Source organism: Halomonas sp. C22 (genome assembly GCF_007655045.1).
Lineage (GTDB): Bacteria > Pseudomonadota > Gammaproteobacteria > Pseudomonadales > Halomonadaceae > Vreelandella > Vreelandella hamiltonii.
This window is the reverse complement of record NZ_VBVC01000004.1, coordinates 115,344-172,479: the sequence shown is the minus strand read 5'-3', so window position 1 is coordinate 172,479 and position 57,136 is coordinate 115,344. Positions and strand designations below refer to the sequence as shown.

Genomic DNA, 57,136 nt, shown 5'->3' with positions numbered 1-57,136 from the left:
GCCGCTCGGGGGTCATGACGAACAAGAAGCTGCAGGCGCTTTTATCCTCGATACGCCGTCGTGCCTGGTGAAACAGGCGGCGGCGCTCGATCAGCGTGCTGGCCACGTCGCGGGTGCGTTCATCCAGGTCTTCCAGCGGGTCCTGGGTGGGGTCGTCAAAGGGCGTCGCCACGTCCCTGCCTCGCTTGGGGGTCAGATGCTCCAGCACCTTGCCCAAATCAGCGGATTTGCGGTTATGGGCCAGCAGCCCGTCGGTCCACGCGGCCATGGCCTCGGGCAGGGTCAGCAGCCTTAGGGTATGCCCCGTGGGCGCGGTATCGAAAATGATCACGTCATAGGGGGCCTCATCGTCCACCATCAGACGAGCCAGCCGCTCCAGCAAGGCGGCCTCCTGGGTGCCGGGAGACTGACGTGTCAGGCGCATCTGCCGCTCCAGCTCCTGCATCATTTCTGGCGCTGCATAACGCCGCATCTGGGCCACGACGCGGGCAAGGTGCGCTTCCACTTCACGGTCGGGGTCGATCTCCATGGCATCCAGGTTGGGCAACAGGCGGCGAGGCGTATCGCCCAACTGCCTGTCGAACACATCGCCCAGGCTATGAGCGGGGTCGGTGGAGACCACCAGCACCCGTTTGCCTCGGCTGGCGGCCAGCACGGCCAATGAGGCCGCCACGGTGGTCTTGCCAACGCCCCCTTTGCCACCTACCCATAGCAGGCGTCGTTTCAATACAGCGTGCATGGTCTGTCCTGATGTGCGGGCTACCGCTGGGCAAATGCCTCAACAGCAGCGGAAGTGATCCAGTGGGGAGTGCTCCATGCCCATGCGCCGATGCCAGTCATGGAAGCGTTCGAGCAGCAATGGCTGCAGCTCAAGCGTGTAATAAGCAGCAGGATTCTGCAGGCCCATCATTTCGGCAAACACCAGCAGCATGAACAGGTCGTCTTCATCGCGTCGCGCTCTGGCGATGGCGCCCCGGTAGCGGGCGCTGTACACCTCTTCGGTAAAGAAGCGGGCCTGGTCGAGCCAGGCCCTGAGCGTTTCTCGATGCGACGACCCGGAATGCAGATCATCGCTCATGGGATTTCTCCAGGGTTTTGCAGCGGCTAAGGCTGCTGCTCGGCGACTTCGGAACGCGAGCGCTTCAGCGCGGCCGCACACTCCATGGCCACCATGATGGCCGCAATCAGAACGACGATGTCCAGTACCAGCAGGAACATGTTGCCCTGATTCCAGAAGGTGCGCAGCTGCAGCAGCAGCGCCACGATCGTCATCACCAGCAGGAAACACAGCGGTGCCAGGGTGTACCACATGGGCCGTTTCAGGCGCACCAGCATCACGGTGATCACCAGCAATGTCAGGCCTGCCAGCAACTGGTTGGTGGTCCCAAACAGCGGCCAGATGATCAGCCCACCCGAGCCGTCGGCCCCACCGGCGCCAAACGCCAGCAACAGGCAGCTACCCACGGCCAGACCGGTGGCAATGGCAGGTTTCTTCATCCACGGCTGCTGATAGATATCACCCCACTCCTGGAAAATATAGCGCTGCAACCGCAGCCCGGTATCCATGGTAGTCCCGGCAAACAGCGCCGCCATGACCGTCAGCAGCGTCGCCGCCGTCACTTCAGGCAGCCCCAGGCCGTTATGGATGATGTAGGCTCCGCCCTCCACGAAGGCGTTGACGCCCCCCTGGCCAAAGGCACTGTACATGGCCTGCCAGTCACCCAGCGTGGCAAAGCCTGCCGTGGCTGCCAGAATCGCCGCCAGGGCCAACATGCCTTCGCCTACCGCGCCGAAATAGCCCACGAACCGCGCGTCGGTCTCCTTGTTGAGCTGTTTGGAAGTGGTCCCCGAAGACACCAACCCATGGAAGCCAGAGATTGCCCCACAGGCAATGGTCACGAACAACAAAGGAATGAGCGATGGCGTGCCCGCAGGCACATCGCTGTTGAACGCCGGTGCTACCAGAGTCGGGTTCAGCAACACCAGGGCGCCGTACAGCACCAGCAGACCGATGAACAGCTGCAGACCATTGATATAGTCACGGGGTTGCAGCAGCATCCAGACGGGCAGCAAGGAGGCGATGGCGGCGTAGGCAAACAGGATCAGGATCCACACCGCGTTACCGGACATACCCGCCACTTCCGAGGGCATCTGGATCGGCACCGAAGGGCCAATGAAGATCAGGGCATAGAGCGCAATGACCCCCAGTACCGATACAACGGGCAAGCTCATGATCCGACGGTAGATCAACTGGCCGATGATCAGTGCCACGAGGATGGCTCCCCACACCGGCACGACCGCGCTGGAGAAATTCATCATGAGACCGGCAATGACCACCGCGAACACCGCGTTGACCATTAGCAGCACCAGAAAGATGACGATCATGAAGATACTGCGGGCACGCTTGCCAACGACATCTCCAGTGAGCGCCCCCACCGATTTTGCCTTGTTGCGCACACTGGCCCAGATGGCGCCGAAATCATGAATCCCGGCAAAGAATATCGTGCCGAACACTACCCACATGAAGGCCGGTGCCCAGCCCCAGATCACCGCGATGGCCGGCCCGACGATGGGTGCGGCACCCGCCACCGAGGTAAAGTGGTGCCCCCACAGCACGAACCGATTGGTAGGCACATAATCGACGCCATCTTCGAACTCATGGGCAGGGGTTTTAAAGTCAGGATCTAGTTGGTAGATCTTTTGAGCAACGAACTTGGAGTAAATAAAGTACCCCAATGCCATTGCACCAAGACCCACCACCAGCAAGAAAATAGCACTCATAAGCGCAGCTCCTTTAATGGTGATGCTTTATTGTTGGGCTTACTCGCTTGCTCACTTCGAGCGTTTTCATAGTGGTATGAGACGTCTGGCAAGTCCATGAAAAAGCCCTTTTATGGCTTTAAACCACTGCGAAAGTTGTAGACGTCATGGCCATACTCATCGAAGGTCGTCTTGGCGGGCTCGGCTTGGCTACCTAAACTTCTTCAAGAACCAATAATAACGTTGCGTGATCAGGAGCCCTCCATGGCCAAAGTCTTAGTGGTCGACGATGAACCCAATATTGTCCTGTCTCTGGAGTTCTTGATGTCCCATGCCGGACTCGAAGTCGTGACTGCCGAGGATGGAGAAAGCGCACTTTTACGTCTGGAAGATGCCTCCCCCGACCTGCTGTTATTGGATATCAGCCTGCCCGGCATCAGCGGCTTCGAAGTGCTCGAGCAGCTGCGCCAGCGTGAACAGCAAGCAACGACCCAGCGGCTGCCAGTCATCATGCTGACCGCCCACGGCCGCGAAGTAGAGCGTGAGAAAGGCCTGGCGCTGGGAGCAGACGACTACGTGACCAAACCCTTTTCCACTCAGCAACTGGTGGAAAAGGTCAAATCCCTGTTGGGTGAGCGAACGCCATGACCGGCAAAGGGTTACCCAAACGCCAGCGCCTCATGGGCGTATGGCTGCTGTTGAGTGGCATCAGCCTGCTTGGCGGGGCTATTTTTGCCGCCTGGCTCGATGCTCAGCTGGGCCTGTCGGGAATTGCCCGCGCCGCGCTGTGGTTGGGCAGCTTCTCTGGCGGCATGACGATTTTTCTGGTCGGGCTGCTGCTCGAACGCATGCTGTTCACCCCGCTGCGCCACCTTCAGGCCCAGTTGGCACGCTGGGTAGCCAATCCGGATGCCCAGGACGAAAACACACCCGAAGGCTGGCTGAAGGGGCTCGGCCCCGATTTGCGGCGCCTCAGCCAGAGCTGGCGCGCCGACCGAGGGCGGTTGGCCACCGCTCATGCAGAGGGTGCGCGTAGCGCCACCCGCATACGTCAGGAGCTGGAAACACTGCTGCAGGTGCTGGAAACGCCGCTGCTGCTCTGCGACCGTCATCGCCGAGTCATGCTGTTCAACCAGGCCGCCGAGGATTTTTTTGCCGGGCACACGGGGCTGGGGCTTGGCAAACGCCTCGACACGCTGCTGCCCACCGTTGGCCTTGAACATGCCCTGGCCCAGTTGCCGGACGATGGCTCTCCCAGGGAACTGCTGGCCCCCTGCGAACAGCGCTGGCTGAAAGTGGTGATCCGACGCGTGCCCGGCAGCGAAAAAGAAACCCTTGTGACGTGCAGCGATGCCACCACGGCTTGGAACAACGAGATGGGCGTGCGCGCCGACCTGGGTAGTCTGCTGCCATCGCTACGCCAGCACTCTGCCAGCCTGGGCAGTGCGGCGGACGTCATGCGGCAACTGGCCACCCTGCCCCAGGATCCTGCACTCCGAGAACGCCTGGAGCAGGTCATTCAGGAAGAGAGCCATGGCCTGAACCAGCAGGTCGCCAGAATGGCCACGCTTCTCGAGGACATGCAGTACCACGGCGAGCGCTTGCGGCCCATGTGGTCCAATGACTTCTGGCAATCCCTGGATGAGCGACTGGACCCTGCCCATCGGCTAATTACTCCCATTGGCATGCCTGCCTGGTTCAAGGGCGATGCCCCGGCCTTGATCGAGCTGTTCGACTCCCTGGTGCGCTATTTACACAGCCACTTGCCCAGCGGCGGCTTCGAGGGCGAGCTGAGCCATCATCAGAAACGCGTTTACGTCGACCTGATCTGGCAAGGTGCTCCCGTGCCCGAGAGCGAGCTGGTACGCTGGCGTGAAGAGCGGCTGACGGCGCTGCCGCTGGGGCCATCGGTGGCCGACATCTTGCGCCAGCACGCCGCCGATATCTGGAGCGTTGCCGACAGCGACAAGCGCCACGCGCGTTTGCGCATGCCGCTACCTACCCTGGAGCGTACCGACGCTCCCCGTGAACCCGCCCCGCCACGGCCCGAATTCCACGACTTCGGCATTGCCCAGTTGCCCGCCCCGGATGATGCGCTGGCCAGTCGTCGGCTGCGCAACCTGGATATCGTTTCCTTCGACACGGAAACCACCGGCCTGGAGCTGCGTCGAGGCGACACGGTGATCAGCCTGGGGGCGTGCCGTATCGTCAATGGGCGGCTGTTGGCCAGTGACGCTTTCAACCATTACGTCGACCCCCAACGCCCCATACCGGCGGCCAGTACGGTCATCCACGGCATTACCGATGCCGATGTGGCAGGTGCTGCCACACTGGACAGCGTGCTGACCTTGTTCAGCGCCTATGTGGACAATGCCGTCTTGCTGGCCCACAACGCCGCCTTCGACATGCTGGCCATCAGCGGCCATGGCGTTCGCTTTGACATGCCGGTGCTCGATACGCTGTTGATATCCAGAGCACTGGACGAAGCGCTGGATGGTCACGACCTGGATACCCTTGCCAAGCGCTACGATCTGCACTTCCCCCCCGGCACGCGGCATACGGCGCTGGGCGATGCCCGCGTCACGGCGGAGCTGTGGTTGGCGCTGCTGCCCCGACTGGAGGCAAGAGGCATCGATACCCTCGAGGAACTGCTAGCCCTGCAGGCCAATGCCTTCGACCGTGAGGATGCCAGCGCCTCATGAAAACCTCCCGCCCGCTCTCCCGACGTCAGGAAAGATTGATCGCCTTGATCATACTGGCCTTGCTACTGTTTTGTCCGCCCGCCCTGCTGATCATGGACCGTTTGCCCTCCTCATTGGGTTGGCTGCCGCTCTACCTGTTCGTGGTCTGGGGCGCGCTGATCGGCATGACCGCCTGGCTGGTGGAAACGCCCGGACGACGATGAGCATGCGTACCGACCTGGTGGTGATTGGGGCTGCCTTCAGCTACTTGGCGCTGCTGTTCATGGTGGCCGCCTGGGGAGACCGCCGCGCCGAACAGGGGCGCTCGCTGATTGGCTCGCCCACGGTGTATGCGCTCTCCATTGCGGTCTACTGTACCGCCTGGACCTTTTACGGCAGCGTGGGCCGGGCCGCGCAGTTTGGCCCTAGCTTCTTGCTCATCTATCTGGGGCCCACGCTGGCCATGCTGCTGGCGCCTTTCACGCTGCGCAAGATGGTGCGCATTGCGGCTCAGCAGCGGATCACCTCGATTGCCGACTTCATCAGTGCCCGTTACGGAAAGAGCTCTTTGCTGGGTGCCCTGGTGGCCCTTATGGCCTTGATCACCATCACGCCTTATATCGCGCTGCAGCTCAAGGCGATCACGGTCAGCCATGCGGTGCTGATGAATTACCCGTTGAGTGCCGACGCGACCCTGGCCACCGAGCGATTCTGGAGTGATCGTTCGTTCTGGATCGCCATGGTACTGGCCGTGTTCATCATTCTGTTCGGCACTCGCCATCTGGATGCCAGCGAGCGCCACGAGGGCATGGTCGCGGCCATTGCAGTCGAGTCGCTGGTCAAGCTGGTGGCGTTTCTGGCGGTGGGTATCTTCGTCACCTTCGTGCTGTTCGAGGGGCCTGCCGCCCTGTTCGCGCAGGCCGCGGCCATGCCGGAGCTGGCCAACGCCATGCGCCTGGAGAGCGTACCCGGCGGGGCCACCGGCTGGGTGGGCATGCTGCTGCTCGCGTTTCTGGCTTTTTTGACCCTGCCACGTCAGTTCCAGGTACTGGTCGTCGAGAACGTCGATGAGCAGCACCTGATTCGCGCCAGCTGGCTTTTTCCGCTCTACATGCTGCTGATCAACCTGTTCGTGATTCCCATTGCCCTGGCGGGGCTGCTGCTGGATGCCGGAGACCCGGACAGCTTCGTGCTGACGCTGCCTCTATCCGCAGGTCTCGAGGGCCTGCCCTTGCTGGTGTTCATCGGTGGGCTGTCCGCGGCCACGGGGATGGTGATCGTGGAAACCATCGCGCTCTCTACCATGGTGAGCAACCAGCTGGTCATGCCGCTGTTGCTCAAGGTCAAAGGGCTCTATATCGGCAGCCACGGCAAGCTGGCCGATTGGCTGCTGGGGATACGCCGAATCGCCATCGTCGTGATTCTGCTGATGGGGTATCTCTACCACGCGCTGATTGGCGACACTTACAGCCTGGTCACCATCGGGCTGGTCTCGTTTGCGGGCGTCGCTCAATTTGCCCCCGCGCTGCTGATCGGCCTTTACTGGCGCGGCGCCACCCGCCAAGGAGCGGCCGCTGCACTGATAGCAGGCTTTATCGTCTGGTTCTACACCCTGCTGCTGCCGGGCTTTGCCCAATCGGGATGGCTGGATGGCACGCTGATCACCCAAGGGCCCTGGGGGCTATCGTGGCTATCGCCCTATGCCCTGCTGGGCCTGACTGGCTGGGATATTTATACCCACTCACTGTTCTGGAGCATGCTGTGCAATGTGGGACTACTGGTAGGTGTATCGCTGTTTACCCGGCCCACACCGCTGGAGCAAACCCAGGCAGCGCTCTTCACCGGCGCCATGCACCCGGGCCTGCACACGACCTCTCTGTGGCGAGGCGAAACCACCGAAGGGGCGCTACATGCCCTGCTCATCCGCTACCTGGGCAGTACGGCCACCGAACGCGTGTTTACCCAACATGGGCCGCTGAACAAAACACAGCCTGCTTCCAGCGGGCTGATCACGCGGGCCGAGCAAGCGCTGGCAGGCTCGCTGGGCAGTGCCTCCGCCAGCGTGTTGATCAATTCGGTGCTGCGCGGTGAAGCGCTGGACGTCGCCTCGGTGCTGAGCATTCTGGATACCACGTCACAGACGCTGGAGTACAACCGTCGCCTCGAGCAGAAATCCCAGGAGTTGGCCCGCGTGGGCCAGGAATTGCGCAGTGCCAATGAGCGGCTGCGCGAGCTGGACCGGATGAAAGATGAGTTCGTGGCCATGGTCAGCCATGAACTGCGAACACCGCTGACGTCGATTCGCTCGTTTGCCGAAATATTGCGCGACACGCCGGATATCAGCGATGACAAGCGCCATCAATTCTTGGCCATCATGGTGCAGGAAAGCGAACGACTTTCCCGGCTGATCGAGGAAATACTCGACTTGGCACGCTTGGAAAGCGGTCGTCTGACCATGTCGCCGAAACCCGTCGACCTGGTGGCATTGGCCAGACAAAGCAGCGACGCACTGGCCCGCTTGCATCAAGAAGCAGCCTTGACCTTCCGGCTGGAGGTGCAATCCGAGACTGCCATGGTGGAAGCCGACCCCGACCGGCTGGAACAAGTGATCATCAACCTGCTGGAAAATGCGCGCAAGTTTGCGCATCATACCCATCCCGAGATAGTGCTACGTGTCGAGGCCCACGGAGATCAGTTTCGCTTGAGTGTGGAAGATAACGGGCCTGGTATTCCCGAGGAAGAAAGGGAGCACGTCTTCGAAAAATTCTACCAGCTGCAGCGTAGCGGACAGCCTCATGCCCAACGCCCAAAAGGCAGCGGGCTTGGGCTACCGATCAGTCGCGCCATCGTTCAACACCTGGGAGGGAAGCTGTGGGCAGACGCTTCCGACCTGGGGGGCACGCGAATGTGGATCGAACTGCCCGCCCTACCGTTTAAATGACTCCTCCTTTTTGTCAACGCACTGTGCTGCGATGTAACTGGTATGTTCCTGTGTTTGTACGTTATTCTTTGGATCCTTGTACACCGTCATATCGCCATGCTGGAGCTGTATCATGTTGAGCGGGTCAGAACTTAACGATGTCGAGAGCGACCAATACACGATCGCCATTCAGCCCATCGTCAACGTGCAGTTGCAGCATGTCGCGGATGAATTGCTGTATCGGGGAAACGCCAGCGCAGGTAACGCCGTGATTCTGGACGCCGTACAGGCGACGGCTCGCGCCTGCGCGGTGGCCATCTACGAAATCGGTCTCGATAAGCTCTGCGGCCAACGCCAGCTGTTCATCAACGCTTCCCATGACTGGCTGCTGAACCCCGATCTGGCTGGCCTGCCTGCGGATCAAATCGTCATCGAAATTCTGGAAGACACGCAGCCCAGCGAACCCTTGACCGACGCTCTCAGGCGGCTGAAAAAGCAGGGCTATCGACTGGCGCTGGATGATGTGGAGCCCAACTCAGCCAATCAGGGGCTGATGCCCTTTGCCGATATCGTCAAATTCGATATCTCGGTGGGATTGCCCATCGACATGATTACGTCTCTCCATCGTCAAGGCTACACCTTGCTGGCGGAGCGGGTCGAAACCCATGATGAATTCGAGCAGTGCAAAGCGCTGGGCTTCAGCCTGTTCCAGGGCTACTTTTACCAACGCCCACAAATTCAGACCACCAGAACCCAGCGCCACAGCACGTCGCGCGCCAATCAGATGCAGCTACTGGCGCAGCTTTACAGCGACCGAGTTCGCCTGCCTGCGCTGAGCACGCTGATTGCCCGCGACCCCTACCTGCTCAATGCGGTATTCAAGCGCGCCAATTCCGCAGGAAAGGCCGCACAGCGTCCCGCCTACAAGCTACTGGATTGTGTTCACATCATCGGGTTGAAGGAGCTGCGCACCCTGGTATCGATCGTCATGCTGGCGGGCAACAATCCGGCCAGCAAGGTCAACCTGATCAATGGGCTGACGCGTGCCTTTGCCTGTGAGGCCTTGGCGGAGCAGCGTGGGCTGGACGCAGAAGAAGCCTTTATCGTCGGGCTGTTTTCGCGCATGCCGGTCATTCTGGGGATTGAACTGGAGGTCATGCTGCAGGAGCTGCCCCTGAGCCAGAGCATACACAAGGCGCTGGCAAGCTATGCCGGCGCACTGGGGCAACTGCTGGTGGATATAGCGGCCTGTGAGCAGGGCGCCGTCCTGACGAGCGTGCCCGCAGAGTTCATGCTGAAAGCGGCCGCTGAAGCGCGTGCCTTGATGGATTCACAGCTTAGCTAGGGGTACCGCTTTCACGACGGGGGTCCGGTTCGAACATCGCGTCCCCCACCTCATCGATGAAGCGCTGCGCCTTGCTGACCATCAGCGCGTCGCAGGCATCACGCCCCGGCAGCATGTCGGAACGCTCGAAACGATGCTCTTGAACGCTATCACCCGCAACGGCTTTACGAATCACACCGCTGACACGGTACTGGCCACTCTGGTCATCCGGCTGGGAAATGATCAGGTACTCTTTGTAGGCGACAGGCTCTGCCGCCTTGGTGCCCGACACGCTTTTACGCTCATCGCTTGACCCAAACAGGCCCGCAAGTAGTTTTTTAAACATGACCACTCCAGGAAAGAGTGACCAACCCACCGGGTTGGTCACAAGGGAAGAGACTAGCTTTGCTGGCGACCTTTGCCGGCCGCAATGCGCAGGCGCAGTGCGTTCAGCTTAATGAAGCCTTCGGCATCTTTCTGATTGTAGGCACCGGCATCGTCTTCGAACGTGGCAATGGACTCGTCGAACAGCGACTGCTCGGATTTGCGACCCACCACCGTAGCATTGCCCTTGTAGAGCTTCATGCGCACGACGCCTGAAACGTTTTTCTGCGTTTCGTCAATGGCCGCCTGCAGCATGCGACGCTCGGGGCTCCACCAGTAGCCGTTGTAGATCACTTCGGCGTACTTGGGCATCAGCTGATCTTTCAGGTGTGCTTCTTCACGGTCCAGCGTCAGCGACTCGATGGCACGGTGGGCACGCAGCATGATCGTGCCTCCGGGAGTTTCGTAGCAGCCACGCGACTTCATGCCCACATAGCGGTTTTCGACGATATCCAGACGGCCGATACCGTTGTCGCCGCCCAGCTTGTTCAGCTTTTCAAGGATTTCATGGGGCTTCAACGTCTCGCCGTCGATGGCCACGATATCGCCTTGCTCGAAGGTCAGCTCGACGTAGGTGGGCTGCTCAGGGGCGGCTTCCGGTGAAACGCTCCAGCGCCACATGTCTTCTTCGGCTTCGGCCCACGGATCTTCCAGAATGCCGCCTTCGTAGGAAATGTGCAGCAGGTTGGCATCCATGGAGTACGGAGATTTCTTCTTCTTGTTGGAGAAATCCACCGGGATATTGTGCTCTTCGCAGTAGGCCATCAGCTTCTCGCGGGAAGTGAGGTCCCACTCGCGCCAGGGCGCGATGACCTTGACGCCCGGCTTGAGCGCATAGCCGCCCAGCTCGAAACGCACCTGATCGTTGCCCTTGCCGGTCGCACCGTGGGAAATGGCGTCGGCGCCGGTTTCGTTGGCGATTTCGATCAACCGCTTGGCAATCAGCGGGCGAGCAATGGAGGTACCCAGCAGGTACTCGCCTTCGTAGATGGTGTTGGCACGGAACATGGGGAAGACGTAATCGCGCACGAACTCTTCACGCAGGTCTTCGATGTAGATTTCCTTGACACCCAGCGCCTGGGCCTTGGCACGCGCGGGCTCGACTTCCTCACCTTGACCGATGTCGGCAGTGAAGGTCACTACCTCGCAGTTGTAGGTCTCTTGCAACCACTTGACGATAACGGATGTGTCCAGGCCGCCTGAATATGCCAGCACAACCTTTTTGACATCGGACATTCTTTGCTCCTCTTGAATAAGAACACAGTTCACCAGAATCGACAGCACGCTCGGGCGCTATCCATTACACCTGGCGTCCAGTATAGCGCTCTCGATGCCCAGCGAATACCGTCAACGACGCCTCGGGCCCAAAGCTGCTAGAATCAGCACATTCGTGGCGACTCCTCATGACCGCCACTGTGTTCGATTACTCGCTTTACTAAGGAGAGCTGCATGAGCGAGGCAATTGCCCGCGATCTGATGGCCCAGCGTTTTCGCAGTTACCTGCCGGTGGTCATTGACCTGGAAACGGGCGGGTTCAATGCCCAGACGGATGCCGTACTGGAAATTGCCGCTGTGACGCTCACCATGGACCCGGAAGGCAATCTACTGCCCGACGCCACCTATGCGTACCACATTCACCCCTTCGAAGGGGCCAATGTGGAGCAATCGGCTCTCGATTTCACAGGTATCAACCTGGATGACCCGCTGCGCCGCCAGGTCGCCTTGAGCGAGTCCGAGGCGCTGGGAGAAATCTTTCGCCCCATCCGCAAGTCCATCAAGGCGCATGGCTGCTCTCGCGCCATCCTGGTCGGCCACAACGCGGCTTTCGATCAAGGGTTTCTGAACGCAGCCGCCAATCGGTGCGGTGTCAAGCGCAATCCGTTTCACCCGTTCTCGAGCTTCGATACGGCGACCCTGGCAGGTTTCGTTTACGGCCAGACCGTGCTGGCACGCGCCTGCCGGGCGGCGGGTATCGAATTCGACAACAAATCGGCTCACTCCGCCCGTTATGATACCGAGCGCACCGCCGAACTGTTCTGCGCCATGGTCAATCGCTACAAGGATCTGGGCGGCTGGCGGCTGGCTTTGAAAGAGCAAGCCATGGACGCAGGCGAGGAGTAGCTCCAGCAGCCTTGCCCTGCGTGTAATGCAGTGGCAACGGCTTTAGGCTAAACTCCGCAGCATTTATTGATAAACCCGAAAGCTCATTTAGCTAGTCACACGATACTCGTTCAGGAGATGAAACGTTCCATGGCCCTGCACAATGCCTTTTACGCCCAGTCCGGTGGCGTTACCGCCGTCATCAATGCCAGCGCCTGCGGCGTGATCGAAGCGTGTCGGCAAGCCCCCGACCAGATCGGCAAGGTGTATGCCGGCCATAACGGCATCATCGGCGCCCTGACCGAAGACCTGATCGACGTCAGCCAGGAGAGCGACGACGCCATTGCTGCCCTGCGTCATACGCCGGGCGGTGCTTTTGGCTCATGTCGCTACAAGCTCAAGGATATCGATACTCATCGCACCCAGTACGAGCGCTTGATCGAGGTCTTCAAGGCCCACGACATCCGCTACTTCTTCTACAACGGCGGAGGTGATAGCGCCGACACGTGTCTCAAGGTGTCTCAGCTATCCGAAAAAATGGGCTACCCGCTGACCGCGATTCACGTACCGAAAACCGTCGACAACGATTTGCCCATCACCGACAACAGCCCAGGCTTTGGTAGCGTGGCCAAGTACATTGCCACTTCTACCCGCGAAGCGTCTCTGGACATCGCCTCGATGTGCGCCACTTCTACCAAGGTGTTCGTGCTCGAAGTCATGGGGCGTCATGCAGGCTGGATTGCGGCGGCGGGCGGCCTGGCAGGGGAAGGCGAAGGTGAACCGCCTCACCTGATCATCTTCCCCGAGGTGGCATTCAACCGCAAAGCGGTCATGGCCAGGGTCGATGAGAGCGTCAAGAAGTACGGCTACTGCGTCATCGTGGTCTCCGAAGGAGCGCGCTACGAAGACGGCACTTTCCTGGCCGATGCAGGCAATACCGACGCCTTTGGCCATCGCCAACTAGGCGGCGTAGCGCCCACCTTGGCGGGCATGATCAAGCAGGACCTGGGTTACAAGTACCACTGGGCCGTGGCCGACTACCTGCAGCGCGCGGCGCGTCACCTGGCCTCCAAAACCGATGTGGAACAGGCTTATGCCGTGGGCCGCGAGGCCGTGACGCTGGCACTGGCAGGCAAGAACTCCATGATGCCCGCGATTCGTCGTATCTCTCAGACCCCATACCAATGGGACGTGATCTCTGCTCCCCTGGCGCAAATTGCCAACCAGGAAAAGTTCATGCCACGTGACTTCATCAGCGAAAGTGGCTTCGACATCACTCAGCAGTGCCGCGACTACCTGTCCCCGCTGATTCAAGGCGAAGACTTCCCGCCCTTCGAAAATGGCCTGCCCAAAGTCGCCAAGCTGAAGCTGGCGAAAGTGGCGCAGAAACTGCCCAAGTTCACGCTGTAATACGGCCTGAACGGCCCGCAGTCGCGCTAGAAGGGATGGCCCAGGCCATCCCTTCTGCGTTTTGATCTAGCGCAACAGCCAGGAGAGCACCAACAGCAGCAGAAGTATGCCCGCTACCCCCTGCCAAAACCGCCGAGCTTCTGGGCGCGACTCTTCGCGTACCGGCAAACGCCCCAAGGGCACACGCAGTGCGTAGAGAAACTCCGACATGCGACGAAAACGCAGCGCTCGCTGGGGGTCCAGGGCTCGACGTAGCGCCTCATCCAGCTCCGGGGTAATCTCAGGATTGGTGGTACGCGCGCTGCGATAGGCCAGCTCTTCAAGATCGGTATGGCTGCGCAGGCGGTTAGGCGTCAACAGGTATGGCAGCTCGCCGGTCAGTAACCAGTAAACGGTAGAAGCCAGCGAATACTGGTCGCTGCGGCGGCCAATGGTGTCGCCCAGCGCATACTCAGGCGCCGTATGCTCGCAAAGCCCCACCTGCCGCAGCAGGTCGCCGGATTGGCGATGGCCATCCACCTCGCGCATGTGGCAGGCGCTGAAGTCGGTCAGCACGACTTTACCGTGCTGGTCGATCAGTACGTTATCCGGGTTGATTTGCTGATGAATGATATCTCGGTGGTGCAGCGCCTGTACCGCCTTGCCCAGCTGGTTGGCAATGTCCAGACGCTGGTTCAAGCTGGCTTGAGGGTGGCGCTGCGCCCACTCACGCAGCGTCTCGCCTTCCACGTTCTGCATGAGATAGTAGAGATAGCGGCGAGGACGCGACAGCTCCATGACCTTGACCACGAAGGGGGAGTTGACCCGCTCCACTACCCACTGCTGCAGCAGGAAGTGTTCCAGATAGGCATTGCGCAGCGAAAGCTCCGGGCTTGGCGCCTTCATGACCATGATACGGTCGCTGTGCACATCGCGTACGCGGTAGACCCTGGACTGCGCGTTTCGCGACAGCACCGCCTGTATTTCGAGACCATCCAGCCGCTCGCCTACCGCCAGTTCCGGGGGAATGGGCAAGTCCCCATACAGCATGCTGGGCGTATCACTGGGTTCTTCCGGCAGCTCATCGACACGCAGAATCTGAAAACAGAACTGCTCTCCCCCATAACCTCGCTCCTGGGCGCGCTGCTTGGCTTCGCTGGCCAGGCGCTCACAGGCCGCATCGAGATCGCTGGCATCTTCACGAATCAAGCGCACATAGTCAGACGGCATGAGCGTGCCGCGCACGGCTTGGGTGGTAAAGACGAAAAAATCACCCTGCTTGAGCGGCAGGTGGGTGTAATCGATATCCAGGCTGCCATCCATGCCCAAGGCCCGAGAGGGATAGCGATAGCCTCCCACGTCGGTCACATGGTCACGGGTCAACTGTTCGAACTCGGCCCCTCGCAGGCGGAAGACCAGCGTATCGCCCATATGAAACAGATGCCCCTCGCGGCCCAGAAACACCAGCGCAGACATCGATGATACAAAACCGCCTTCCTTGACGTGCTGGCTCTGGCTGTAACACCAGCTGTTGAGCGCTCTCAAGACCCGCGTGGCAGAGGTCTTGGTATCCCAGTGCTCGGGGGTCGAGTAATAATCGGCCAGGAATCCACGAACGCTCAGATCGCCTGCCTGCTTGGCCATGGTATTGCGCGACAGCGAGTCACTGATGACGGCACAGCCGCCCTTCGCCTTCAATACGGGCGCATCCGGCAGGCGTACCGACATGGAGCTGCGATGCTGACGGCGCTGCGGGGCAACGAAAGCCTGACCATAACTGATTAGCAACTGGGCGTGCGCCAACTCATCCTCCTGGACATAAAGGTCCTTGCCACGATCACTCGGCGACATGATACACGCTGAGACGCCGAAACGATGCCCACCAAACGTCGCGTCGGCCATCAAAGAGCACCCCGCCCGCTGCCTTGGTCAACGTCAAACACCTATGTCGCATTGGTAATCTGGCAGTCATGTTCGTATAATTCTGCCCTATTAATGCAATGCATCAATTGTGTGACATCTGCCTCAATCGCAATAGATAAGCCAAGCCAAGGAACTCAAGATGAACTTCGATAACATCCCCGCTGGAAAGGATCTGCCCAACGATATCTATGTGGCGATCGAAATTCCTGCCAACCACGCGCCTATCAAGTATGAAATCGACAAGGACATGGGCGCACTGTTGGTTGACCGTTTCATGGCCACTCCGATGTTCTACCCGGCCAACTACGGTTTCATTCCGCACACCTTGGCAGATGATGGCGACCCCCTCGATGCACTCGTGGTGACTCCCTACCCGGTCGCCCCCGGCAGCGTCATCCGCGCCCGTCCGGTAGGCATCCTGAACATGACCGACGAGGCAGGTGAAGACGCCAAGCTAGTATGTGTTCCTCACGCCAAGCTCTCCTCGCTCTATGACGACGTTCAGGAAGTCACCGACCTGCCGGAACTGCTGCGCCAGCAGATTGCCCACTTCTTCGAGAACTACAAGGACCTGGAGAAAGGCAAGTGGGTCAAGGTCGAGTCGTGGGAAGGGGTTGAAGCCGCTCGCAAGGCCATCGAAAAATCCGTGGCGGCTTACAAGAAGTCCTGAGTCGACGTTCAAGTGGCAAACGTTCTGCCATGATTCGTCCAAGGCCGCCTTCGGGCGGCCTTTTGCATACTGGGTTAAGCGAACATGAAGCAGCGCGTCACGTCACCGCAGCCGCTACGCCCAGGCGAACGAGTACGCTATCCTGCGTGCTATTGTTGACTAGACACCGCTGCGTAAGGAAACCTCGTGTTACTGCTCAAACGCTTCTCTCTTTTTTGCCTGCTTGCCTGCTTGCCGTTGCTGGCGCAAGGCCAATGGTTTTCGTCCAGCAATCAAAGCGATTTTCTGCCTGTCATGGAGGCGTTTCAACCTACCGCCTGGCATGACGAAGAGACGCTCTATATCGGTATCGACATTGCCGACGAATATTATCTTTATCGACACCAGCTCGCGGTCACCAGCCTGCAGGAAGATCTCAGCCTAGAAGCCCCCATCATCGCCGAAGGAACGTTCACCAACGATGAGTTCATGGGTGACGTGTATATCTTTCGCGACAGCCTGGTGTTCGAAGTACCCTTTTCTGCCCCCCACGCGGGTCCGGCCAACATCGAGCTGACCTTCCAGGGATGCGCCGATGCCGGACTTTGCTACCCGCCCGAACGGGTCACTCTGGAGGCTCCGCAAGCGTCGCCACCTGCCCAGTTCGCACAATGGAGTGAACGCCAAGGGGCGGCTGACCCCGTCAATACCGCGCGTTCAGACGATGCGCAATCTTCCATCGCTCAACCCTCTGGCTTTACTGCCCCGCAAAGCGAGGACAGCCGTTTTCGCAACCTGATGAGCGAGGCCAGCCTGCCCTTGATGCTCGGGCTGTTCTTTGTGGCAGGAATCGGCTTGACCTTTACGCCCTGCGTCCTGCCCATGATTCCTATTCTTTCCTCCATCGTGGTAGGGCAAAACCCGACCAGGCCCCGGGCTTTCGTGCTGTCAGCCAGCTACGTGCTGGGCATGGCCAGCACCTATGCGTTGGTAGGCGTATTGATGGGCCTGTTCGGCGCAGGCTTGAACCTGCAGGCACACCTTCAGTCGGCGCCGGTGCTCATCACGTTTGCACTGCTGTTCACTCTGTTTGCCTTGGCCATGTTCGGCGCTTTCGATCTGCGCGTTTCTCCTCGAGTCGCCAATACCGTCGACGCCTGGCAGGCGCGTGCCCAACGCAGCGGCCCGGCAGGCCTGGCCCTGGCGGGAGCCCTTTCGGTGCTGGTGGTTTCACCGTGCGTCACCGCGCCACTGGCGGGCGCCCTGGTGTTCATATCGTCCACCGGTGATGCCATGGTGGGGGGCGCAGCTCTCTTTGCACTAGGCCTGGGCATGGGCGTGCCGCTCCTGCTGGTAGGCACCTTTGGCACGACGCTGCTACCGCGTTCGGGCGCCTGGATGAACGGCGTCAAGGTCGCGTTTGGCCTGCTGATGCTGGGGGTCGCCATCTGGATGATCGAACGTCTCGTTGCCCCCTCTCTTGCCCTGCTGCTCTGGGCAGCCCTGGCCATCGGTACTGCCCTGACGCTGGGCGCCTTGACACTCCAGCACACCTCGGGCTGGGCCAAGGCGCGCCAGACCCTGGGCCTGATGCTGCTGGCCTGGGGGATAGCCCTGGTGCTGGGAGCGGCTCAGGGCGGCACCAATCCGCTACGCCCATTGATGCTAGGCAGCAGCTCGGCCACGTCAGCCGAAACGCCACTGGCCTTTGAAACGGTCAGTACGCTGAGCGAACTACAATCCCAACTGGCACAAGCAGCTCAATCCGACCAGCCGGTATTCGTGCACTTCACTGCCGATTGGTGCATATCCTGCAAATTGATGGAACGAGACGTCTATCCCAACCCGCAGGTGGCCGCGCAATTGAACGATTTTCAACGCGTCGCGGTCGATGTTACCAACACCAACGCAGACAGTAGGGCGTTACTGAATCACTTCGACCTGTTTGGACCGCCCAGCCTGCTGTTCTTTCACCAAGGCGAAGAAGTGCGCGACGCACGTATACAAGGCGAAGTCACGGCACAAGCATTGGCACAGCACCTCGATTCACTCAAGCGGTGGCAGCAAGGTTAGCCTTGCACTAGTCTGAATGACATGGCCAGCGCAGTACGGTGCGCTGGCCATTTTTTTAAGGCTATGTCGCCAACGTCGTCAAACGGTCGTTTAAGTCGCAAAATTCGTCACGGCTGAGGCGATCACTGGACAGTGCGCTACTTTTTCGGCAAACTCCGCAGCCATATTTGCTAAAAAGCTCATCTTTTAGCGTTTACACAAGGGTAACGTTCGCCATCGTGCAGCGTTCTCCTCGTTTTAAAATCAGGTTTACTGCGCCGCACGCAAGCAGGCAGGTTCGACCTGCTGCGTTGTGTTTTATTGATTAACGTTTGGGGCTATATAGATGGATATTCGTAAGGTCAAAAAGCTGATCGAGCTGCTGGAAGAGTCCAACATCAGCGAAATCGAAATTCAGGAAGGCGAAGAATCGGTTCGTATCAGCCGCCATCCGAATGGAGTCAGCTGGCAGCCACAGCCAATGCCGCAATACGCCCAGCCCGCATACGCGCCACAGGCTGCCGCGCCAAGCGCCCCCAGCGCCGAAGCGGAACCCCAAGGTGCCAGCTATCGCGGTGAAGCCGTCAACTCCCCCATGGTCGGCACTTTCTACCGCAGTCCGGCCCCAGGCGCCAAGGCCTTCGTTGAAGTTGGCGACACCGTGAAGCAAGGCGACACCGTGTGCATCGTCGAAGCCATGAAAATGATGAACCAGATCGAAGCCGACCGTGATGGCGTGGTCGAAGCCATTCTGGTGGAAGATGGCGAGCCGGTGGAATTCGATCAGCCCATGATCGTCCTCGCTTAATCTTTCATTACGATACGGGTGGACTCTCCCATGCTGGACAAGGTACTTATCGCGAACCGCGGCGAGATAGCCCTACGCATCTTGCGAGCGTGTAAAGAGCTAGGCATCAAGACCGTAGCGGTTCACTCCAAAGCCGACCGCGAGCTGATGCACGTTCGCCTGGCAGACGAAGCCGTCTGCATCGGCCCTGCTGCTTCCGCGCAATCCTACTTGAACATCCCAGCCTTGATCAGCGCCGCCGAGGTGACGGATTCGAGCGCGATTCACCCGGGCTATGGCTTCCTTTCCGAGAACGCCAACTTCGCCGAGCAGGTAGAACGCTCAGGCTTCACCTTTATCGGCCCCCGTGCAGAGACCATTCGCCTGATGGGCGACAAGGTCAGCGCCATCGAGGCCATGAAGGCAGCAGGCGTCCCGACCGTTCCTGGTTCGGATGGCCCTCTGGGCGATGACGATGCCACCAACATGGCCACTGCGCGCCGCATTGGCTACCCGGTGATCATCAAGGCCGCAGCGGGCGGCGGCGGGCGTGGCATGCGCGTGGTGCATACCGAAGGGCACCTGCTGTCTGCCATTACCGTGACCCGCACCGAAGCGCATGCTGCTTTTGGTGACGGCACGGTCTATATGGAGAAGTTTCTCGAGAAGCCTCGCCATGTCGAAGTGCAAGTGCTTGCCGATGGCCAAGGTAACGCGATTCACCTGTTCGACAGGGACTGCTCCCTGCAGCGCCGCCACCAAAAGGTGCTCGAAGAGGCCCCAGCGCCAGGCCTCGACCCCGAGGCACGCGCCAAGGTTCTGGAAGCCTGCCGTCAGGCCTGTATCGAGATCAATTATCGTGGCGCCGGCACCTTCGAGTTCCTCTACGAAGAGGGTGAGTTCTTCTTTATCGAGATGAACACTCGGGTTCAGGTGGAGCATCCCGTGACCGAGATGGTCACCGGCGTGGATATCGTCAAGGAGCAGCTGCGCATCGCCGCCGGCATGCCCCTGTCGATTCGCCAGGAAGACGTTCAGCTCAATGGGCATGCCTTCGAATGCCGTATCAATGCCGAAGACGCACGTACGTTCATGCCGTCTCCCGGCAAAGTGACGCTGTTCCACGCTCCCGGCGGCCTGGGCGTTCGCATGGACTCGCATCTTTACACGGGCTACACCGTTCCACCGCATTACGATTCGCTGATCGGCAAGCTGATCACATGGGGTGCCGATCGCGACATCGCGCTGACCCGCATGCGCAATGCGCTGGACGAACTGCTGGTGGAAGGTATCAAGACCAATATCGACCTGCAGAAAGACCTGGTTCGAGACAGCTACTTCCGCCAGGGTGGCGTCAACATCCATTACCTGGAAAAGAAGCTGAGCAGCTAGGTAGTGACCTGATGCTTGCAAACCTGACGTCTCCTCATCGGAGTAACGCAAGGTTGTCTACGCGGGGTGGCGATTGCCACCCCGTGAGCGTTTCATGACCATTCACTGACCCCGTGGAGACTTCTCATGCCCTGGCTGCAATTAAAAGCGCACGTTGCTCCTGAGCAGGCCGAGCTTCTTGAAGAGCTGCTGCTGGACGAGGGTGCTACGGCCATCGGCCTCCAGGATGCCCACGACGACCCTGTCTTCGAACCGGAACGAGGCACCACGCCACTCTGGCAAGATACCGTATTGACGGGACTGTATGATGACCTCGATGGCATCAGCGAGATGCTGGAGCGTATCGAGGCCGCCTGGGCAGAACACATGCCCGGCGAACCCTGCCCCACCATCGAGTACGAGCTGCTGGCCGACCGGGACTGGGAGCGGGAATGGATGGATGACTTCACTCCCCTGCGCATGGGCCAGCGGCTGTGGATCGTGCCCAGCTGGCTGGAGCCCCCCGAAGCAGAGGCGGTCAACCTGATCCTGGACCCTGGCCTGGCCTTTGGTACCGGCACGCACCCCACCACCGCACTCTGTCTGGAATGGCTCGACCACCTGGCCGTGCAAGGCGTTCTGACCAACCAGCGCGTGCTGGACGTGGGCTGCGGCTCAGGCATTCTGGCCATTGCTGCCCTGAAACTGGGGGCGTCCAGCGCCGACGGAACCGACATCGATCCGCAGGCGCTGCAAGCCAGTCGCGACAATGCGGAGCGCAACGGTATTGCCGAACAGGCCTTGTCACTTTACTACCCTGAGCAACTGGCCGATGACCAGACCTACCCTATCGTGACGGCCAACATTCTGGCCGGCCCGCTGGTCGAACTATCGGGCATGATTGCCAGCCACGTGGCACCCGGAGGCCACATTGCGCTCTCGGGCATTCTTGCCAAACAGGCCAACGACGTACTGGAAGCATATGAAGCCCAAGGACTTATCATGGAAGAGCCAACCCTGCGTGAAGGCTGGGTACGCTTGACCGGCTGGAGACCCGCATAATTTGCTGCGCTTTCCTTCATTACTGCGGCGAGTAGGCGTATCATACGCTCCCTTGAAACGCGCTATTCGTCGTTTTCATGCCTATCAAAGTGCACCGCCATGACCATGATGACTATCCAGCCCCCTGCGATTGGGCCTTATCAACTGCCCAACCCCGTGATACTTGCGCCCATGGCAGGTGTCACCGATCGCCCTTTCCGGCAGCTGTGCCGGCGCCTGGGGGCGGGCTGGGTGGTGGGTGAAATGGTCACGTCTGATCCTTCGCTCTGGCACACGCGCAAATCGCAGCTGCGTATGGATCATCAAGGCGAACCGGCGCCCCGGGTAGTACAAATTGCCGGTGGCGATGCGCAGATGCTGGCCGAAGCAGCTCGCCTGAATGCCGAACTGGGCGCGCAGATCATCGACATCAACATGGGCTGCCCCGCCAAGAAAGTGTGCAACAAGGCCGCTGGCTCAGCGCTGCTGCGCGATGAAGCCCTAGTGGCCGAGATTCTCGATGCGGTGGTCAGTGCCGTCGATATTCCCGTGACGCTCAAGATCCGCACGGGCTGGTGCGCCGACTCCAACAATGGCCTGCGGATTGCCCAACTGGCCGAGTCGGCAGGCATACAGGCACTGGCCGTCCATGGACGCCACCGCCAGCAGCGCTACACGGGCGAAGCCGAATACGACACCATCGCCGAGATCAAGTCACGACTCACCATTCCCGTCATTGCCAATGGCGACATCACTTCGCCAGAGAAGGCGGCCCGCGTGCTGCGCCATACCGGTGCCGATGCGGTCATGATTGGTCGTGGTGCCCAGGGCAACCCGTGGATCTTCCAGCAGATCACTCACTACCTGACCCATGGCGAGCACTTGCCCGCCCCTGAGCTGGCAGAGCGCCGCCAAGTGTTGACCGAGCACCTGCACGCCCTGCACGCGTTCTACGGCGACACCATGGGCGTGCGCATTGCACGCAAACATGTGGGCTGGTACCTCGATGAAGACACACGCTTCACCCATACCGAGCAGCGCAGCTTGAAGCAGCAGTTCAATGCGCTCGCATCACCCGATGCGCAGTTTCAATGGATTGATGACGCCATGACCCATAGCGCCTCCCAGCATTTGCTAGCCAAAGGAACCCATGCCGCATGACTGAACGCGACCTGCTCTCAAGCGAAAGTTCATCACCATTGGCGGGCACCCTGGCGGACCCGGCGACCACGGCCCAGCCTCAACCGCTGCGGGAAGCTGTCGAAACGGCCATGCGTCGCTACTTCGAGCACCTTGATGGAGGCCAGGCATCGGACCTGTATGCCATGGTGATGGCCGAAGTGGAGGCACCGCTACTGGCCTGCGTACTGGAGCACACCGACGGCAACCAGACCCGTGCCGCCGACGTGCTGGGCCTGAACCGCGGCACGCTGCGCAAAAAGCTCAAGCTGTATGGACTGATCGATCGTGACGCCCCTTAAGGGGCGTTGCCGTTTTTAAACCTGGCTGTTCCAACCCTAGACCTGATACATGAGCACTCCCATGGCTGATAGCACCGCTACCCCCGTCCGCCGCGCCCTGCTGAGCGTCTCCGATAAAACCGGTATTGTCGAGTTCGCACAGGGCCTCGTGAAACATGGCGTCGAACTGCTCTCGACCGGCGGCACCTACCGACTGTTGCAAGAGAACGACGTCCCCGTGATCGAAGTCTCCGAACATACCGGTTTTCCAGAAATCATGGACGGCCGGGTCAAGACCCTGCACCCCAAAATCCATGGTGGCATTCTGGCCCGTCGCGGTCAGGACGACGCCGTGATGGCCGATAACGATATCAGCCCCATCGACATGGTCGTGGTGAACCTCTACCCGTTCGCGGCCACCATCGCCAAACCGGATTGCACGCTGGAAGACGCCATCGAGAACATCGATATTGGTGGCCCTACCATGGTGCGCGCCTGCGCCAAGAACCATGCCTACACCACTATCGTCGTCAACGCGGACGACTACTCCCGCGTGTTGAACGAGCTGGCCGAGCATGGCGGCCAGGTGACTCAGCCGACGCGTTTCGACCTGGCCGTCAAGGCATTCGAACACACGGCGGGTTATGACGGCGCCATTGCCGACTACCTGGGCCGCAAAGTGGCCAGCGAAGAAACCACCTTCTCGCGCACGTTCAACCTGCAACTGCACAAGAAGCAGGACATGCGCTACGGTGAAAACCCGCACCAGCAGGCAGCTTTCTACGTCGACCCCGAGGCCAGCGAGCCCAGCGTGTCTACCGCTCGCATGCTTCAAGGCAAGCCGCTCTCTTTCAACAACGTGGCCGATACCGATGCTGCCTTCGAGTGCGTCAAGGCTTTCGATGACACCGCCTGCGTCATCGTCAAGCACGCCAACCCCTGCGGAGTAGCGGTGGGCGCCAACGCTCTGGAAGCGTACGACAAAGCGTTTGCCACCGATCCTACCAGCGCCTTTGGCGGTATTATCGCCTTCAACGTCGCCCTGGATGCCGCCACCGCCCGCGCCATCGTTGATCGTCAGTTCGTGGAAGTCATCATTGCCCCCGGGGTAAGCGATGAAGCGGCCGCTATCGTGGCTGAAAAACAGAACGTGCGCCTGCTGGATGTCAGCGCACATTGGCCAGGCCAACCGCAGGCTGCCTACGACTTCAAGCGCGTCAATGGCGGGCTGTTGGTCCAGGAGCGCGACGAGGGTATGGTCACTGAAGCGGAGCTGACGGTGGTCAGCGAGCGTGCGCCCACCGAGCAAGAGTTGCGTGATCTGGCGTTTGCCTGGCGCGTGGCCAAGTTCGTCAAGTCCAACGCGATCGTGTATGCCAAGGCTGGTCAGACGATTGGCGTGGGGGCGGGTCAGATGAGCCGCGTCTACTCCGCAAAAATTGCGGGTATCAAGGCTGCCGATGAAGGGCTCACGGTTCCTGGCTCCGTCATGGCGTCGGATGCCTTTTTCCCGTTCCGCGATGGCATCGATGCCGCCGCTGCGGCTGGCATCACTGCGGTGATTCAGCCTGGTGGGTCAATGCGTGACCAGGAAGTCATCGATGCGGCCAACGAAGCGGGCATTGCCATGGTCTTCACCGGCATGCGCCACTTCCGCCACTAAGCCTTTAAAAACCCCCTGCGAAGCACTTCGCAGGGGGTTTTTTGAGGGTCACCCCAGATCGATGCACAGGTACTTGGTTTCCAGGTACTCCTCCAGCCCCTGCTGCCCCCCTTCACGCCCCAGGCCGGATGCCTTGACGCCACCAAAGGGCGCTGCAGCGTTTGAAATCAGCCCAGTATTGATCCCCACCATGCCATACTCGAGCGCTTCGGCCACGCGCCACACCCTGGCCAGATCACGCGAATAAAAATACGCGGCCAGACCATACTGCGTATCGTTGGCCATTTCGACCGCCGTCTCCTCTTCATCGAAGGGGAACACCGCTGCCAAGGGGCCGAACGTCTCTTCCTGGGCCACTTTCATGCTGTCGTTGGCAAAGCTGACCAACGTGGGCGTGAAGAAATTCCCCCCCAATGGATGTGGATGGCCCCCCAACAACAGCTCGGCGCCCTTGTCGATGGCGTCCTGAACGTGTTCGCTGACTTTTTTGACGCCATTTTCATCGATCAGCGGGCCAATATTGACCCCTTCTCGCGTCCCGTCACCGACTTTCAGCTCGCTGTTCATGGCCACGGCCAGCTTCTCGCAAAACGCATTGATGACGCTGGACTGCACCAGAAAGCGGTTGGTACAGACACACGTCTGCCCCGCATTACGGAACTTGGCGGCCATGGCGCCTTCGACGGCAGCGTCCAGGTCGGCGTCTTCAAACACGATAAAGGGCGCGTTGCCACCTAATTCCAGGGAAATCTTCTGAACGTGCTCAGCGGCTTGAGCCATCAACTGGCTGCCCACCTCGGTCGAGCCTGTAAAGGTGATCTTGCGCACCTTGGAAGAGTGAGTGAGCGCCTCGGCAATATCCGCCGCACGCCCAGGCACGACGTTGAACACACCGCGCGGCACGCCCGCCCGTTCTGCCAACAGCGCCAAGGCGGTCGCCGAGAACGGCGTCTGGCTGGCAGGCTTCACGACGATGGTACAGCCCGCCGCCAAGGCGGCGCCTGCTTTACGGGTGATCATGGCCGCCGGAAAATTCCACGGCGTAATGGCACCGACAACGCCCACGGGCTGCTTGGTCACCACGATACGCTGATTGGCTTTGGCTGCAGGAATGGTTTCGCCGTAGACTCGACGTGCCTCTTCGGCAAACCAGCGTAGAAAACTGGCCGCATAGGCAATCTCGCCGGCGGCTTCCTTGATCGGCTTGCCCTGCTCATAGGTCATCAGCATGGCGAGATCCTGCTGATGCTCCATCATCAGATCGTGCCACTTCATCAACACGTCGGCACGCTCTTGCGCCGTCATGCCGCGCCAGGCAGGCAGTGCAGCGTACGCAGCATCGATGGCACGCTCGGTTTCTGCCTTGCCCAGCTTGGGCATATCCCCTACGAGCTCACCCGTGGCGGGGTTCACCACCTTGATTTGCTCGCCACTGTCGGCGGCTACCCAACTGCCGTCGATATAGGCAAATGGGCAGTAAAGCTGTGTTTCTCTCAGCGCTTCCATGACAAACTCCTGACCAGAGGATGGCCTTTCAGGCTCATTGACCTCTTCATGCTAAGACGAAATGGCAGTCTTGACCAAGTTCTCGTCAGGAATCCTTGTACGTATCGCACCTTAACTGAGTGCGTGTCGGCCTTAACTGATCAGCGTCAGAAACTCTTGGCGCGTTGCCTGGTTGGTACGGAAGCCTCCCAGCATGACCGACGACGTCATGCTGGAGTTCTGCTTCTCCACGCCGCGCATCATCATGCACAGATGGCGCGCCTCGATCACGACGGCCACCCCTTTGGCTTGCGTGACCTGCTGCACTGCCTCGGCAATTTCACGGGTCAGATTCTCCTGAATCTGCATGCGACGTGCATACATGTCGACGATACGCGCAAATTTGGACAAGCCCAGAACCTTGCCGCTGGGCAGGTAGGCAATATGACACTTGCCAATGAAGGGCAGCAGATGGTGCTCACACATGGAGTAGAGCTCGATATTCTTGACCAGCACCATTTCGTCGGTTTGCGATTCGAAGACGGCCCCATTGACAAGCTCTTCCAGCGACTGTTTGTAACCTGCGGTCAAGAACTGCATGGCCTTTGCGGCGCGCTTGGGTGTATCGCGGAGCCCCTCGCGATCAGGGTTCTCTCCCAGGGCGGTGATAATCTGACGGTAATGTTGGGCGATATCGTCGGTCATGGTAGGCCTCATATTCGGTACGTGTTCGCTTTTACTGGATCGCCTTGTGCAACCTGCCATGCAAGAAACTGGCATGACATGAACACTGATGTGTCTTGTGCGGCATGGTGACGTCAATCTCGGCCATACCACTTCATTGTTGGCTCACCCTGTGCTGGGCGGCGCTTTATCGTCTTGCAAGCCGAAAGCCCTAACTTATACAAGAAATATACTCTAAAATAATTTATGTACAACAAGAGCGATACAGTTACGTATTCTAACGCACATGAAGTGGCTGTGGCAGAGTGACACGCTCCCCCCTTCGTGCCTATCGGTGCTGTGCTATGATGAAGGCACAATTTCCTGCCAGGCAGGCGGGTGCACTATATCGAGATCTCATTATGTCATTTAAATCATCAGCCTACTGGCTAACGGCCTTGCTTGGCACAGCATTCATCAGCCCTTTGCAAGCGGCAGAACCCAAACTGACGCTGCCCAGTGGTGCCAACCTGGGTGTAGAAGTGATCGAGACTCTGCGTTTTGACAGCCAGCATGCTCGTCACAATGATATTCTGCTACACCCTGCCCAAGTCGACGGTAGCTCCCACGAGCTGCCAGAGTATTGCCTGATGGTGGCTACTGCCCAACTGAGCGGCGAGCGGATACGTATCACCACGCAAGATGCTACTTGCATCGAGACCGAAGGCAGTGAAAGCGCCATCTATTCGGGAACGTTTGCCGCCAGCGCCTACGCGATGGATGGGCAATACGGGATAGAGTGCCCGTCGGGTAACTGTGAACTCTCCCCAGGCGAGGCCTTTCTACTGACCCTGGATGAAAACGTCAGTATCGATGCACAGGACAACCCCTCCGCCGAAATCAATGCAACGCGCAGGCAGGCCAACGGGGATGGCGTCGCCAACCCTATCCCCAGCGAGCGCCCCGACCCTGACCAGGCGCCCACAGGCAATCAATAAGCTGACACCAGCAACGGCGTGAGCAGGCTGGCCTGGCGGTGCCAGGCCAGCTTAACGATTGCCTCCAGCAAGCCATACAGGCGATTCCAGCTGCAGGCTCTGCTGTTCGAGCAGACGAATGTGCTGATCCCAGTACCCCCGTTCTGCCACCCAGGGAAAAGCAGCAGGAAAAGCCGGATCATCCCAGCGAGATACCAGCCAGGCCGCGTGACGAATCAAGCGATAGGCGCGCAATGGTTCGATCAACACCAACTCATGCTCGGGGAATGCCCTCACCTCTTCATACCCTTCGATCAACTCATCCAACTGCCCACGCCAAAGCTCAGGGTCGTCTACAGGCAGCAGCATCCAGACATCCTGGATGGCGGGCGCCATCAGGCAATCATCGAAATCCACCAGCGTAAAGTCATCATCCCGCCCCAAAATATTACCCAGATGGCAGTCACCATGAGCCCGCAGATAGGCGTCGGGGCTTAGCGACACGCGCGCCAACTGCCCCATCAACTTTTCCACCACGGTCTGGTATGCCCGGGACTGGTACTTATCCAAATGCGGGCTTGCCAGGACTCGCTGCGCGGCATCGGTAACGCCATCCGTGAGCGACAAACTCTTCCGATGCTGAAACCGCTGGCGAGCGGCAACGTCATGCAAGCGCCCCAAGACATTTCCCAGGGCAAACAGGTGTGCGGGGTTATCGAGCTCTGGCGCCTGGCCTGCACATTGGGGGAAAAGCGAAAAGCGGAAAGTTTGGTAGTGATGCAATGAAACGCCATCAGCTGAGCACCATGGCGCGATCACCGGGACACCGGCCAGCGCCAGCTCCCTCAGGAAGTCATGCTCTTCCTGAATCGCGGCATCCACCCAACGTTCGGGGCGATAAAACTTGACCACCCAGCGCTCGCCCTCTTCATCGCGAAACATCAGCACGCGATTTTCATAACTGTTCAAGGCAAAGGGCTCGCCTGCGGGCCAGATACCCACCGACTCGATGGCCGACATCACCAGGTCGGGCGACAGGCTGCTAAACGGGTGCGCCATGGATCACTCCTTTCATTGGGCCAGCCAGTATATCAACTCTTCTCCAGCGGCGTGCGAGACGCCGCCCACACGTCCACACGCGTGGCACCCGCCGCCAGAGACGCCAACGCCAGCGCATGCCCCGTGGCACCCGTCGTGACCACGTCATCGATGATGATGACCCATTCTGGCAGTGGCCCCGCCACGCGGTAGGCTCCTGCGAGGTTACGCTGACGCTCGGCTCGATTCAGTGACCGTTGCGAGGGCAGCCGCTTGTGACACTCAGCCCCCAGCACCGGAAGGTGTAGCCGCTTGCCCAATTGCCTGGCCAGCCACTGAGCCTGGTTGAAGCCTCGCTCGCGCGCCTTGGAAGGATGCATGGGCACCGGCAGCAACGCGCCCCCCAGTTGCACCGGAGGCGTCGAGAGCATCAGCTCGACCAGCAGCGTTCCCGCTCGCGCGGAACCATGAAATTTGAAGTCATGCACCAGTTCCGCCACACCCTCCTGGTAGCGTAGTGCCGCCGTTGTATGCGTAAAGGCAGGGGCCGCTACCAGGCAGTGGCCACAGCGTCCACCCCCACCAGCGAGCAAGGGTTCGGCACATTGCGGGCATGCCGACGTGTTCCAAGGCAGCTCCCGAAAGCACTGCGCACACCACCCCTGCTCACCGCAATCCGCCGATAGGCAAAACGCACAGTAGCCCGGCAATTGGCGCGACAACCACTGGTTCACGTACTGAACCATTCGCATAGCCACCTCCTCTGCCAACTTGTTTAAAACAGGATGATTGCATTGACATTCATACGTTTATTGGTAGTATACGCAGCGTCTTCTGCGGATGTGGTGGAATTGGTAGACACGCTAGATTTAGGTTCTAGTGCCGTAAGGTGTGGGAGTTCGAGTCTCCCCATCCGCACCAATCACAACTTGTCGTGTGGTACTCTTTGCCACTAGCGCAAGATCAAAAATTCGGTAGCATTATGCTAACCGAATTTTTTTGTTTTTAGCCTCTATGCTGGTGAATGGAACACAGCACGTCTCAGGCTATCTTTTCCGTTGTCCCATAATTGCACTTGAGAAGGATCTCGCCCCATGCAATGGCTCAATGATCACGCCCAGGCCATCTCTGCCGTGGCCAGCGTGTGCACTCTGTTCGTCTGGCTTTTCTACGCGCAGCTGCTCTACAACGGCTATGTTCGCCAACGCCGACCCCGCATCATCGTCAATCGTGGCAAGGGAGTAGGCACCGACGCGCTTTGCCTGATCAGCAACATGAGCAGCGAAGCAATTTATATCCAGCACCTCGTGGCAGTGCTTCATACCCCTGAAGGCGCCTACCCTTTGGATATCGTCGAGTATCAGCAGCAAAGTGGCGAGGAAAACGAAGCTTGCTACCGCACCCATCAAGGCCCCTTGCCCTCTGGCGACTACCTGCATATTCAAACGTTTGGTTCGATCGTCCAGCAACTGGCGCGCTACTGGAAATTGGATGACGCATTACTGCGTGAGCAGACGCTGACGCTGGAGATACGCGTCATCGCCATTTATGGCTCGGAGGACATGCCGGTAGGGGCTGCCCGACGCTTCCACCTCTCGCTCCAGGCAGAGCCAACACGCCAACTGGTGCCGGTTCATCTGGATACGCAGCGCATGAACAGTCGCCGTGACCGTCAACGCGTTGTAGAGTGGGCAAAAGAGATTGAGCTGCACAAAGCGCAATGAGGCACTCGATCAATAATGAACAGGGAAGCCAATGATGAGATTCACCGTTGCCACCATGTGCTTGAGCGTCATGCTTACGCCCTATTGTCTGCTTGCTGATGAAACGGACAGCGATTTGCCCGAGTGGGCCGAAGAGCGGGTCGAACCCTTTCGTGCCCGCGTTGGAGACTGGGTAGATAACACCTCTCGCAACATCGATGCCTTTTTTGGTGGCGACGACTCGGCTACGGCGCACAACGACTCTTACTTACGACTGGGGCAAGAGCTGGACTGGATGGAGGGTGACGGCACCAGTGGCGACATCAGCCTGCGCTACCGGATTGACCTGCCGACCACGGAAGATCGCTTGCGACTGATCATCGAGAGTGATCCTGAAGAGTCTCAAGGCACTCTGGCAGACCAGGGATCAGGCCGTCTGTATAACGACCAGCGTGATCGCAGCACCTCCACCTTTGGGTTTGATTGGCTGGAACGGCGTGACAAACGCGAAAACTGGAGCAACCGGGTGGGTGCAGGTATAAGGCTGCGCATGCCACTGGATCCCTACGTCCGATTCACCAGTGAACGGCTGTGGGATATAGGCGACGGGCCTTGGCAGCTTGAGTCCTACAACCGCGTTTCCTGGTTCAATAATGAAGGCTACTCAGCACGTACCTCCTGGGACATTGGCCGCCCCTTGGCAGACGATCTCCACCTGCGTTTCATCAGCACGCTGCAGTGGCGGGAAGAGGAAGATACGCTGGAATTCAGCGAAGTTGCTGAACTGAATCAGCGTCTCAACCGACGCAGCGCACTTCGCTACTCGGCCCTGGCGATAGGCGAAAGCGCCTCCAATCCGCGCATGACCAACTACTATCTGCAGACGCGTTACCGCAGAGACATTCACAAGGGCATCCTGTTTGGCGATGTCATACCGGAACTGCATTTCCAGCGAGAAGACAGTTACGACCCTCGCTGGGCCATGACGCTGCGCCTCGAGATGTATTTTCAGCGTGAAATACATCGCAACTATTTTCACTTCTAGATGTTCCTGGAGCCCTTGGGGCGCTGACCACGCCAGTCAAAGCCCCAAAGTCGCGATTTTTACAGCCTCAACCCCCCATCGCACTCGATGATCCGGGCCGTGAAGTAGTCATTTTCGAAAATGAACGCGACGCTGCGTGCAATATGTTCGGGCTGGCCCAGCTGCTTCAACGGCACGCTGTTGGCAATACGTTCCAGCATGTCGGGTCGCATGGAGGCCGTCATGTCGGTTTCGATAAACCCCGGCGCCACGGTACCGGTGCGAATACCATAGCGGGCCAGCTCCTTGCCCCAGGTCACCGTCAGCGCGTGTACGCCCGCCTTGGCAGCCGCATAGTTGCTCTGCCCCATGTTGCCCGCACGTGAAATACTCGAAATATTGACGATAACACCCGGCTGACCGGCCTCGATCATCTGGGTGACCGCTTCTCGGCCACACAAGAAAACGCCTGTCAGATTGACATCCAGCACTCGCTGCCAGGAAGACAGCGACATGCGCTTTTCCACCACCCCCTCTTTGGCTTTCACCAGCAGGCTGTCATCGGTAATACCGGCGTTGTTGACACAGCCACTCACCGCGCCCATGCGCTTGGCAATGTCGGCAAAAGACTGCTGCACCGAGGCTTCATCTGCCACATTGGTCACGAACGCCTGCGCTTCGATACCGGCCGCCGCCAAGTTCGAGACGGCCTCGTCCAACGCTTCACCGCTCATGTCGAGAAGGGCAAGACGCGCCCCTTGTGCGCCCAGATGTTTTGCCATGGCAAACCCCAACCCGCGGGCGCCTCCGGTAATCGCCACCACTTGCTCATTCAACTGCATGCGTCTCTCCTTTTCGAAACCAGGGGTTGTGCATTGCAGCATAGATAGCCGTCAGCAAAAAATCGACTCGGCCAACGCTTGCGCTCACTGCAGACAATGCAGATTGTTTTTTATAATTCTGACACCATATTGACTCATTACGTCTGTTCTGGAGTCGGTCATGCCCATTCTTCTCTTTATTTCCCTGTTCACGCTACTGGACTTTGTGCTTCTTTTTACCGTGGGAAGCCGGATCGGGCTTCTGGCGACGCTGGCACTGGTGCTAGGCACGGGGTTTATCGGGCTGCACTTGATTCGCAAGGAAGGAGTCTCCACCCTGGCGCGTGCTCGCCAGCGTATGCAGATGGGAGAAATCCCCTCCCAGGAAGTGCTCACAGGTGCAGCCCTGATTTTCGGTGGCGCCCTGCTGTTGGCGCCCGGCTTTCTCTCGGATGCACTGGGCATTGCGTGCCTGCTTCCCAGCGCGCGGCAGCTATTGTTGAAGCTGATGGCCTGGCTAGGCGTCAAGGCCTCGCTGGTCACCCGTCAAGGCCCAACCCCAGAGCGTGAGCCACCCCATCAGCACGAGCCTGGCTCGACCTCCTCAGAGGGGCCGCTGGAAGGAGACTTCATCAGCAAGGATGAGTCTTCTCACAGGCAGTGAACAGAAGCAGGCCAGGCGCACTGATAATCCGCAATTTTTTTATGGCGCCCCCCTTGAAAGGCAGTGACCAGCCCCCACTTTTGAGTCAGCACACAACTTCGGTAATGCCTGATGGCGTTACCATTGACATGAAGGCAACAGGCCTTCGCTTTCCGCGGGTGCTGCCCACGGAAATTCCTTCAAGCTAATGGCCCCAAGGGGCTTTGACACTACTCAGGAGAACGTGAGCATGAATATCCGTCCTTTGCACGATCGCGTTGTGATCCGTCGCGTGGAAGAAGAGCAGAAAACCGCTGGCGGCATCGTGCTTCCGGGCAATGCACAGGAAAAGCCCACGCGTGGCGAAATCCTGGCAGTTGGTAATGGTCGCATTCTTGAAAGCGGCGACGTTCGCCCGCTGGATGTCAAAGTGGGTGACACGGTGATTTTCAAGGACGGCTACGGCGTCGAGAAGCAGAAGATCGACGGCGAAGAAGTTCTGATCATGAGTGAAGCCGATATCCTGGCGGTCGTTGAAGGCTAAAACGCCTCGGCTACCCATTTACGTTCATCGTTCAATTTCAATTTAGGAAGTAACGAACATGGCTGCTAAGCAAGTTAAGTTCTCTGATGACGCTCGTAAACGCATGGCGCGTGGTGTAGATATCCTGGCAAACGCCGTCAAGGTCACGCTGGGCCCGAAAGGCCGCAACGTGGTGCTGGACAAGTCCTTCGGCGCCCCGACCGTCACCAAAGACGGTGTTTCCGTCGCCAAAGAGATCGAACTGAAAGACAAGTTCGAGAACATGGGCGCTCAGATGGTCAAGGAAGTCGCTTCCAAGACGTCTGATGCCGCAGGTGACGGTACCACTACCGCTACCGTGCTGGCCCAAGCCATCGTTGCAGAAGGCCTGAAAGGCGTGACGGCTGGCATGAACCCGATGGACCTGAAGCGCGGCATCGACCAGGCGGTCACCGCTGCCGTCAAGGAAATTCAGGCCATGTCCGTGCCCTGCACCGACACCAAATCCATCGCTCAGGTAGGCACCATCTCTGCCAACGGCGACAAGCGCATTGGCGAGATCATTGCCGAAGCGATGGAGAAAGTAGGTAAAGAAGGCGTCATCACCGTTGACGAAGGTCGCGGTTTCGAAGACGAGCTGGAAGTCGTCGAAGGCATGCAGTTCGACCGTGGCTACCTCTCTCCCTACTTCGTCACCAATCAGGACACCATGGCGGTCGAGCTGGAAGACCCCTACATCCTGCTGGTCGACAAGAAAATCTCCAACATCCGCGAGCTGCTGCCGGTGCTGGAAGGTGTCGCCAAGCAAGGCAAGCCGCTGGCCATCATCGCCGAAGACATCGAAGGCGAAGCGCTTGCCACGCTGGTAGTCAACAACATGCGCGGCATCGTCAAGGTAGCGGCTGCCAAGGCACCCGGCTTTGGTGATCGTCGCAAGGCCATGCTGCAGGATATCGCCATCCTGACCAACGGCACGGTCATCTCCGAGGAAGTCGGTCTGACCCTCGAGCAGGCAAACCTGGATCACCTGGGTACTGCCAAGCGCATCACCATGACCAAAGAGAACACCACCATCATCGATGGTGCTGGTGCAGAAGGTGACATCGAAGCACGCGTCAATCAGATCCGCGCGCAAATCGAAGACACCTCCTCCGACTACGACAAAGAGAAGCTGCAAGAGCGCGTTGCCAAGCTGGCAGGCGGCGTTGCCGTTATCCGCGTAGGCGCAGCTACCGAAGTCGAAATGAAAGAGAAGAAAGCACGTGTCGAAGACGCGCTGCACTCTACTCGCGCTGCCGTCGAAGAAGGCGTGGTACCTGGTGGCGGCACGGCGCTGGTACGCGTCATGGCCAAGGTACAAGGCCTGACGGGTGACAACGAAGACCAGAACCACGGCATCAACATGGCCCTGCGTGCCATGCAGGCGCCGCTGCGTCAGATCGTCACCAACGCCGGTGAAGAGTCTGCGGTGGTCATCAACCGTGTGAAAGATGGCGAAGGCAACTTCGGCTACAACGCACAGACCGGCGAATACGGCGACCTGTTCGAAATGGGTGTACTCGACCCTGCGAAAGTGACCCGTACTGCGCTGCAGTCTGCCGGTTCCGTTGCGGGCCTCATGATCACCACCGAGTGCATGATCGCCGACGATCCGGAAGAGAAAGAAGCTGCCCCGGACATGGGTGGCATGGGCGGAATGGGTGGCATGGGCGGCATGATGTAAGCCCCACCTCGCTCTGACGTAATACGTCCTTCAGAACCCCGCTTCGGCGGGGTTCTTTGCGTGTTACCATCCCCTTTCTTCTTGGCAGCTTTCAGGTTCGACGTCCCGTGCTTTCCAATATTCGTATCGTGCTGGTACACACCTTTCATCCCGGCAATATTGGCGCCACCGCCCGCGCCATGAAAACCATGGGCCTGACCCAGCTGGTGCTGGTCAACCCACGCGCCTTTCCTGACGAAGAGGCCACTCGACTGGCGGCGGGCGCTACCGATGTGCTGGACAACGCGCGCTGCGTCAGCACCCTGGAAGACGCCCTGCAGGACTGCGTTCAGGTGGTCGGGGCCAGTGCCCGATTACGCAGCATGCCGCTCCCCCACTTCGACGAACCGGACGACATGGCACACCAGGTCATCGTCAATGCCCATCAAGCACCCGTGGCGCTGGTGTTTGGCCGCGAGCGTTCCGGCTTGACCAATGACGAGATCCGCTGCTGCACCCACCAGGTCAGCATACCGGCCAATCCGGATTACGGCATTTTGAATCTCTCGCAAGCCGTGCAGATTCTTGCCTATGAAGTGCATCGCGCCTGGCGACGGCGCGACGACAGTGATTTCGTCTATCAACGGCCCCTGGAAGCGGCGCCGCCCAGTCGCGAACAGTTTGGCTACTTCCAGGAACACCTGGGTCGGCTCATGCACGAGAGCGGTTTTTTGACCCAGCCTCACGCACGCACCGAAGAGCAGTTGCAGGCACTGTTCTCACGTGCCCAGCCAAGCCGCAAGGAATTATCGCTACTCCGCGGGCTACTGAGCGCCTTCGAGGCACACATGCCCAAACAGTAAGCAGCGCACGCCAACCGCCAGACAAAAAAAGGCCGCCATTTGGCGGCCTTTTTCGGATGATGCGCAGATCAAAGCGACATGGCCGCCAGCCAACCAAACGCAATCAGCGGAAGGTTATAGTGAAGGAAGGTCGGCACGACGCTATCCCACATATGGTCATGCTGGCCGTCCACGTTCAGGCCGGCAGTGGGCCCCAAAGTGGAGTCCGATGCCGGTGAGCCCGCATCGCCCAATGCCGCCGCGGTGCCCACCAAGGCCACGGTGGCCATGGGCGAAAACCCGAACTGAATCGCCAATGGGACGAAAATGGCGGCAATGATCGGAATGGTAGAAAACGATGAACCGATGCCCAGCGTGATGAACAGCCCCACCAGCAGCATGACCAGCGCAGCCAGGCCGCGATTGTCACCAAACAGCTCGAAGGCGCCCGCCACCAGGGCCTCGATATCCCCCGTGGCTTTCATCACTTCGGCAAATCCTGCCGCTGAAATCATGATGAAACCGATGAGGGCCATCATGCGCATGCCGCTGGTGAACAGATCATCGGCCTCACGCCATTTGAAAATCCCACCCAACGACAGCAGGCCAATGCCCACCAGGCCGCCCACGATCATGGAACCGGTATACAGCTGCAGGCCCAGCGCAGCCACGATGGCGACCCCCGACATGACCAACCCCAGCATATGAGGCTCGGCGGGCGTATGCGCCTGCTCACCCGCAGGTGCGGCCAGCGGCTTGGCGGCGTAGTGGCGCTGACCGCGATAGCTGAACAGCAGGGCGACGACCAGCCCGATGGCCATTCCGCCCACGGGGATGGCCATGGCCATGGGCACCATGCTCCGAGTGATGTCGAGTCCCGCCGCCGCGCCTGCGCTGTTCAGATTGGCCAACAATATGTCGTTCAGGAAGATGGCCCCGAAGCCCACTGGCAAAAGCATATAGGGTGCTGTCAGGCCAAAGGTCAGCGCACAGGCAACCGCGCGGCGGTCCAGCTGCAAGCGGTTCATGACCACCAGCAGCGGCGGAATCAGGACGGGAATGAACGCAATATGCACCGGGATGGCGTTTTGAGAAGAAATCGCCACCAGCAGCACGGCGCCCAGCAGCAGCATTTTCACCCGCGCCTGATGCGCTGCCGTTGCCTCTTTACCCAGCAGCTTGATCAATCGCGTGGCCAGCAAATCCGGCAGACCAGAGCGAGAAATAGCAACCGCAAAGGCCCCCAGCGTGGCGTAGGCCAACGCCACCTGGGCACCGCCGCCTACGCCATCATTGAAAGCGCTGAGCGTGTCATCCAGCGACAGTCCACCCGCCAGCCCCCCTACCAGGGCCCCCACCACCAGAGCAAACACGACCGATACACGAAGAAGTGACAGCGTCACCATCACGAGCACTGCAAGAATGACTGCATTCATGGAAATATCCAGAGCTAATGGAAGGTCTTTGATACGAAGTCTTCACCAGGTTCTTAAAACCAAGTTCTTGAAACCAGGCCCTTAAAACCAGGTTTTTAAACCATGCCTTTAAAACCAGGCGGCGGATTTTAGCAGATAGCGCGCCCTTCATCAGGCTTATCTGATCCCAGAGTACACTGGCGCAGAGGCTAAGACTTTAGTCACAGCACTCTTGTTGCTATGCAACAATCCTCCTAGTATCGCGACCTTCATCGATGACCGACACTGCTAATTTAACAATGTCTTAGGAGCCTGCATGGGCATTTTCGCCATTCTCATTTCCCTGATACTGCTGATGTTGCTGGCTTACAGAGGCATATCAGTGCTGCTGTTGGCACCGCTCATGGCGTCGCTGGCAGTCCTGCTTTCCGGTGATGGCGGCCTGCTGCTGCCCATTTACACCGACACTTTCATGCGGGCGCTGGGTAACTACGTCATTCAGTTCTTTCCGCTGTTCCTTCTAGGCGCCCTGTTTGGCCAACTGATGGCCGACTCCGGTGCCGCCCAGTCCATTTCCAACGGTATCGTCAAGCGGCTGGGCACGCATCATGTGGTGCTGACCGTGGTCATGGCCTGTGCCGTATTGACCTACGGTGGCGTGTCACTGTTCGTGGTGGCCTTTGCCATCTATCCCATCAGCCGTGAGCTCTTCCGTCAGGCCAATGTACCCAAGCGGCTCATACCTGCGTCCATCGCGCTGGGTTCCTTTACCTTTACCATGACGGCCCTGCCGGGCACCCCAGCCATTCAGAATGCCATTCCCATTCCTTACTTTGGCACCAACAGCTTTGCGGCTCCCGGATTGGGCATCATTGCCGGGCTTATCATGCTGGGCCTGGGCACCTACTATCTGCAGTCCAGGGTTCGCAAGGCAGCCGCCAACGGCGAAGGCTACGGCACGCACACCGAGCGTGAAGTCGACCCCCAGCAGGACGACACGCCCGCCCCCACGCTCCCCTTGGCAGTAGCCTTGATTCCCCTGCTCATGGTCATCGGCCTGAACGCGCTGTTTACCTATGGCGTTTTCCCCGCCATGGATCTGAGCTATATCAGCGACGCCTTCGAGAACATCACCCCCAGCCGCCAGACTGGCCTGTGGGCGATCCTGATCTCGCTGCTGAGCGCCTCGGCATGGCTGATCATTACCCGCTGGAACCATTGGAAAGATCTGAAAAACACCATCAACCAGGGCTGCTTTGGCTCGCTGCTGCCGATTTTCAATACCGCCTCCGAAGTGGGCTATGGGGCAGTGATTGCCAGCCTGGCAGGCTTCATGATCATCCGTGATGCCGTGCTCAACGTTTCCGGCAACCCGCTGATTTCCGAAGCGTTGGCCATGAGCGTGCTGGCGGGGATTACCGGCTCCTCATCGGGCGGCCTGTCGATTGCCTTGCAAACCCTGGGTGATGAATACCTGGCCATGGCACAGCAGGCAGGCATCAATCCCGAACTGATGCACCGTGTCGCGACCCTGGCCGCGGGTGGCATGGACACGCTTCCCCACTCGGGGGCAGTGATTACGCTGCTGGCCATTTGCGGGCTGACGCACCGCCAGTCCTATGCCAACGTGGCCATGGTCACTATCGTGCTGCCGATTTTTGCGTTGATCAGCGTGATTACGCTGGGCACGCTGTTTGGAAGCTTCTAAAGCCGCGTAAGCCATGCGATAGTTGATTAACGTGTTAACCAGCGAACAACAACGAGACCCGTCATGGCCCTTACACGACACTCCTCCCTGCTGCTGATTCTTCTGGCCAGCCTCATCATCTCTACGGCGATGGGGCTGCGCCACGGTTTCGGGTTGTTCCTCGAACCCATGAGCAGTGAGCTTGGCTGGGGGCGCGGGGTCTTTGCCCTGGCGCTGGCCATTCAGAATTTGATGTGGGGCCTGGCACAGCCTTTCACCGGCGCGCTGGCAGACCGCTTCGGCGCGGCCAGAATCATCGTGGCCGGGGGCGTGCTCTACGTACTGGGGCTGTGTTTCATGAGTCTTTCCACCAGCGCGTTAGGCATGACCCTGAGCGCTGGCCTGCTGATCGGGATCGGCCTCTCTGGCACGACCTTCTCGGTGATCCTGGGCGCTGTTGGCCGAGCGGTACCCGCCGAAAAGCGCAGCATGGCCATGGGGATCGTCAGTGCGGCGGGCTCGTTTGGCCAGTTCGCCATGCTGCCGGGCACGCTGGGGCTGATCGAGTGGCTGGGCTGGTCGGCGGCCCTGCTGGCCATGGGCATGATTGCCGCCGTGATGATTCCGCTGGGCGCCATGCTCAAGGATCGCCCACGCCCCCATGCGCTGGGCGAACTGAGCCTGCGCGACGCGCTCAACGAAGCCGCCGGGCAAAAAGGCTTCTGGCTGCTCTGCCTGGGCTTTTTCGTGTGCGGGTTTCAGGTGGTGTTCATTGCCGTGCACTTGCCGGGCTATCTGTTCGATAACGGGCTTGCCGTGCAAGTGGGTACCACCGTTCTGGCCCTGGTGGGGCTATTCAACATCGTGGGCACCTATACGGCAGGCTGGATGGGAGGAATCTGGTCCAAGCCGCGCTTGCTCAGCTGGCTATACCTGATTCGAGGCGTGGTCATCACCGCGTTTCTGGTCGCGCCACTGAGCGCTTATAGTGCTTACGCGTTTGGTGTCGCCATGGGCTTGCTGTGGCTCTCGACCGTGCCGCTGACCAACGGCATCGTGGCGTCGGTGTTTGGCGTCAAACACCTCTCCATGCTGGGCGGCATCGTGTTTCTGTTCCACCAGCTGGGGTCGTTCATGGGCGTCTGGCTTGGCGGCTACCTTTATGACATGACCGGTCACTACGATACCGTCTGGCAAATCGCCATCGTGCTCTCCGTAGTGGCCGCCGCCTTGCACTGGTTCATCAGCGAAAAACCGCTGGCACGCACCACTCCCACGCAGGTGACACCATGACACCACAGACTCTTTCGCTAGCGCTGCTGGGGGCGCTGGCCATCGCCGGGGGAACTGCCCTTGCCTGGTGGGGGTGGCAGTCGCTGGATGCGGGCCTGCTGTTGATGGGGAGTCGGCTATGCTGATCGAGGCCCCACGAAACCGAATCATCTCATGACCTTCGACATGGGCAAATTGGCCCATTAGTGGCATAAAGAGTGCATCGTTGGCCAAATGATGTTGATTATTCAAGGATGCACCTTGCATGGTAGAACAAGCGCTCGTCCAGACACTCTTGCTGTTGGGTGTCACGGTTTTCGTGGTACTGCTCTTTCAGCGCTTCAGAATCCCGCCCAGCCTGGCTTATCTGTTGGTGGGGGTCATTCTTGGCTCTCATACGGCAGGGCCTGCCATTGATACCACCTATATCCAGGCGATTGCCGAATTCGGGATCGTGTTTCTGCTGTTCACGATTGGCCTCAGCTTTCCGTTGCCCCAAATCTATGCCCTGCGGCACACCATTCTCGGCCTGGGCACGGCGCAAGTCGTCGTGACGACGGCAGCGTTCACGCTGCTGGGGTGGGCCATCGGCCTGCCCCCGGTGGCGGCCTTCATCGTTGGTGCCGTATTCACCCAGTCCTCGACCACCATCATCAGCAAACAGCTGATGGAGCAAGGGGAAAGCCAGACCCGACACGGTCGCCTGGGCACCACCATGTCGGTCTTTCAGGACATAACGGCGGTTCCCTTCGTGATCTTGATACCCGTGCTGGGCACCGCAGCGGCTTCGGAAATTGCCGGAGCACTGGGCATTGCCATGGCCAAGGCAGTGGCCGCGTTTGTCATCGTGCTGGTGTCTGGCCGCTATCTGCTGAAACCGCTGTTTCACCTGGTAGCCAGCCGCCGCTCGGCGGAACTGTTTACCCTGACCGTGCTGTTCGTGTCGCTGATTGCCGCCTGGACAACGGATTCACTGGGACTTTCCATGGCGTTTGGCGCCTTCCTGGCCGGTATGGTATTGGGCGAAACAGAGTTTCGCCATCAGGTGGAAACGACCATACGCCCATTTCGTGACGTTTTGCTTGGCTTGTTCTTCATCGGCATCGGCATGCTCGTGGAGCCTGCGCTGCTGCCCTCCATTTGGCATCAGGCCCTGCTGGGCGCCGTGGCCCTGCTCGCCATCAAGACGTTGATCGTGGCAGCGCTGGTGCGATACTCGGGTATCGATGCTCAAACGGCTCTGCGCACCGGCCTGACCCTCGCGGTGGGGGGTGAATTTGGCTTTGCGCTGCTGGCCATTGGCCTGGACCACAACACCATCGCGGCAGCGCCAGCACAAATCGCGCTGACATCAGTGCTGTTCTCGATGATCGCCGCGCCTTTTCTGATTCGCTACAACCAACCGCTGGCCGCCTGGCTATTTAGAAAGCGTCCTGGCTCTTCAGAGGAAACCGCCCAGGGCACCCCTCCGGCGGTTGACTATGCACAGCATGTGATCATCTGTGGTTATGGACGCACAGGCCAGGTGATCAGCCGGTTCCTGGAGAGCGAGTCGATCGATTTCGTGGCACTGGACATGGACCCGACCATCGTCAAAGAGGCTCGCTTGGCAGGACATCCGGTCTTCTACGGCGATGCATCGGACCCCACCGTGCTGGAGAGTATCGGCCTGAGCCGCTCGAACCTGTTGATCATCAGTCATGATGACCGCACTGCCACCTTGCAGACACTTCGCTACGTGCACGACACCGTCCCTACCTTGCCCATCGTGGTACGCACCCATGACGACAGTGGCACGGAGGAGTTACGCGCCGCTGGCGCTACCGAAGTCATCCCTGAAACATTGGAAAGCGGCATGATCATGTCGATGCATTCGCTGCTGACCCTGAATGTCCCCATGTGGCGTGTGACTCAGCGCCTTCAGGAGCAGCGCATCAATCGCTACCCCATGCTCAAGGAGCTGTTCAGAGGGAGCCTGGAGCGGTTGAACGAAGAGCATGACGACAGAATCGAGCGCTTGCACTCACTGGTGCTGGATGCCGATAGCCGTTATGTCGGCCAGCCGCTCGGCAATTGCCCACTGCAAGCGCCAAGGGTGGTGGTCACGGCCCTGGTGAGAGGTCAGGAGCGCATCCGTTATCCTGAACCAGCCACCACGCTACAGCCGGGCGATGTGCTGGTGTTGCTGGGCACTCCCGAAGCACTCGAACAAGCAGACGCCGAACTGAATCCGGCGTCCTACTGAGGCGCGCGTCACGCGATACGGCGATGCCGCCAGTGGCGCATCAATACCCCGTGCCGAGGAGAAAACAGCAGCGCCAGGAAGAAGCAGCTGGTGGCGACCAGGACGATGGTGCCTCCCGAAGCCACGTCGAAGGCATAAGAGAGCCATAGCCCCAGCACCGCCGACCCCACACCGACGCTGGTCGAAATCAACAGCATCGTTGTGAAGCGGTCGGTCAGCAGGTGGGCGGTTGCGCCGGGGGTGATCAGCATGGCAACGACCAGAATGATGCCTACGGTTTCCAGGCTTGCCACGATGGTCAGTGTCAGCAGCAGAATCAGGCCGTAATGAATGACGCTGGTATTGAACCCCAGCGCCTGGGCCTGCGTGGGGTCGAAGGCGTAGAGCATCAGCGGCCTGAAGGCGAGCCATATCACCAGCAGCGCCACGACGCTGGCGGCCAGCGTGAGCATCAGCGCCGACTGCTGTACGCCCAGCACGTTGCCGAACAGGATATGCATCAGGTGCGTGCTGGAGGCCATCTTGCTGATCAGCACGATGCCCAGCGCAAAAGCGCCGGTGAACATGATGCCCATGGCTGCATCCGACTTGATGCGGGTATGGCGCTCGATGGCACCGATACCCAACGACGTCAGCGCCCCCGTCACGAAAGCCCCGATGAAAAACGGCAGCCCCAGCAGGTAGGCAATCGCCACGCCAGGCAAGACCGCATGGGAAATCGCATCCCCAAGCAGTGACCAGCGCTTGAGCACCACATAGCAGGAGAGCAGACCACAGATGGCGCCCACCAGCATCGAGGTCAGCAGCGCACGCTGCATGAAGGCGTACTGAAACGCATCGGAAATGGCGTCGGGTAGCAGATTGATGGGCACCATCAGCGCCGCCAGCAGGCCAGCGATCAGCACGCTGGCCATGCTATCCAGTGTATCTAACATGTTGAAATTGACCGTTATTGAGGCATCAAAGCAGGAGCACTGGTCTGTTGCAAGGTAAAAGAATCTGGCGCTGGCTGGGCGCTCACCGCCAGTTCGGCCAGCCTGCGGTCGCTGAGCATTTCATCCGGGGACCCCGCCCCGCGGATGAAGCGGTTGATCAGCACCACGTGGTCCACATAGCGGCGCGCTCCCGGCATGTCATGGGTCACCATGACAATGGTCCTGCCCGCTTCTCGCTCCCGCTTGAGCACATCGAGAATCAGCTGCTCGCTGGGCGGGTCGACGCCCGCTAGCGGTTCGTCCAACAACAGGATACTGGCCTGCTGGGCCAGCGCCCTGGCCAACAGCACACGTTTTTTCTGGCCGCCCGACAGCGCCCCAATGGGACGCTCGGCCATGTCCAGCATATTCACGTCCTGCAGCGCCTTGCTCACGACGTCACGGTGGCTCGGAGCCTGCCAACGCCCAGGCAGCAGACGCCGCCATAGAGGGTCATGGCGCATGTGGCCGTAGCGCGCCGTCATTACGGTGTCCCACACCGATATGGGAAAGTCCCACTCGATCGCTTCACGTTGCGCCATATAGCCGATATCACCAGCTTTGCGGCGCCGCTGAATGGGCTCTCCGAACGCCATCACCTGACCACGCAGCGGCTTCATGCTACCGGTCAGCACATGAAACAGCGTCGACTTGCCAGCCCCGTTCGGCCCGACGATAGCCGTCCAACGCCCCGCCGGCAATCTCAGCTGAATGTTTTCGAGCACCGGCTGGCGTTGATAGGCGGCATAGACCCCCGACACCTCAATGGCAGCCGGAGGTAGTGACGAAGCACTGTTCATGTTGGCCTACTCGACGCCCAGATAACGGCGCAGCAGTTCGGCATTGTGTCGCTGCATGGCAAAGTAGTCACCCGCCACACCGTCCGGCTCGCTGAGCGAGTCCACGTAAAGTGGGCCTGCCACCGGCAGCCCCGTATCACGGGCGATGCTGGTCACATGACGGTCAGAAATGGTGCTTTCCCAGAACAGTGCGGCGGGCTGGCGCTCGTTGATCAAATCGATGATGCGCATCAGCTGGCGTGGAGAGCCTTCGGTTTCGGCATTGGTGCCCCAGATGCCATCGTGCTTGAAGTGAAAGGCATCGGCAAAGTAGAGAAACGCCGCCTCGCTGGACAGCAGCACACGCCGTTCCTCGGGAATTGCCTCAAGGGTCTCTTGCAGTTCGACATACAGTGCGTGCAGCTCGTCTTCCAGCGCGCTGGCACGCTGGTGAATCTCTTCGGCCTGCTGTGGCAAGCGCTCTTCCAGAGCGTTGGCAATGGCCTGCACGTAGGCGCTGGCGGCACGCGGGTCCATCCACAGATGCGGGTCGATATCGCCTTCCATGTCGCCTATCGCAATCGACTGCGTGGGATAGCCTGAGTCCTCGGCCACGGCCAGCACGGGCACGCCTTGCGATACCGTGGCTTCCACCTGGCGCATCCACTGCTCCAGCTGGTAACCGTTGTAGAAGACGATATCGGCCTTCTCGAGGGCCGCAAAATTATCCGGCGTCAGCTCCCACTCATGCACTTCAGCGTTGATGGGCGTCAGCACGGTCACTTCGGCATCGTCACCCGCTACCCGCTGCACCAGATCGCCCAGCACCGAAAAAGTGACGGCCACGTTGATGGGCGGATGCAACAGCTCATTGGCATACGCCGAGGACGTGCTCGCACCGAAGGCCAGGGAAGCCCCCATCAACATCCATCCGTAAGATTTCGCCATCGCCAACTGCTCCCGTGTAAACTCACATATGATATCACTGTAGCTCAAAGAAAAAGCCAAGTGCAAATAGTTTAGCCTTGGCTAACAATTATCCGTTCAAATGCGCTACCATCACCAATCAACGATGCCACTAACCTTGATAAATATTGCCAATGAGTGATCACGACCCTCGGCGCGCTCCTGCCTCATGTGAGAAAAGCGGTGACGCCCTACCGCCAGTGGAGCAGCACGCTCAGCAGTATGAAACCGTGCGCAACGCTCATGAAACCGAGCTCATCGAAGATTACGTGGAGCTGATCGGTGATCTGTTGCGACACCGCGGTGAGGCTCGAGCAGCAGACATAGCCAATCGCATGGCCGTCAGCCAGGCCACCGTGTCGAAGATGATTCGGCGACTCAACGAGCTGGGACTCGTCACCAGCCAGCCTTACCGCTCGCTGTTTCTGACCGAAGAAGGCCAGAAAATGGCCGAAACCTCCCGCGCCCGGCACGACATCGTGCTGCATTTCCTGCGCGCTCTGGGCGTCGAAGACAGCACCGCGCGCATCGATGCCGAAGGCATGGAGCACCACGTGAGTGATACGACCCTGGCCATCATGAAGCGCTTCACCGAGCAGCAGTCGCAGTGATGACTGACGCGGCCGTCTTGTCCTGACGCCTGATAACCCGCATCATTCAAGAAACCGTGGTTTCAGGATACTGTCATGTCGCCCGCTTCGAAAGAACGCTCCTTTCTTGCCCGTGTTCGCCATGCACTGCCCTCCCTGCATCCGGCAGAGCGTCGGCTGGGTGAATTCGTCTGCGACTTCCCCGGCGAGTTGGCCAGCTACAATGCCCAGGAGCTGGCACGCTTTGCAAAAGTCTCCAAGGCGACGGTATCGCGTTTCGTCAGGCGTCTGGGTTACGACAATTACGAAGCCGCACGCAGGCATGCCCGCGAAGAGCAGACGACGGGGTCGCGCCTGTTTCTCCCCCCTCAGCGTCTCGGCCAATCCGAATCCTGGCTTGCCCAGGGGCTGACCTTCAGCAAGGACAACCTGGACAGAACCTTTGCCGCCATCACCCAGGCCGATATCGACGCCGTCGCCCATGCATGGCTGGCGGCACGTAAAATCTGGGTCGTTGGCTATCGCGCCAGCCGCCCGCTGGCCGACTACCTGCGCTGGCAGCTGCTGCAAGTGACCGGAGACATCGCCGCCATTCCCGGCCCTGGTGAAACCCTGGGCGAGCACCTTGCCGACATTGGCCCGGAAGACAGCGTCATCGTGCTGGGGTTGCGGCGCCGAGTTGCGACGACCGAACAGCTGCTGAGCAGCGCCAGGGAGTGCGGGGCCTCGCTGGTGTATATCACCGATGAAGGCACGGAGCCCCACCCTCAAGCTACCTGGCATTTTCGCTGCCATACGCACGCTTCCGGGCCGCTGTTCAATCACACTGCGGTCATGACCCTCTGTCATCTGCTGATCATGCGCACCATCGAGCTGGCCGGAGACGCGTCACGACAGCGTTTGAGCCGCATCGAAACCCTCAACGACCGCTTTGAAGAGCTTTAATCGAGCCATTTCGACGAGCGCCTGCTTTTACTGAAGCACTCTTCTAGTTCATCACCCCATCAGCATGCACTTTCAAGGTGCATTTTTGTCTCTCACGCCCCATGTCGTGTTACCCCATTTTTCGGGCAACGCGTGGTTTCTGCCTGTTTTATATATGAAATTTAAATTTCATAGCGCTTGTGGCATGAAATATGGATCTACTTAACAAACGCTGCGCAGGATGCGCGGTTAGCAACACGCCCAGCCTGGCGTACCACATCGCACCCACTACAGATAACAGGAAGCCTCCATGTTCAAGCGCACTCTTCTCATGACCGCCCTTTCCGCCGCTGTGATCGGCAGCGCCGCCCACGCCGATACGCTGTCTCTCAAAGTGCTCGGCCAACCTGCCGGTTCGGGGCTGATTGCCCAGAACAAGGAGCGCCCCTTCTTCGAAAATTTCGCCGAGCACAGCGGCCTGGAAGCCACGGTTCAGTACATTCCGGTAGATGTGGCAGGCATTCCCGATACGGACGGGCTACGCATCCTCAACTCCGGTCTTTTCGACATCGTCTCGCTGCGCGGCCCCCAGGTCAGCCGTGACGAGCCCTCGGTGCTCGGGATGGACCTGATCGGCCTGAACACCAGTTTCGAGACTGGCCGGGACAATGTCATGGCCTTTTATGATTATGTGGATTCACGCCTGCAGTCCCGCTTCAACGCCAAGTTATTGGGCGTATGGCCTGCCGGTCCCCAAGTCATCTTCTGCAACAAGGAGATTTCCGGCCTGGAGGACTTGAGAGGCCTGCGCGTACGGGTGGGTGACCAGAGCGCAGCCAACTTCATTGGCCAGTTGGGCGCCACCGGCATTTCGATGCCTTTCGGCGACGTGCAACAAGCGCTCTCTCGTGGCGTCGTGGATTGCGGCATCACCGGCCCTGCCTCGGCCAACTCCGGCGGCTGGCCAGAGGCAACGACCACCGTGTTGCCCATCGCTCTGCAGCTGGCCATCAATGGCTACGCCATCAACCTGGACACCTGGAACCGCCTGGATGAGACCCAGCAGTCCCAGCTGGAAACGGCCATTGCCGAGCTCAGCGACGACATCTGGAGCTACTCGGAAGCGCTTTACGAAGATGCCATGCGCTGTAACGCCGGTGAGTCGCCCTGCGAGTTCGGCAACCAGTATGCGCTGACCGAAGTCGACGTTTCCGACGCCGATCTGGCTGCCGTCACCGCCGCAGTAGAGGAAGTGTCCCTGCCACTGTGGGCCACCCAGTGCAATAACGTGGCCGCCGACTGCGAAGCCACCTGGCGCGAAACGGTAGGTGCTCAGCTTGGCCTGTAACGTTACCAGGAGACCCGTATGACTTTTTGTGCTCGCCTGATGGGGATCCTGTTCGGCACGTTCATGCTACTGCTGGCCGTGCTGATCACGATAGAGACCCTGATTCGCAAATTCTTTTCGCTGTCGTTTGGTGGCGTCGATGAGTTGGGAGGCTACGCCATTGCGGTGGCGGCGCCTCTGGCCTTCGGCGTCGCCATGATCGAGCAGTCGCATATTCGCATCAATCTGCTGCACATGCGCCTGCCCACCACCGTCAAAGCGATCCTCAATGCCCTGGCATCCCTCTCGTTGGGGCTGCTGGCGGCCTTCCTGCTGTACTTTACCGTGCAGACCGTACTCGACACGCATAACTACCGCTCCATCGCCCAGACCCCCTGGGCCACGCCGCTGATCTACCCTCAAGCGGTCTGGCTGGTGGCCATGGGCATCTTTGCGGCGAGCGCGGCCCTGCTGGCCCTGCAAGCCTTGGGCCTGCTGATACGGCGAGACTGGCCCGCACTGAACCAGCGCTTCGGCCCTGCTTCAGCCAGTGAAGAACTCGAAGCCGAACTGGCCGACCTCGAGCAGCGTGAAAAAGGAGCACAGCCATGAGTATTCCAGTCATTGCAGGGGCGTTCATGGTCATGCTGGCCCTGATGCTGCTCAGCCTGCCAGTGGCGGTGTCGATTTTGCTGGTGGGCGTGGCGGGCGGCTATCTGATGTACGGCGCCCCGCTGGTGAACATGATGGGTGGCGTCGTCTGGAGCAGCCTGAACAGCCCGTCGATGCTCGCCATTCCACTCTTCATGCTGCTGGGGGAGCTGCTGTTACGCGGCGGCATCGCGGACCGCATGTATGCCGCGCTGGCGGTGTGGTTCAATCGCCTGCCGGGTGGTTTGCTGCACACCAATATCGCCACCTGCACGCTGTTCTCCGCCACCTCCGGCTCCTCGGTGGCCACCGCGGCCACCGTAGGCACCATCGCCCTGCCGGCGCTCCAGCAGTATCGCTACCCCATTCGTCCTTCGCTGGGCTCGCTGGCAGCGGGCGGCACGCTGGGGATTCTCATTCCCCCCAGCATCAACCTGCTGGTGTATGGCCAACTGGCCAATACCTCCGTCAGCCAGCTCTTTGCTGCCGGGTTGATACCGGGCATTGCACTGGCGCTGCTGTTCTCGCTCTACCTGTGGCTCGCCCACGGCAAGGCGGGCAAGGCATCGCTGGTCGAGGTCAATGTCTCGCTTCAGGACAAGCTGTCGCTGTCGAAGCACCTGATTCCTCCCGTGGTCATCTTTGGCGTGGTCATGGGCAGCATCTACGGCGGCCTGGCCACCCCCACCGAATCCGCCGCCATTGGCGTGGTCATCGCCCTTGGCTTCATCGCCGTTGGTGGCAAGCTGACGCTGGACCTGTTGATTCACTGCTCGCTGCAGGCGGCCAAAACATCGGGCATGGTGATCATCGTCTTGATGTGCGCCCTGCTGCTCAACGTCACCATCTCGATGCTGGGAGTTACCCAAGCACTTACCCAGTGGGTCGCCTCCTTCGGCCTGACGGCAGTAACGCTGCTGCTGGTGCTATTCGTGTTTTACGTGATTCTGGGCACCTTCATGGACGCCATGTCGATGCTGGTACTGACCGTACCCATTACCGTGCCCATGGTCATGGCGGTGGGCATCGACCCCATCTGGTTCGGGATCTTCATCGTGCTGATGTGCGAGATCGCCCTCATCACACCACCGGTGGGCATGAACCTGTTCGTGGTTCAGGGCGTGCGCAAGGATGGCGGCAGCTTCAACGACGTCATCATGGGATCGCTTCCCTTCGTGGGCATCATGGTGCTGTTCACCTTTGCCATCATGATTTGGCCAGACATCGTCATGTGGCTACCTGACCTTCTGGCGGGGCGTTGAGGCAATGACGATCAAGACAGGACCCAGCCATACAGCCCCCATCGGCAGCATGTGCCAAGCGTCGCGAACCGACACATCGCGCATTCTGGTCATCAACCCCAACACCAATCCCCAGGTCACCAGGGAAATACGCCGCCTGGTACGGCAGTGCTCGCCTGAAGGGGTTCAAATGGAGGTCACCAATCCACTGGCGGGGCCTATCGCCATCGAAAATGCAGCGCACAAGGCCACCGCCACTCGGGAGGTCATGGCGCTGATCCAACAGCGCCAGTCCGCCGACGACGTTGGCTACATCATGGCCTGCTTCGATGATCTGGCGGTTCAAGAACTACGCGATGCAACACAGCGCCCAGTGGTGAGCCTGGCCGAGGCAGGCATGCGCGCCGCTGGCCAGCATGACCGCCCCTTCACCGTCATCACCACGTTCGAGGGCGCCGTGGAAACCATCCGCGCGCTGAGCCGTGGCTATGGCCTGGACGCGCGCTGTCGGATCGTGGCCACTGGCATGGGGGTATCGGAAACCGCTGCCCGCACGCCGCAGGCCGAACAGCGCTTGCATGACGCCATCGTGAGTTCGCTCGACCAGGGTGCCAATGCCATCGTGCTGGGCTCCGGCGCCTTCGTGGGTCGAGCGGCTCTGCTGAGTGAGCGGTATGGCATCAATATTACGGACGGGCTAAGCGACGCCATCCGCTACGTGCACACTCCTTTACTAACGTTGAGCTCCGAGGCTCCAGCAGGTTGATCACCCCTGCGGCTCTGCCTGCTCGGCAGCATTCCCCAGCACCCGAGCAGGCAGGCCCACCCGGCCCACGCCAGGCAGCTTCAAGGCCGGCCTGAGAATATCGACGCCCAGGCTCATGCCCAGCACGTTGAGTTCCACGCCCTCTTCCAGCGCCAGCATCAACCCCAACACCCCGCCCAGCGAAAACTGATACCCGGTGCCGCTGGGCACAGGAGCTACTACGCTATCGAACAGGAAATCCTTGCCCACGGCGGTGACCGGCAACGCCACCGCCAGGCCCTCCACTTCGCGGGTAAGCCATGCGATGAAACTGTTGCTGTTGGGGCCGGGCCACACCCGGTATAAATCGGCCTGAGGGTAACGGCCAATCGCCTCTTCTATCTGGGTAATCAACTGCCCCGCTTCATCGCCGCGATAATCGGCCAGCAGTTCGGGCGCATGGCCAAACCACGCCCGATCCGGCGTATCGGTGCTCGACACCACGGTGGGCCGACGCCAACTGAGCACCTGGTGCAGGCGGTAGTCGCTGGCATTGTCAGCTTTGGTAGCCACCCAGATATGCACCCCAAACGCGCCCCGCCAGTGATACGCCCGTGCAGCGTACACTTGCACCACCGCCTCGGGATGGGCGTCCGGGTCTGGGGCCAACCCCGCCGATGAGCGGTCCAGATTCGACCAGTGGCCATCGGTAACCACCTGGTTACTGGCCAACATCCAGGCGGGCCCGGCCAACAGCAGTGCCAACAGCACCACCACGCCCGCTATCCAACGCAGTAGAGTTTTCATGAGCTTTCCGAAGTGACAAAGAGACGTTTCTGGCACGCACGACCACTCAGAAAGCGCAAAAGGCCATCAGAGTGCCAAATGGAGCCGCGTACGGGCAACAGAATCTCGACCCACAGGGAATCAAGCGAAGCAAAACAAAGGGGGAGGATATAATGGAGGCGGCCCCAAAAGCCACATCCCGGCACACGCAGCCACCACTACCGTTGCTCCCTTCCGGGCCTGGCGGGGTTCGCAGTTTAGCGTTGCGGGAGGACCTAAGGGGCCACCATGACAGTACACAAGATAAGCGTACCTGGCTGACCGGTGGCTACGCCCTGATTTGAACAGGGGACCCCATCATTATGAGTGATGTGCTCTAACCAGCTGAGCTACGTAGCCTTTCCGACATCAGCGGGTGCAGATTATGCCAATCTCGTTGGCAAAAGGCAAGTCACTCGCCTCAGGTATTTCATTTCACGATGAACAAGACAGCACGCAAGTACCGTCAATTGCCTTTTATTAATTGAACGTTCAATAAAAAAGTGCCATGATAATTTTCATCATCCTCGAAGAGTGTTCAGGAGATCGCCGTGCCTAAGGTGGGAATGGAACCAATACGTCGTCAGCAGTTGATCAAGGCCACCATGGCCGCCATCGACGAAGTGGGTCTGGCGGAAGCGACGGTCATGCGCATTGCCCGGCATGCCGGAGTCTCGGCAGGCATCATCAGCCACTATTTCGGCGGCAAGGATGGCCTGCTCGAAGCCACCATGCGCCAGATACTGACCGACCTGACCGATGCCGTTGCGGCGCGCCGCCAGGCGCTGGACGACGACTCGGCACGCGCCCACATCGGCGCCATCATCGAAGGAAACTTCGACCGCTCCCAGGTGACCGGCCCTGCCGCCAAGACCTGGCTCGCTTTTTGGGCCAGCAGCATGCACAAGCCCGTGCTGCAACGTCTACAGCACGTCAACGACCGTCGGCTATATGCCAACCTGTGCCACCAGTTCCGGCGCGTCATGCCGCATCGCGATGCGCGCAACGCCGCGCGCGGGCTGGCTGCCATGATCGATGGTCTTTGGCTACGCGGCGCCCTGGCGCCGGAAGGGCTCGATGCGCTGGAAGCACGGCAACTGGCTCACGCCTATCTGGATCAACTGCTGGCCCACCACGGCTGCCTGAAGCACACCACCGCTGACGCATCATATTAAGGAGAACCCCATGGCCCATCAGGACGCACTTCCTCTATATATCAATGGCCGCACGGTCGCGGCGACGTCAGGTGACACCTTCACCGTCACCAACCCCTACGATGGCTCTCTGCTCGCCACCGTTGGCCAGGCAAGCCAGGGCGATCTCGACGAGGCCGTACGCACCGCGCAGCAAGGCCAGCGGGTCTGGGCAGCCATGACCGGCATGGAACGCTCACGCATTCTGCTGCGCGCGGTGGCACTGCTACGCGAACGTAACGATGAGCTCGCCGAGCTGGAAACCCGCAACACCGGCAAGCCCATCAGCGAAACCGCCAACGTCGATATCGTCACCGGCGCCGATGCGCTGGAGTATTACGCAGGCCTGGCCCCCGCCATCGAGGGCAGCCAGATACCGCTGCGCGAAAGCTCGTTCGTTTATACCCGCCGGGAACCGCTGGGTGTGATCGGTGCCATCGGCGCCTGGAACTACCCCATTCAGATTGCCTGCTGGAAAGCCGCGCCTGCGCTGGCGGCGGGTAACGCCGTGGTCTTCAAGCCCAGCGAGGTCACGCCGTTGACGGTGATGAAACTCGCCGAAATCTTCACCGAGGCAGGCCTGCCAGACGGCGTTTTCAACGTCGTTCAAGGTGACGGAAAAGTCGGTGCCATGCTTACCGAGCACCCCGGCATTGCCAAGGTGTCCTTCACTGGCGAAGTGGGCACCGGCAAGAAAGTCATGGCCGCTGCCGGTGGCTCCACGCTCAAGGACGTGACCATGGAGCTGGGTGGCAAATCGCCGCTGATCGTGTTTGCCGATGCCGACCTGGACCGCGCCGCCGATGCCGCCATGATGGCCAACTTCTATTCGAGTGGCCAAATCTGCACCAACGGTACCCGTGTCTTCGTCGAGCGCAGCGTCAAGGAAGCCTTCGAAGCCAAGCTGGTCGAGCGCGTGGCGCGCATCAAGGCCGGTGACCCCATGGACCCCAGCATCAATTTTGGCCCGCTGGTCAGCTTCGAGCATCAGGAGAAAGTGCTCTCCTACATCGCCCTGGGCAAAGAGCAAGGAGCCCGCGTATTGGCCGGTGGCGAACAGTGGAATAGCGGTCCATGGGCCAACGGCGCATGGGCGGCCCCCACGGTGTTCACCGACTGCACCGACGACATGCGGATCGTGAAAGAGGAGATTTTCGGCCCGGTCATGTCGGTGCTTGCCTTCGATGATGAAGACGAGGTGGTTCGCCGCGCCAACGACACCCTGTACGGGCTGGCCGCCGGGGTGTTCACCGAGAGCCTCAACCGCGCCCACCGAGTGATTCACCAGCTGGAAGCCGGCATCTGCTGGATCAACACCTGGGGAGAGTCGCCGTCCGAGATGCCGGTAGGCGGTTACAAGGAGTCGGGCATTGGTCGCGAGAACGGCGTCGAGACGCTCAATCACTACACCCAGACCAAGTCCGTACAGATCGAGATGGGCCCGTTTGAATCGGTGTTTTAAGGCGCCCACCGCCACCGTTTGATGCTCTTCATGTCGTCTTTGCCAAGGTAAACGAATGTCGCAAGTACGTGAATTTGATTATATCGTCATTGGCGCTGGTTCAGCAGGCAACGTGCTGGCCACGCGCCTGACCGAAGACAGCGATGTCAGCGTGCTGCTGCTGGAAGCAGGTGGCCCGGACTACCGCTTCGATTTTCGCACCCAGATGCCCGCCGCGCTGGCGTTTCCACTACAGGGTAAACGCTATAACTGGGCGTTCGAAACCGACCCAGAACCGCATATGGACAACCGCCGCATGGAGTGCGGACGAGGCAAGGGGCTGGGCGGGTCTTCCTTGATCAACGGCATGTGCTACATTCGCGGCAATGCCCTCGATTACGACCACTGGGCCAAGCAGCCCGGGCTCGAAGAGTGGGATTACCTGAGCTGCCTGCCCTACTTCAAGAAGTGCGAAAACCGTGACATCGGTGCCAATGAGTATCATGGCAGCGGTGGCCCGGTGAGCATCACCACGCCCAAGGCGGATAACAACCCGCTTTACCGGACCTTCATCGAAGCGGCCAAGCAGGCGGGCTACCCGGAAACCGAAGACGTCAACGGCTATCAGCAGGAAGGGTTTGGCCCCATGGACCGCTTCGTCACGCCCAAGGGGCGGCGCGCGTCCACGGCCCGTGGCTACCTGGATACCGCCAAACAGCGCAGCAACCTGACCATCGAAACCCATGCCGTCACGGACGTGATCGAGTTCGAGGGCAAGCGTGCCGTGGGCGTCCGCTACGAACGGAAGGGCCAACCAACGCAGGCCCGGGCACGTCGTGAAGTACTGCTGTGTGGCGGCGCCATTGCTTCGCCGCAGATTCTGCAGCGTTCAGGGGTGGGCAACCCGGAGTGGCTGAAAGAGCTGGGCATCCCCGTGGTGCATGAACTGCCCGGCGTCGGCGAAAACCTCCAGGACCATCTGGAGATGTACATTCAGTACGAGTGCAAGGAGCCCATCTCCCTCTACCCGGCGCTGAAATGGTACAACCAGCCGAAGATTGGTGCCGAGTGGCTGTTCAAGGGAACCGGCATTGGGGCCAGCAACCAGTTCGAATCCTGCGGGTTCATCCGCTCCAACGACGAGGAGGAGTGGCCCAACCTGCAATACCATTTCCTGCCCATCGCCATCAGCTACAACGGCAAAAGCGCGGTAGAGGCCCACGGCTTCCAGGCCCACGTCGGTTCCATGCGCTCCGAGAGCCGTGGCCGCATCCGGCTGACTTCCAAAGACCCCCACGCCGCGCCCAGCATCCTGTTCAACTACATGGCCAAGGAGAAGGACTGGCAGGAGTTCCGCGATGCCATACGCCTGACCCGCGAGATCATCGCCCAGCCCGCCTTCGACGCCTACCGTGGGCGTGAAATTGCCCCCGGCCCCGAGGTACAAAGCGATGCCGAGCTGGACAGCTTCGTCAAGCAGCACGCCGAAACCGCCTACCATCCCTGCGGTAGCTGCCGGATGGGCGAAGACGCCATGGCCGTCACCGATGCCCAGGGCCGTGTGCACGGCCTGGAAGGGCTGCGAGTAGTGGATGCTTCGCTGTTCCCGGTGATTCCTACCGGCAACCTGAATGCGCCCACCCTCATGCTGGCCGAAAAGATCGCCGATCGCATTCGCGGTCGCGAGCCCCTGCCCCGCGCCCAGGTCGATTACTACATTGCCAATGGGGCACCTGCCAAAGGAGCGGTCAACAAAGGAACGCCCGCCACACAGGCCTGACCCGACCTGCACACGCTGATCCAGCAACCCGCGCCATGGCATTCGCCATGGCGTTTTTTTATGCCGCAACTGAGCTACAGTGAAGGGTATAGAGCGAACGTATAAGGCCGAAACGCTTGCACACTGCCAAGCGATTCTGCGAATATTCAAACATGCGTTTAAATACCTTCAAGACCATCCACCTATGGAGAACCCCATGCTCACCCTACTACTCATCGTGCTGGCCGTGGCTGGCCTGCTGGTGGTGATGCGCCGCGAGGCAGGCGCACCTCCTGCCCTGGCCCTGCTGGGCGTACTGGGCCTGGTCGGCATCGTGCTGGGCGCCCCCGTAACGGGCACCCTGCTGCTGATCGGCGCATTGGCCGTGGCCGTGGCCGGTTTGCCCGCCCTGCGTCGCCTCTGGTTGACCCCACGCATCTTTGCCACCTTCAAGAAAGTGGCCCCCAAGGTGTCTGCCACCGAGCGCACCGCGCTGGAAGCGGGCAGCGTCTCCTGGGATGGAGAGCTGTTTTCCGGCAAGCCCCAGTGGCAGTCGCTGCTGGATTTCAAGGATGACGGGCTGAGCGAAGAAGAGCAGGCCTTTCTGGATGTGCAGTGCGCCAAGGCGGCAGGCATGTGCAACGCCTGGGACATCGCCAAGGAGCGTGCCGACCTGCCCCAGCAACTGTGGGATTACCTGAAGAAGGAAGGCTTCTTCGGCATGATCATCCCGAAGGAGTACGGTGGTCTGGGCTTCTCTGCCAAGGCGCAATCCATGGTACTGCAGAAGCTTTCCGCCAACGAAACGCTGATGGTGACCGTCGGTGTCCCCAACTCCCTGGGCCCCGGTGAGCTGCTGCTCAAGTACGGCACCCAGGCACAGAAGGATCACTACCTGCCGCGCCTGGCCGATGGCCGTGAAATCCCCTGCTTTGGCCTGACCGGCCCCCGCGCAGGCTCCGACGCCACCTCGCTGCCGGATACCGGCGTGGTCTGCAAGCAGGTCATCGATGGCCAGGAAGTGGTCGGGGTGCGCCTAAATTTCGAGAAACGCTGGATCACCCTGGCGCCGATTGCCACTGTGGTGGGCCTGGCATTCCGCCTGTTCGACCCGGAAAAGCTGCTGGGCGACGAAGAAGACCGTGGCATTACGCTGGCCTTGATCCCGCGTGACACG

At 59.9% G+C, this 57,136-nt stretch carries 52 protein-coding genes, 2 tRNA genes and 1 other RNA gene (2 of these 55 only partly in view); 37 read left to right on the top strand and 18 right to left on the bottom strand.

What is annotated here, in order from left to right:
• The 3 genes in view from FEU76_RS10135 to FEU76_RS10125 are tightly spaced (at most 39 nt apart) and all read right to left on the bottom strand, a layout consistent with a single transcriptional unit that may run on beyond the window.
• A protein-coding gene (locus tag FEU76_RS10135; RefSeq protein WP_144982672.1) for an ArsA family ATPase crosses the window boundary here: on the bottom strand, window positions 1-739 show its 5' portion. It extends 269 nt beyond the left edge of the window; 739 of the gene's 1,008 nt are visible here — the first part of the coding sequence; its start codon is at window positions 737-739; its stop codon lies beyond the left edge, outside the window.
• A 39-nt stretch (window positions 740-778) separates the two neighbouring features.
• Entirely contained in the window at window positions 779-1,078 is a 300-nt protein-coding gene (locus FEU76_RS10130) for a cory-CC-star protein (protein ID WP_144982669.1), read from the bottom strand.
• A 26-nt stretch (window positions 1,079-1,104) separates the two neighbouring features.
• Window positions 1,105-2,781 carry a carbon starvation CstA family protein gene (locus FEU76_RS10125; protein WP_144982666.1) on the bottom strand — a complete coding sequence of 559 codons (1,677 nt, stop codon included), beginning with the start codon at window positions 2,779-2,781 and terminating at the stop codon, window positions 1,105-1,107.
• A 243-nt stretch (window positions 2,782-3,024) separates the two neighbouring features.
• Here FEU76_RS10125 and FEU76_RS10120 point away from each other — a divergent pair, with 243 nt between their 5' ends.
• From FEU76_RS10120 to FEU76_RS10100, 5 genes are all read left to right on the top strand, one after another.
• A complete protein-coding gene (locus FEU76_RS10120) occupies window positions 3,025-3,408 on the top strand; it encodes a response regulator transcription factor (RefSeq protein ID WP_039178151.1) in 384 nt (127 codons plus the stop codon).
• Entirely contained in the window at window positions 3,405-5,462 is a 2,058-nt protein-coding gene (locus tag FEU76_RS10115; protein WP_144982663.1) for a 3'-5' exonuclease, read from the top strand. The genes FEU76_RS10120 and FEU76_RS10115 overlap by 4 nt, the downstream gene beginning before the upstream one ends.
• Window positions 5,459-5,665, top strand: a complete 207-nt coding sequence (locus FEU76_RS10110; protein ID WP_039178157.1) for a hypothetical protein — start codon at window positions 5,459-5,461, stop codon at window positions 5,663-5,665. The genes FEU76_RS10115 and FEU76_RS10110 overlap by 4 nt, the downstream gene beginning before the upstream one ends.
• 2 nt (window positions 5,666-5,667) lie before the next feature.
• Entirely contained in the window at window positions 5,668-8,382 is a 2,715-nt protein-coding gene (locus tag FEU76_RS10105) for a sensor histidine kinase (protein WP_144982965.1), read from the top strand.
• 112 nt (window positions 8,383-8,494) lie between these two features.
• Entirely contained in the window at window positions 8,495-9,706 is a 1,212-nt protein-coding gene (locus FEU76_RS10100; protein ID WP_144982660.1) for an EAL and HDOD domain-containing protein, read from the top strand.
• Here FEU76_RS10100 and FEU76_RS10095 read toward each other — a convergent pair.
• Both FEU76_RS10095 and FEU76_RS10090 read right to left on the bottom strand, forming a co-directional pair.
• Window positions 9,699-10,031, bottom strand: coding sequence for an HlyU family transcriptional regulator (locus FEU76_RS10095; protein WP_144982657.1), 333 nt, complete (start codon window positions 10,029-10,031; stop codon window positions 9,699-9,701). The genes FEU76_RS10100 and FEU76_RS10095 overlap by 8 nt on opposite strands.
• Window positions 10,032-10,084: 53 nt before the next feature.
• Complete coding sequence (locus FEU76_RS10090) at window positions 10,085-11,305, bottom strand: argininosuccinate synthase (protein WP_039178168.1); 1,221 nt, start codon at window positions 11,303-11,305, stop codon at window positions 10,085-10,087.
• 213 nt (window positions 11,306-11,518) lie between these two features.
• On the opposite strand from FEU76_RS10090, the gene rnt reads away from it, so the two are divergent.
• A complete protein-coding gene (gene rnt, locus FEU76_RS10085; RefSeq protein WP_016913724.1) occupies window positions 11,519-12,190 on the top strand; it encodes a ribonuclease T in 672 nt (223 codons plus the stop codon).
• Between the two features lie 129 nt (window positions 12,191-12,319).
• The gene (locus tag FEU76_RS10080; protein ID WP_039178173.1) at window positions 12,320-13,579 is read left to right on the top strand and encodes a 6-phosphofructokinase; all 1,260 of its coding nucleotides are present in this window, start codon (window positions 12,320-12,322) and stop codon (window positions 13,577-13,579) included.
• Window positions 13,580-13,645: 66 nt separating this feature from the next.
• On the opposite strand, the gene FEU76_RS10075 is transcribed toward FEU76_RS10080, so the two are convergent.
• Entirely contained in the window at window positions 13,646-15,361 is a 1,716-nt protein-coding gene (locus tag FEU76_RS10075; protein ID WP_144982962.1) for a bifunctional protein-serine/threonine kinase/phosphatase, read from the bottom strand.
• Between the two features lie 259 nt (window positions 15,362-15,620).
• On the opposite strand from FEU76_RS10075, the gene ppa reads away from it, so the two are divergent.
• The 8 genes from ppa (at window position 15,621) to purH (ending at window position 24,504) form a co-directional block, all read left to right on the top strand.
• The gene (gene ppa / locus FEU76_RS10070; RefSeq protein WP_039178176.1) at window positions 15,621-16,151 is read left to right on the top strand and encodes an inorganic diphosphatase; all 531 of its coding nucleotides are present in this window, start codon (window positions 15,621-15,623) and stop codon (window positions 16,149-16,151) included.
• Window positions 16,152-16,337: 186 nt separating this feature from the next.
• Complete coding sequence (gene dsbD, locus FEU76_RS10065) at window positions 16,338-18,203, top strand: protein-disulfide reductase DsbD (protein ID WP_144982654.1); 1,866 nt, start codon at window positions 16,338-16,340, stop codon at window positions 18,201-18,203.
• Between the two features lie 325 nt (window positions 18,204-18,528).
• Window positions 18,529-18,990, top strand: a complete 462-nt coding sequence (accB, locus tag FEU76_RS10060; RefSeq protein WP_039178182.1) for an acetyl-CoA carboxylase biotin carboxyl carrier protein — start codon at window positions 18,529-18,531, stop codon at window positions 18,988-18,990.
• A 30-nt stretch (window positions 18,991-19,020) separates the two neighbouring features.
• On the top strand, window positions 19,021-20,361 hold the full coding sequence (gene accC, locus FEU76_RS10055) for an acetyl-CoA carboxylase biotin carboxylase subunit (RefSeq protein ID WP_039178186.1): 1,341 nt from the start codon (window positions 19,021-19,023) through the stop codon (window positions 20,359-20,361).
• 126 nt (window positions 20,362-20,487) lie between these two features.
• Window positions 20,488-21,402, top strand: coding sequence for a 50S ribosomal protein L11 methyltransferase (prmA, locus tag FEU76_RS10050; protein ID WP_144982652.1), 915 nt, complete (start codon window positions 20,488-20,490; stop codon window positions 21,400-21,402).
• A 99-nt stretch (window positions 21,403-21,501) separates the two neighbouring features.
• The gene (gene dusB, locus FEU76_RS10045) at window positions 21,502-22,542 is read left to right on the top strand and encodes a tRNA dihydrouridine synthase DusB (protein ID WP_144982649.1); all 1,041 of its coding nucleotides are present in this window, start codon (window positions 21,502-21,504) and stop codon (window positions 22,540-22,542) included.
• The gene (gene fis / locus FEU76_RS10040) at window positions 22,539-22,862 is read left to right on the top strand and encodes a DNA-binding transcriptional regulator Fis (protein ID WP_016913715.1); all 324 of its coding nucleotides are present in this window, start codon (window positions 22,539-22,541) and stop codon (window positions 22,860-22,862) included. Before dusB ends, fis begins: the two co-directional genes overlap by 4 nt.
• A gap of 61 nt (window positions 22,863-22,923) precedes the next feature.
• Window positions 22,924-24,504, top strand: coding sequence for a bifunctional phosphoribosylaminoimidazolecarboxamide formyltransferase/IMP cyclohydrolase (gene purH / locus FEU76_RS10035; protein WP_144982646.1), 1,581 nt, complete (start codon window positions 22,924-22,926; stop codon window positions 24,502-24,504).
• 48 nt (window positions 24,505-24,552) lie between these two features.
• On the opposite strand, the gene FEU76_RS10030 is transcribed toward purH, so the two are convergent.
• Window positions 24,553-26,010 carry an NAD-dependent succinate-semialdehyde dehydrogenase gene (locus tag FEU76_RS10030; RefSeq protein ID WP_144982643.1) on the bottom strand — a complete coding sequence of 486 codons (1,458 nt, stop codon included), beginning with the start codon at window positions 26,008-26,010 and terminating at the stop codon, window positions 24,553-24,555.
• Between the two features lie 132 nt (window positions 26,011-26,142).
• On the bottom strand, window positions 26,143-26,694 hold the full coding sequence (folE, locus tag FEU76_RS10025) for a GTP cyclohydrolase I FolE (protein WP_039178202.1): 552 nt from the start codon (window positions 26,692-26,694) through the stop codon (window positions 26,143-26,145).
• Window positions 26,695-27,074: 380 nt separating this feature from the next.
• Between folE and FEU76_RS10020 the strand changes: the two genes are divergently transcribed.
• Entirely contained in the window at window positions 27,075-27,650 is a 576-nt protein-coding gene (locus FEU76_RS10020) for a hypothetical protein (protein WP_039178205.1), read from the top strand.
• 51 nt (window positions 27,651-27,701) lie between these two features.
• Here the strand turns inward: FEU76_RS10020 and FEU76_RS10015 are convergent, their stop codons facing one another.
• A complete protein-coding gene (locus FEU76_RS10015; RefSeq protein ID WP_144982639.1) occupies window positions 27,702-28,688 on the bottom strand; it encodes a serine/threonine protein kinase in 987 nt (328 codons plus the stop codon).
• 32 nt (window positions 28,689-28,720) lie between these two features.
• Entirely contained in the window at window positions 28,721-29,419 is a 699-nt protein-coding gene (locus FEU76_RS10010; RefSeq protein ID WP_222114798.1) for a ComF family protein, read from the bottom strand.
• A gap of 84 nt (window positions 29,420-29,503) precedes the next feature.
• Between FEU76_RS10010 and FEU76_RS10005 the strand changes: the two genes are divergently transcribed.
• From FEU76_RS10005 to FEU76_RS09995, 3 genes are all read left to right on the top strand, one after another.
• Window positions 29,504-29,588: transfer RNA gene (locus FEU76_RS10005), tRNA-Leu, on the top strand.
• Between the two features lie 173 nt (window positions 29,589-29,761).
• Window positions 29,762-30,391, top strand: coding sequence for a hypothetical protein (locus FEU76_RS10000; RefSeq protein WP_144982636.1), 630 nt, complete (start codon window positions 29,762-29,764; stop codon window positions 30,389-30,391).
• 34 nt (window positions 30,392-30,425) lie between these two features.
• Window positions 30,426-31,415 carry a hypothetical protein gene (locus FEU76_RS09995; RefSeq protein ID WP_144982633.1) on the top strand — a complete coding sequence of 330 codons (990 nt, stop codon included), beginning with the start codon at window positions 30,426-30,428 and terminating at the stop codon, window positions 31,413-31,415.
• A gap of 59 nt (window positions 31,416-31,474) precedes the next feature.
• On the opposite strand, the gene FEU76_RS09990 is transcribed toward FEU76_RS09995, so the two are convergent.
• The gene (locus FEU76_RS09990; protein ID WP_144982630.1) at window positions 31,475-32,236 is read right to left on the bottom strand and encodes an SDR family oxidoreductase; all 762 of its coding nucleotides are present in this window, start codon (window positions 32,234-32,236) and stop codon (window positions 31,475-31,477) included.
• A 160-nt stretch (window positions 32,237-32,396) separates the two neighbouring features.
• Between FEU76_RS09990 and FEU76_RS09985 the strand changes: the two genes are divergently transcribed.
• The 4 genes from FEU76_RS09985 (at window position 32,397) to FEU76_RS09970 (ending at window position 35,946) form a co-directional block, all read left to right on the top strand.
• Window positions 32,397-32,879 (top strand): FxsA family protein, encoded by a 483-nt coding sequence (locus FEU76_RS09985; protein ID WP_144982627.1) that lies wholly within the window; start codon window positions 32,397-32,399, stop codon window positions 32,877-32,879.
• A 229-nt stretch (window positions 32,880-33,108) separates the two neighbouring features.
• Entirely contained in the window at window positions 33,109-33,402 is a 294-nt protein-coding gene (locus FEU76_RS09980) for a co-chaperone GroES (protein ID WP_016913703.1), read from the top strand.
• 58 nt (window positions 33,403-33,460) lie between these two features.
• Complete coding sequence (groL, locus tag FEU76_RS09975) at window positions 33,461-35,104, top strand: chaperonin GroEL (protein ID WP_016913702.1); 1,644 nt, start codon at window positions 33,461-33,463, stop codon at window positions 35,102-35,104.
• Between the two features lie 107 nt (window positions 35,105-35,211).
• Entirely contained in the window at window positions 35,212-35,946 is a 735-nt protein-coding gene (locus FEU76_RS09970; protein WP_144982624.1) for an RNA methyltransferase, read from the top strand.
• A 68-nt stretch (window positions 35,947-36,014) separates the two neighbouring features.
• Here FEU76_RS09970 and FEU76_RS09965 read toward each other — a convergent pair whose 3' ends face one another.
• The gene (locus FEU76_RS09965) at window positions 36,015-37,361 is read right to left on the bottom strand and encodes a Na+/H+ antiporter family protein (protein WP_039178232.1); all 1,347 of its coding nucleotides are present in this window, start codon (window positions 37,359-37,361) and stop codon (window positions 36,015-36,017) included.
• Between the two features lie 295 nt (window positions 37,362-37,656).
• On the opposite strand from FEU76_RS09965, the gene FEU76_RS09960 reads away from it, so the two are divergent.
• The 4 genes from FEU76_RS09960 (at window position 37,657) to FEU76_RS09950 (ending at window position 42,544) form a co-directional block, all read left to right on the top strand.
• Window positions 37,657-39,048, top strand: a complete 1,392-nt coding sequence (locus tag FEU76_RS09960; protein WP_144982621.1) for a GntP family permease — start codon at window positions 37,657-37,659, stop codon at window positions 39,046-39,048.
• A gap of 63 nt (window positions 39,049-39,111) precedes the next feature.
• The gene (locus tag FEU76_RS09955; protein ID WP_144982619.1) at window positions 39,112-40,320 is read left to right on the top strand and encodes an MFS transporter; all 1,209 of its coding nucleotides are present in this window, start codon (window positions 39,112-39,114) and stop codon (window positions 40,318-40,320) included.
• Window positions 40,317-40,445 carry a hypothetical protein gene (locus tag FEU76_RS18745; protein WP_260851395.1) on the top strand — a complete coding sequence of 43 codons (129 nt, stop codon included), beginning with the start codon at window positions 40,317-40,319 and terminating at the stop codon, window positions 40,443-40,445. The genes FEU76_RS09955 and FEU76_RS18745 overlap by 4 nt, the downstream gene beginning before the upstream one ends.
• A gap of 119 nt (window positions 40,446-40,564) precedes the next feature.
• On the top strand, window positions 40,565-42,544 hold the full coding sequence (locus FEU76_RS09950) for a monovalent cation:proton antiporter family protein (RefSeq protein WP_144982616.1): 1,980 nt from the start codon (window positions 40,565-40,567) through the stop codon (window positions 42,542-42,544).
• 8 nt (window positions 42,545-42,552) lie between these two features.
• Here the strand turns inward: FEU76_RS09950 and FEU76_RS09945 are convergent, their stop codons facing one another.
• Genes FEU76_RS09945 through FEU76_RS09935 form a run of 3 tightly spaced genes read right to left on the bottom strand, consistent with a single transcriptional unit; the run spans window position 42,553 to window position 45,245 of the window.
• Window positions 42,553-43,479, bottom strand: coding sequence for a metal ABC transporter permease (locus tag FEU76_RS09945; protein ID WP_186299127.1), 927 nt, complete (start codon window positions 43,477-43,479; stop codon window positions 42,553-42,555).
• Between the two features lie 14 nt (window positions 43,480-43,493).
• On the bottom strand, window positions 43,494-44,318 hold the full coding sequence (locus FEU76_RS09940) for a metal ABC transporter ATP-binding protein (protein WP_144982614.1): 825 nt from the start codon (window positions 44,316-44,318) through the stop codon (window positions 43,494-43,496).
• Window positions 44,319-44,324: 6 nt separating this feature from the next.
• Window positions 44,325-45,245: a metal ABC transporter substrate-binding protein gene (locus tag FEU76_RS09935; RefSeq protein ID WP_039178249.1), complete on the bottom strand. Its 921-nt coding sequence runs from the start codon at window positions 45,243-45,245 to the stop codon at window positions 44,325-44,327.
• Between the two features lie 152 nt (window positions 45,246-45,397).
• On the opposite strand from FEU76_RS09935, the gene mntR reads away from it, so the two are divergent.
• The 6 genes from mntR (at window position 45,398) to FEU76_RS09905 (ending at window position 50,762) form a co-directional block, all read left to right on the top strand.
• Window positions 45,398-45,874, top strand: a complete 477-nt coding sequence (gene mntR, locus FEU76_RS09930) for a manganese-binding transcriptional regulator MntR (RefSeq protein ID WP_039178251.1) — start codon at window positions 45,398-45,400, stop codon at window positions 45,872-45,874.
• Window positions 45,875-45,949: 75 nt separating this feature from the next.
• Entirely contained in the window at window positions 45,950-46,798 is an 849-nt protein-coding gene (locus tag FEU76_RS09925) for a MurR/RpiR family transcriptional regulator (RefSeq protein ID WP_144982611.1), read from the top strand.
• Between the two features lie 289 nt (window positions 46,799-47,087).
• Window positions 47,088-48,125 (top strand): TRAP transporter substrate-binding protein, encoded by a 1,038-nt coding sequence (locus FEU76_RS09920; protein ID WP_039178258.1) that lies wholly within the window; start codon window positions 47,088-47,090, stop codon window positions 48,123-48,125.
• An 18-nt stretch (window positions 48,126-48,143) separates the two neighbouring features.
• On the top strand, window positions 48,144-48,716 hold the full coding sequence (locus tag FEU76_RS09915) for a TRAP transporter small permease subunit (protein WP_144982608.1): 573 nt from the start codon (window positions 48,144-48,146) through the stop codon (window positions 48,714-48,716).
• Window positions 48,713-50,017 carry a TRAP transporter large permease gene (locus FEU76_RS09910; RefSeq protein WP_144982605.1) on the top strand — a complete coding sequence of 435 codons (1,305 nt, stop codon included), beginning with the start codon at window positions 48,713-48,715 and terminating at the stop codon, window positions 50,015-50,017. Before FEU76_RS09915 ends, FEU76_RS09910 begins: the two co-directional genes overlap by 4 nt.
• A gap of 4 nt (window positions 50,018-50,021) precedes the next feature.
• On the top strand, window positions 50,022-50,762 hold the full coding sequence (locus tag FEU76_RS09905; protein ID WP_260851394.1) for an aspartate/glutamate racemase family protein: 741 nt from the start codon (window positions 50,022-50,024) through the stop codon (window positions 50,760-50,762).
• On the opposite strand, the gene FEU76_RS09900 is transcribed toward FEU76_RS09905, so the two are convergent.
• From FEU76_RS09900 to FEU76_RS09890, 3 genes are all read right to left on the bottom strand, one after another.
• Window positions 50,763-51,548, bottom strand: a complete 786-nt coding sequence (locus tag FEU76_RS09900; protein ID WP_039178272.1) for a DUF3750 domain-containing protein — start codon at window positions 51,546-51,548, stop codon at window positions 50,763-50,765. It lies immediately after the preceding gene.
• 162 nt (window positions 51,549-51,710) lie between these two features.
• Window positions 51,711-51,807: signal recognition particle sRNA small type (gene ffs, locus FEU76_RS09895), an RNA gene on the bottom strand.
• A gap of 45 nt (window positions 51,808-51,852) precedes the next feature.
• Window positions 51,853-51,926 (bottom strand) — tRNA-Met (locus tag FEU76_RS09890).
• A 206-nt stretch (window positions 51,927-52,132) separates the two neighbouring features.
• On the opposite strand from FEU76_RS09890, the gene betI reads away from it, so the two are divergent.
• From betI to FEU76_RS09870, 4 genes are all read left to right on the top strand, one after another.
• Window positions 52,133-52,741 carry a transcriptional regulator BetI gene (betI, locus tag FEU76_RS09885; RefSeq protein WP_039178275.1) on the top strand — a complete coding sequence of 203 codons (609 nt, stop codon included), beginning with the start codon at window positions 52,133-52,135 and terminating at the stop codon, window positions 52,739-52,741.
• A gap of 10 nt (window positions 52,742-52,751) precedes the next feature.
• Window positions 52,752-54,221: a betaine-aldehyde dehydrogenase gene (betB, locus tag FEU76_RS09880; protein ID WP_144982602.1), complete on the top strand. Its 1,470-nt coding sequence runs from the start codon at window positions 52,752-52,754 to the stop codon at window positions 54,219-54,221.
• 55 nt (window positions 54,222-54,276) lie between these two features.
• Window positions 54,277-55,980, top strand: a complete 1,704-nt coding sequence (betA, locus tag FEU76_RS09875; protein WP_144982599.1) for a choline dehydrogenase — start codon at window positions 54,277-54,279, stop codon at window positions 55,978-55,980.
• A gap of 196 nt (window positions 55,981-56,176) precedes the next feature.
• Window positions 56,177-57,136, top strand: the beginning of a protein-coding gene (locus FEU76_RS09870; protein WP_096923087.1) for an acyl-CoA dehydrogenase. It continues 1,527 nt past the right edge of the window; the window shows 960 of its 2,487 coding nt (coding positions 1-960); its start codon is at window positions 56,177-56,179; the stop codon falls past the right edge of the window.

Bases quoted from the DNA above. Each gene is read 5' to 3' on its own strand.
- FEU76_RS10130 (WP_144982669.1), bottom strand. From the start codon at position 1,078: ATGAGCGATGATCTGCATTCCGGGTCGTCGCATCGAGAAACGCTCAGG.
- FEU76_RS10125 (WP_144982666.1), bottom strand. From the start codon at position 2,781: ATGAGTGCTATTTTCTTGCTGGTGGTGGGTCTTGGTGCAATGGCATTG.
- FEU76_RS10120 (WP_039178151.1), top strand. From the start codon at position 3,025: ATGGCCAAAGTCTTAGTGGTCGACGATGAACCCAATATTGTCCTGTCT.
- FEU76_RS10115 (WP_144982663.1), top strand. From the start codon at position 3,405: ATGACCGGCAAAGGGTTACCCAAACGCCAGCGCCTCATGGGCGTATGG.
- FEU76_RS10110 (WP_039178157.1), top strand. From the start codon at position 5,459: ATGAAAACCTCCCGCCCGCTCTCCCGACGTCAGGAAAGATTGATCGCC.
- FEU76_RS10105 (WP_144982965.1), top strand. From the start codon at position 5,668: ATGCGTACCGACCTGGTGGTGATTGGGGCTGCCTTCAGCTACTTGGCG.
- FEU76_RS10100 (WP_144982660.1), top strand. From the start codon at position 8,495: ATGTTGAGCGGGTCAGAACTTAACGATGTCGAGAGCGACCAATACACG.
- FEU76_RS10095 (WP_144982657.1), bottom strand. From the start codon at position 10,031: ATGTTTAAAAAACTACTTGCGGGCCTGTTTGGGTCAAGCGATGAGCGT.
- FEU76_RS10090 (WP_039178168.1), bottom strand. From the start codon at position 11,305: ATGTCCGATGTCAAAAAGGTTGTGCTGGCATATTCAGGCGGCCTGGAC.
- rnt (WP_016913724.1), top strand. From the start codon at position 11,519: ATGAGCGAGGCAATTGCCCGCGATCTGATGGCCCAGCGTTTTCGCAGT.
- FEU76_RS10080 (WP_039178173.1), top strand. From the start codon at position 12,320: ATGGCCCTGCACAATGCCTTTTACGCCCAGTCCGGTGGCGTTACCGCC.
- ppa (WP_039178176.1), top strand. From the start codon at position 15,621: ATGAACTTCGATAACATCCCCGCTGGAAAGGATCTGCCCAACGATATC.
- accB (WP_039178182.1), top strand. From the start codon at position 18,529: ATGGATATTCGTAAGGTCAAAAAGCTGATCGAGCTGCTGGAAGAGTCC.
- accC (WP_039178186.1), top strand. From the start codon at position 19,021: ATGCTGGACAAGGTACTTATCGCGAACCGCGGCGAGATAGCCCTACGC.
- prmA (WP_144982652.1), top strand. From the start codon at position 20,488: ATGCCCTGGCTGCAATTAAAAGCGCACGTTGCTCCTGAGCAGGCCGAG.
- dusB (WP_144982649.1), top strand. From the start codon at position 21,502: ATGACCATGATGACTATCCAGCCCCCTGCGATTGGGCCTTATCAACTG.
- fis (WP_016913715.1), top strand. From the start codon at position 22,539: ATGACTGAACGCGACCTGCTCTCAAGCGAAAGTTCATCACCATTGGCG.
- purH (WP_144982646.1), top strand. From the start codon at position 22,924: ATGGCTGATAGCACCGCTACCCCCGTCCGCCGCGCCCTGCTGAGCGTC.
- FEU76_RS10030 (WP_144982643.1), bottom strand. From the start codon at position 26,010: ATGGAAGCGCTGAGAGAAACACAGCTTTACTGCCCATTTGCCTATATC.
- folE (WP_039178202.1), bottom strand. From the start codon at position 26,694: ATGACCGACGATATCGCCCAACATTACCGTCAGATTATCACCGCCCTG.
- FEU76_RS10020 (WP_039178205.1), top strand. From the start codon at position 27,075: ATGTCATTTAAATCATCAGCCTACTGGCTAACGGCCTTGCTTGGCACA.
- FEU76_RS10015 (WP_144982639.1), bottom strand. From the start codon at position 28,688: ATGGCGCACCCGTTTAGCAGCCTGTCGCCCGACCTGGTGATGTCGGCC.
- FEU76_RS10010 (WP_222114798.1), bottom strand. From the start codon at position 29,419: ATGCGAATGGTTCAGTACGTGAACCAGTGGTTGTCGCGCCAATTGCCG.
- FEU76_RS10000 (WP_144982636.1), top strand. From the start codon at position 29,762: ATGCAATGGCTCAATGATCACGCCCAGGCCATCTCTGCCGTGGCCAGC.
- FEU76_RS09995 (WP_144982633.1), top strand. From the start codon at position 30,426: ATGAGATTCACCGTTGCCACCATGTGCTTGAGCGTCATGCTTACGCCC.
- FEU76_RS09990 (WP_144982630.1), bottom strand. From the start codon at position 32,236: ATGCAGTTGAATGAGCAAGTGGTGGCGATTACCGGAGGCGCCCGCGGG.
- FEU76_RS09985 (WP_144982627.1), top strand. From the start codon at position 32,397: ATGCCCATTCTTCTCTTTATTTCCCTGTTCACGCTACTGGACTTTGTG.
- FEU76_RS09980 (WP_016913703.1), top strand. From the start codon at position 33,109: ATGAATATCCGTCCTTTGCACGATCGCGTTGTGATCCGTCGCGTGGAA.
- groL (WP_016913702.1), top strand. From the start codon at position 33,461: ATGGCTGCTAAGCAAGTTAAGTTCTCTGATGACGCTCGTAAACGCATG.
- FEU76_RS09965 (WP_039178232.1), bottom strand. From the start codon at position 37,361: ATGAATGCAGTCATTCTTGCAGTGCTCGTGATGGTGACGCTGTCACTT.
- FEU76_RS09960 (WP_144982621.1), top strand. From the start codon at position 37,657: ATGGGCATTTTCGCCATTCTCATTTCCCTGATACTGCTGATGTTGCTG.
- FEU76_RS09955 (WP_144982619.1), top strand. From the start codon at position 39,112: ATGGCCCTTACACGACACTCCTCCCTGCTGCTGATTCTTCTGGCCAGC.
- FEU76_RS18745 (WP_260851395.1), top strand. From the start codon at position 40,317: ATGACACCACAGACTCTTTCGCTAGCGCTGCTGGGGGCGCTGGCCATC.
- FEU76_RS09950 (WP_144982616.1), top strand. From the start codon at position 40,565: ATGGTAGAACAAGCGCTCGTCCAGACACTCTTGCTGTTGGGTGTCACG.
- FEU76_RS09945 (WP_186299127.1), bottom strand. From the start codon at position 43,479: ATGTTAGATACACTGGATAGCATGGCCAGCGTGCTGATCGCTGGCCTG.
- FEU76_RS09940 (WP_144982614.1), bottom strand. From the start codon at position 44,318: ATGAACAGTGCTTCGTCACTACCTCCGGCTGCCATTGAGGTGTCGGGG.
- FEU76_RS09935 (WP_039178249.1), bottom strand. From the start codon at position 45,245: ATGGCGAAATCTTACGGATGGATGTTGATGGGGGCTTCCCTGGCCTTC.
- mntR (WP_039178251.1), top strand. From the start codon at position 45,398: ATGAGTGATCACGACCCTCGGCGCGCTCCTGCCTCATGTGAGAAAAGC.
- FEU76_RS09925 (WP_144982611.1), top strand. From the start codon at position 45,950: ATGTCGCCCGCTTCGAAAGAACGCTCCTTTCTTGCCCGTGTTCGCCAT.
- FEU76_RS09920 (WP_039178258.1), top strand. From the start codon at position 47,088: ATGTTCAAGCGCACTCTTCTCATGACCGCCCTTTCCGCCGCTGTGATC.
- FEU76_RS09915 (WP_144982608.1), top strand. From the start codon at position 48,144: ATGACTTTTTGTGCTCGCCTGATGGGGATCCTGTTCGGCACGTTCATG.
- FEU76_RS09910 (WP_144982605.1), top strand. From the start codon at position 48,713: ATGAGTATTCCAGTCATTGCAGGGGCGTTCATGGTCATGCTGGCCCTG.
- FEU76_RS09905 (WP_260851394.1), top strand. From the start codon at position 50,022: ATGACGATCAAGACAGGACCCAGCCATACAGCCCCCATCGGCAGCATG.
- FEU76_RS09900 (WP_039178272.1), bottom strand. From the start codon at position 51,548: ATGAAAACTCTACTGCGTTGGATAGCGGGCGTGGTGGTGCTGTTGGCA.
- betI (WP_039178275.1), top strand. From the start codon at position 52,133: ATGGAACCAATACGTCGTCAGCAGTTGATCAAGGCCACCATGGCCGCC.
- betB (WP_144982602.1), top strand. From the start codon at position 52,752: ATGGCCCATCAGGACGCACTTCCTCTATATATCAATGGCCGCACGGTC.
- betA (WP_144982599.1), top strand. From the start codon at position 54,277: ATGTCGCAAGTACGTGAATTTGATTATATCGTCATTGGCGCTGGTTCA.